A 57,671-nucleotide genomic window follows, 5' to 3' on the forward strand; every position below is an offset into this window, starting at 1 on the left:
GGAAAAATCCTGTGCCATCCGCACCAAGGCATCATACACAGCCGTGTCGCCGTGGGGGTGATATTTACCCAGCACTTCCCCAACCACACGGGCGCATTTCTTAAAGGGGCGATCGTGAAGTAGACCTAGCTCGTGCATTGCGTAGAGAATGCGACGATGCACAGGTTTTAGACCATCCCTGGCATCTGGCAACGCCCGACCCACTATCACGCTCATGGCGTATTCCAGATAAGACTGCGACATTTCGGTTCGCAAGTCTATCGGGATAATCCTCTCCTGTGAGGTTGTCATAACCTAAAAATCTCCAAAAATCGTAGATTTTAGCTTTTTTACTCAACAAAGCGCAAAATTATTCTAAATTGCTCTTGAATAATTGCTATAATTTGATACAATCTTAGCATATATTGCTTTTTATTGCCTGGGCAGCAAACTCAGGCGGTTGTTTGATTCGTAGCCTCTCTCTGAGATTTTAGTTGAGATGCAATCAGGGGGACTTTGGGGGCAAGAAAAAACCCAATCAAACTGGCAAAAAGGATTGGCGTAAAAGGACTCAAGTTAGCCAGTTTTGACAATAGTAAAGTCGTACTTATAGGTGTGCGCGTTACTGCTGCATTAATAGCGGCCATTGTACAAATCATGGCAAGGGCGGGATTAAGTCCCGGAATTAAGACTGCTACTGCTTTACCAATACAAGCACCAGTGAAAAACAGGGGGATGATGAATCCACCGCGCCACCCACCTGTTACCGTAATGCTAATGGCAGCCATTTTCCCAAGAGCGAGAGTTAAGAGAAAAACAGCACCAAAGTTAGTAGTGAGGACTGAATCTAACTCTTCATGTCCAAAATAACGGGTTAGCGGTAATAAAACTGCTAAACTGCCAAGTCCGAATCCTGCTAGTGTTGTGCGTACATAAATGGGGCCGGGAATCAGGGCAAAGATGCGATCGCAGCCCCGAAAAAGGCCCATAAAAATCCATCCCGCCACCGCCCCGATAATTCCAAACATGATCGCGATCGCAAAATCATCAATTCTTTCTAAGTGATACTGAGGAAAATGCCAAGTGGGCGCAATTCCTAAGTGGGTAATTGCTGCAAACACCAGATAGCTAGCGCAACTCGAAACAATGGCTGGCATCAAAGCTTCGTAATATTCCACAATATGCTCGTGGTGCAAAATCTCTAAGGCGAACATTGCACCGCCAAGAGGTGCGCCAAATAAGGCAGTGAAGCCAGCTGCCATTGCTGCTAAACTCATGGTTCTGAGGTCTTCACCTTGGAGTTTTAAGCGATCGGCAACCCAAGTACCAAAAGAACCTGTTACCTGTACCAGCGGTGCTTCTGGCCCAGCACTACCCCCTGCCGATATGCTGATTAGAGAAGCAAAAATCATTGAAGGATTTTTGCGAGCATCTAAGCGTCCGCCACGAAAATGGATATTATCAACAATCACAGCGATTTCACCGGGATTTCCCAAAAAATGAATCACCAGACCGATAACTAAACCGCTAAGTGGCATCACTATTAAGAGGTTAAAACCTTCAAATCGCTGGAGTTTGTGAGTTAAAAACTCTAAAACATTCCAGTACAACGCTGCAAATAGACCACCAGCAGTCCCCACAACTACCCACCTGATCACCCACTGTGAAATCATCATGGGATTACGCTTTACCAGCCCAAAAAGTTGAGCAAATGTCCAGCGTTGAGTTTCATTGGTAGCGGAAGGTTTCTTTGGTAACACTGCTTATTTCCTATTTGTGAAACGGAGAGTACTGAATATTTACGTCTTTTATGGTAAAGGCTATTTCATTTAGTGAATCATCTTTGTTCTACAAAAAGCGATGTCTCCCACGGGCTACGCCTACCCTTTTCTTCCCTATTGCTACGTAAAATTAAGTCCGAAGATAGTGTGTACCTCAACATAGAAGAACTAAGCTTGGTGTATAAGTTTGGGGAAATAGTGATGAATAAGGAAACAGTTCCTAGTCAAGCTGAAAAGTCTACTCCAGAAGGTGATGCAGCACAATTAAGTCCAGAGGTACTGGACAAAATCAAACACCCTGCGAGAATAGACGATGTTATTCGGGAGCAATCGCCAGAAGAACGTAAAACTAACCCAGCTTTAGTACCGGAAATGATTGATGATCCAACTGAAGATTGATTGGGTTTGTGAAAGAATAATCGAAATACTTTGATTCCCGACTTCTTCAAGCAGTCGGGAATCTTGTTAGGAATCTATTGCTATCCAATATTATGCAGTTGTTCCTGATATATTTCTGGCGTGTTGATATCTAATAGTACAGCCGGATGATCAAATTTCACATGATGAATTACTGGATAAAATTCTTTGATAATTTGGCGTAAACCTAAGCTTTCCTCGCGGATATTTTGTAAGTGCGATCGCATCCCATTACTGAATAACAATGGATGTCCCATTTTACCTTCATAGCTGGGTGCAGTAATCATTGCTGAAGTGTCTTGGTGTGCTAGGATTAATCGCTGGTAAATCTCTAATTCTCTGGGTTGATCAACTGCGGAAATTGCTAATATTTCAAAGCTTGGAGGAATATGTTGCAACCCTGTGAGCAGAGAAGTTGTTTTACCAACATTGGCATGAGGATTAATTACAGCGAAACTGCCATCAGGACAATCTATTTGTTTATTGCTGTTGTGTGAACCTAACACAACTACAGGGGTAAAATCTACACTTAACCACTGTTCTAATTGATAAGTTAATAAGGTTTTACCTTCACCCCAAGGGAGTGAAGTTTTGCAAGTACCCATACGAGTAGATTTACCCGCTGCCAGAACAATAGCAAAGTTGTGACTCAGATCCCCGACTTCTTGAAGAAGTCGGGGATCTGAGTCTAGCTTTAGGAAGTGAGATTCCACTCTACATTGCTCCCAAATCTAAGAGGATGTTTGAAAAGTGTTTCGCTGTGATGTTATACTATTTCACGAAATACTTGATTCAAATGATTTGTCTCTAATTCTTTCCCCCTGCTCCCCTGCCTCCTATTTGTATCAACTTTAAAGTGAAACGAGTAGGCATCAGCGCGATCGCCTCCTTCTTGACGCTTCCGGGCATTGTAAACTAAGAATTTCGTCACCTCTCCTAAAGCGCGGCCTTCTTTGCGACAATAGACAATTACACCCACACGGCCTTCCTGTGCTGTTTGGACGCACACTTCAATCCCATGTGCCAAATAGGGGCGACAGGTGCAAATATCTGAACCAAACACATCAGAACCGTTGCATTCATCATGAACCCGCACCGCTACCGGTTTATTGGGATCAGCGATCGCAGCCAAATCACCGATAATATACACCGTCACGCCTCCAATTGGCGGCAAAAATACCTCCAAATCCGATCGCGTCACCAATTCGGGAAACATCCCGCCAGTTTGTTCAAATAAAGCGCGACGCAACTCTGATTCGGCAATGCCAAAGCGCTTGGCAATTCCTGGTAAATACCAAACAGGTTCAACTGCGGCTTTGGTGACAACCAAATCACCACCTGGTTTCATGATTTTGCCATCTACCTGCAAACGACCTTTGTCTATGGCATCTTGCAATTCTGGCATATTGATATGAGCTTGAGTAATTGCGATCGTGGGACGAATATCATATCCCTGTTGGCAATAGGATGCGAACACCTCAGATGCGATCGCCCCGTAAGGGTCGAGGGATACTATCTTATCAGGGTCAGCCCAACTAGGGTGAGGCCCAATATGCTCCACTGGGGATGTATTCGTTAAATCCGCCCGATGATCCGACTGTAAAGCACCGCTAGCCACAGCTAGAGCACGATAAATCGCATAACTGCCAGAGTGAGTGCCAATCACGTTGCGATGTACTTGCTTAGTTAGCGTAGCAATAATCGGCCCGCGTTCCTTATGATCGGCTGCTCCCCAATTAATGGGGATTGGTTTAGGGCCAAAGCTACTAGGATGAGAAGTAAGAACAATATGCCTGGAAACGTCGTTTTGCTTTGGCATAGTCATTATTTTTTAGGGATGTTTTTATCAGCTATTACTCACTAGGGATCTGTCAACTACCTCTAGTAAGTTTTTCTTTTTATCAACCAGAATTCAGGAGTCAGGAGTCAGGAGTCAGAATGAATCCTCTACGACTGGCGAATGAATAAATGGGTTTAAGAACCCACCAAAGAACACATTTGGTGGTTTTCAAGATGTTTTCCGACATAATAAAGCGAGTCCGCAAGTATCTTGATTCTGATTCCTGGATTCTGAATACTGAATTCTTCAAGACTCTAAATGTCTAGTGTGGTATTAGTCGTATTGCTGAATCCAATAAATAACACAGAAAATTCATAATTAGCAATTAATCAGCGCAAATTTAAAGATGACTTTAAAAATGAATTAATAGATATATTTTGTGAGAAAGTTAATACAAAGGTATATTCACTGATCTCAAATTCATGGATTCTTTATCTATCAATTCCTTACTTGAAGAGTTGAAAAACCCCGATGCTACAGTCCGGGACAAAGCAACCAGAAAAATCTGGCGGATCTGGTTTCAGCAAAAGGGAATCTATGGGCTGGAAATAATTGACCGCAGTCAAAAGTTACTGGATGCTGGTGAAATTGCTGAAGCCGAAACAGCACTGACAGCACTTATAAAAGATCAGCCAGATTTTGCCGAAGCTTGGAATCGTCGGGCTTTCCTGTATTACAGTATTGGCGATTACCAAAAATCTCTGGCAGATTGTCAGATGGTTGTGCAGATAAATCCAATACATTTTGGGGCACTTCACGGTATGGGCTTGTGCTATGCGGCACTAGGACAATATGGGCAAGCGATCCGAGCTTTTCAACGTGCTTTAGAAATTCAGCCCTATTCGCTAGTGAATCAAAAGTTGATTCTAGAATGTACATTTAGATTCAGCTACAACGGCAGATAGGAGAGAGGATCATACTGTTTTATGAATCCGTCATCACCCTCATCAAGAGCAATTCATCGCCTTAATCGCCGCAATTTTATTCAATACAGTTCTATCTGGATTGATAGCAGCATTCCTGCTGCTTGTGCTAACAGCAACCAACCGTCAACTAGCAATTCTCAGTTGGATAAAGTTACCTTTGGTACAAACTGGATGGCACAAGCAGAACACGGCGGATTTTACCAGGCGATAGCCACTGGTCTTTACAAAGACTACGGTTTAGATGTAAGCATCAAAATGGGTGGCCCCCAGGTTCCCAGTGGTACTCAATTGTTGATGGGGGATGCGGTAGATGTCTTTATGAGTTATGGCATGGATGCCGTAAATGCCATAGCACGAGATATTCCCAAAATCACAGTTGCAGCAATTTTCCAGAAAGACCCTTGGTGTCTCATTGCACATCCCAACCCAGCAATTAAAACCCTTGCCGACCTTAAAGGCAAACCAATTTACGTTTCTGCTTCTGCTAATATTACCTACTGGTCTTTACTCTAAGTAAAGTATGCTTTTACCAAAGATTAAAAATGCCCCTACAACTTTAATCCTTGCAACTATTTTATGCTTAAAAAAGAAAATTTACCCTTGACACCGTTTGGTTCCATCTTGAGTCGTGCAACGTAAAACTCTTTTTTAATTACATCACCTACTGGTGTAAAAGCAATTTCACCGAGAGGAGTTTGAAACTTTTTTGTTAGTAACTCCTTATTCAATTCTGTACGCAATTGTGGTAATTTCAATTGATTAATGTTGCTTTTTTTATCTAAAGATTGCAGCGCTTCTACATATACCTGTAAAGCAGCAAAAGCTTGAGCACTTACTTGGGGTGGTTCTCTATGATATTGTTCAAGGTAGGCTTTACGAAATGCAGTGTTAATTTCACTTGCATAGATAGGACTATAAGCTTGAGCTACAATCACGCCATCACAGAGCGCTCTGCACACAGAAAATATATGGGATGTGTTAAAACCATTGCCACCAACAATTATTCCTTTATAACCAAGTTCTCGTAATTGTTTAACTAAATTACCTCCATCTACAGCTAACCCGGATATAATCACCAAATCTGGTTTTAAATTAATAGCATCGCTGGCTTGAGCTTGAAAGTCGGTATCTGTAGTTTGAAACTTTTGGACTGTGACTAAATCCAATCCTAAATTTGTAACTGTTTTCTGAAATATTTCTGTTTCCGACTTATTGAAAGCATCATTTTGAGCGTAGAAGACAGCTACTCTTTTGATTTGGGGATTTTCTTTGAGTGCAGCTTTCACTGAATAAGGAGCAACAACAGCAACAGATGAAGAAACACGAGCCACATAATCACCAATTTCGGGAATACCTTTAGCAGTATTTGATGCTCCAATAACTGGAACTTTATTGCGTTCTGCTAGGGGATTAGCGCTAAAAGCTTGTTGTGATAGGGTAGGGCCAACAATGCCAACAACTTTATCTTTACTAATTAAAGTTTGAAAAGCATTAATGGCTCCAACTTCATCACCACCAGTATCTTGATAGACTAATTTAATTGGTCTACCATTGATACCTCCTTTGTTATTAAAATATTTCTCAGCAATTTTTACTCCATCAGTTCCTTCTTGACCAAGTAATGCTACATTGCTTGTTTGTGCAAAGGCGATACCGATAGGAATAGCATTAGCTGCACCTGTTGTCGCTGTTGGATTATTTGCGGAACTTGTATTATTACTGCCACTTTTAGCACAAGCTACCAGCATCATAGAACATGTAAATAGTAAAGCAGTTTGAGGTGTGAGCGCTTTTTTCATAGATGCGTGACCATGATGTTTGTTAGGTTGAACGCAGGTTATTTCCCTATGCAGTAATTTTACAAACAACTCCCATAGTTGCGATCGCACCCTTAATAATTCTCTGGCTAAAAAATAACACCTTCGCCGCCTTAGTAGTTTGTGCCTAGATTGTCGCCTTTTTCCCCATCGTATCTAACACTACACTAGGACTCAACAGCCTTGACCGGAATCTGCTCAACCTATTTCAACTTTAGTGCCCTATCTGACTTTATATTAAGTAAGTGGCATGAATAGTGCTGTCAAACATGAGAATTAAGATTTTACAACCCAGAGAGAGGAGCGCAGAGAATAAACTCCTCAGCGAACCTTGACGTTCCTCTGCGTTAAAAAAAGGATGTAAGCTATGACAATAAAATTGGATGCCCTGATTAATTCTCTAGAAGGGATAGAAACCATCACCGATTCCGCCCAAGTCGCAAAATTATCTCAGGATTACCACACCTTTAGTCCAGTGCTAGTGCCGAAACTAGAGGGAAAAGTGGGGGATATCGTAGTGCGTCCCGCCAATGAAGCAGAGGTTTTAAAAGTCGCAGCCGCCTGCGCGAAACACCGTATACCTGTAACTGTGCGGGGTGCGGGAACTGGGAATTATGGGCAATGTGTACCGTTGCATGGTGGCGTAATTTTAGACATGACGCGGATGCAAGAGATTCCTTGGGTAAAACCGGGGGTGGCGCGGGTAGAAGCTGGGGTGAAGTTGGCAACTTTGGATAAAAAAACCAGAGAAATCGGCTGGGAAATCCGTATGGCCCCTTCCACGTACCGCACAGCGACAATTGGCGGGTTTATTGCTGGGGGAAGTGGGGGCATTGGCTCGATTCAATATGGATTACTAGGCGATCGCGGTAATATCTTAGCACTGCGAGTAATAACTGTAGAAGATGAACCCCGTGCGATCGAGTTACGCGGCGACGATGTGCAAAAGGTGAATCATGCTTGGGGAATTAACGGCATCATCACCGAAGTCGAAATTCCCTTAGCACCAGCTTATCCTTGGGCAGAAGTCATTGTGACATTTGACGAGTTTATGACAGCAGCAAAGTTTGGTCAGGCTCTTGGTAATGCTGATGGCATGATTAAAAAGTTGATTTCTGTCTTTGCATCCCAAATTCCCCAATATTTTCACGCCCTACAACAGTACATTCCTGAAGGGACTCACCCAGTATTTTTGATAATTTCCGAACCGAGTTTGGAATTTTTACCAGGTTTGGTGCAGCAATATGGCGGCAAAATCACATATAAAAAACCAGCCGAAGAAGCTGCCAAAGGTATACATTTAGCAGAATTTACTTGGAATCACACTACCTTACACGCCCGGAGTGTAGATACTGCAATTACCTACTTACAAAGTATGTTTCCTAGCGAACGCAGTTTAAAACTAGTAGAGCAGATGTACCATCACTTCGGCGATGAAGTAATGATGCATTTGGAATTTTTTCGGGTAAACGGTGCCGTAGTTCCTGGTGCTTTGCAACTTGTGCGCTACACCACCGAAGAACGCCTCAATGAAATTATCCACTATCACGAAGAACAGGGTGTGAGTATTGCCAATCCCCACACGTATATTATTGAAGAGGGAGGCAGAAAAGTAATTGATCCTGAGCAATTAAAATTTAAAGAAATAGTTGATCCTTATGGGTTGATGAACCCCGCTAAAAGCAAAGTTCTTCAATTCAAAGTTCAAAATTAGCAAACTACGGCAAGAGATATCAGAACTTTTTCTGTATATTTGTGTAACTTCACTCTAAAAAGCTAGCTATTAAGCGTTTATAATCTGTGGTTTGATTTTAAGAGTCGTGGGGTTGAAGAAGAATTCAAAAGTCAGAATGGGCTAAACGCCCCGCTTATCGCTAACAGGAATCAGAATCAGAAAGTGGCGGATTAAGCGCGGAAAGTCGGAGCGACAACTTCCGCAGGAAAGATCAGATTGTGATGTTTTACCGTGTATTCATTCCTAAGTCGGACTCCAATTCAATTCTGAATTCTGAATTCTGACTCCTGACTCCTGACTCCTGAATTCTTTTCGGAAAACCCAAAATCCAACATCCCAAAATCGCCCATGATTGAAATTGACGGTTCCTACGGAGAGGGAGGCGGACAAGTTCTCCGCACTTCCTTAAGTCTAGCCGCCATTACCGGCGAACCCATACGAATTACAGGCATTCGCGCTGGACGCAAAAAGCCAGGATTAGCAGCACAACACTTAACAGCCGTTCGGGCTGCGGGTAGAATTTGTAATGCCCAACTACGGGGTGATGCTTTGGGTTCAATGCTACTAGAATTCATCCCAGGTAGTGCTGTGCAAGCTGGAATTTATACCTTTGATGTTAGTAAAGCACAACAAGGTGGTTCTGCGGGTGCGATCGCTCTAGTTTTACAAACAATTCTTTTACCTTTAGCACTAGCATCTGGTAATTCCCAGGTAACACTAAAGGGTGGAACTCACGTTAACTTTAGCCCGACAGTGACGTACATAGAGCAAGTTTATCTGCCCATACTGCAACGCATGGGAGTAGAAGCCCAAGTCAAGTTAGGCGCTTGGGGTTGGTATCCCCAAGGTGGGGGTGAGGTACAGTTACAGGTAGATGGTGGTGGTAAACTCGGTGGGATCAACTTGTTGGAACGGGGAAAGTTACAACAGGTGCGGGGACTAGCAGTGGTGACAGAATTGCCTTCCCATATTCCCCAACGGATGGCAAATCGTGCCGAAAATTTGTTACGGGAAGCCAATTTGAAAGTTGCTGTACAGACTTTGCGAGAAAGAGGTGTAGCACCTGGGGCGGGTATTTTCCTAACTGCTGAATATCAGAACAGCTTGACTGGCTTTGGTGGATTTGGGCGATTACGGTTGTCGGCGGAGACAGTTGCAGAGATTGCTTGTCATCAGCTGCTTGAGTTTCATCACACCGGCGCAGCAGTAGATGAACATTTAGCAGATCAGTTACTATTACCAGCTGCTTTAGCATCAGAGGAAAGTCAGTATCGAGTGGCTGAAGTGAGTAGGCATTTGACGACGAATGCAGCGGTAATTGAACAATTTGGGCTAGCGAAAATCACGGTAGATGAAGCGGAGAAAATCGTGTCTGTGATGTCTTTAAATAGATGAAATGATGAAGGATTTTACCTTCAGTTGATACCCATAAACAATTTTCTCTACAACAGACATGGTTCACTGTTGTAATTTACCAAATTATACAACAATACGGTTCATTTAAGCGCTACTTGTACAAAATTATGGGTTTTTTAGACGCGATAAATCGCCGTCTCTACAAGTATTTTGGTCTTATCTGAACTGTCTTGACTTATACAAGTTTCCCCAACTTAGTTGTTACCAATTTATATATAAAATACCGTTTTTATTGGTATAAAATTTATACCTTTACACTGAATATTATCTATACTAATATAATTTAAAAATGCTGTAGCTCTTTTAAAAACAAGAGCTTTAGATGTTTTTTGTCTAATGTAATCATCACTGCAAAGATATATTGCTAACAACATAAAAATATAATTTATAATGACTACTCCTGAATTATTCTTCCTCATTACAGTTTTCTTTATAACAAGTGTAATAAGTGTCATTACAGGAAGTACTTCTTTAATTACCGTCCCTGTAATGTTGCAATTGAGTATTGAACCGCGCATTGCTCTTGCCACTAATATGTTGGCATTAACTTTTATGAGTGTTGGTGGTACATTGCCTTTTATTGGCAAAAAAGCAATTGATCGCAGTCGCTTGCCAATCATGATTTCTCTAACACTTTTAGGCTCAATTATCGGTGCATTATTTGTTTTAGTTGTACCTTCAAAATCGATGCCTCTGATTATCTCAGTTTTGATGATTGTGGTTGCCGTATTTTCAATCACTAATCGGAATGCTGGAATTGTTTCAAGAATAGGGAAACCATCGCAAATAGCAGAAATTGGTGGATATGTGGCTACTTTTGTGCTTGGTGTTTATGGTGGTTTCTTTAGTGGTGGCTATGTCACCATGCTCACAGCAGCTTATGTGAGTCTATTTCGGATGACATTTGTGCAAGCGATCGCAAATACAAAATTTATCAACATTTTTTCTTCACTGATTGCCACCATTATTTTCTTTACACAGGGAATAGTTGATTACAAGTTAGGTATTATTCTGAGTATTACTATGTTTGTTGGTGGAATCGTCGGATCGCGAGTTGCTCTCAGACTCAGCAACATTTGGTTACGGCGTATATTTCTCACTACAGTAATCATCCTTGCACTAAAGACATTACTTGATTTTGTAGCACTGCGTTGAGCGAAGCTGATTTCTACGACGGGCTACACCTACGCTACAACAAACAAACTATCCTCAAAAACTAGCCATTACCTAGCAAGTTGCTTGATACACTAAGTAGCTGATTGTGATGACAACTTGATAGTTGAAAATAAAAGCATTTGTAATTCCTCACATAACTGGTAGAATCACCATATTCTTGATAAAGAATCTGAGGTTTTTTGATATTTGCGACTGGATACATGAAATCATCCAGTATTATAAACAGTATATAACTGTATTCCCATCGATTATTTGTAGATTTAGTGGAGGAAATGGAATGAGTTTGTGGCAACGCCAACTGAAAAGATTAGAAGCGATCGCTGAACACTTAACGTATCGGTTCAGACTAAATTCGCTCAAAGGCTTTGTATCACTCTTTTTGGTAGGAACCTTATTGAGTGTGGCACTTGCCGCCTGCTCTGGTGAAACTGGGAATAATTCTTCTACAGAAGCCCCTGCTGCTAGTCCTGTGGCTGCAAGTAAGCAAAATGTTGAAATAACCCTAGTTTCTTTTGCAGTTACCAAAGCCGCTCACGAAGCTATTATTCCTAAGTTTGTAGAACAGTGGAAGAAAGATCATAACCAAACTGTCACCTTCAAACAAAGCTATGGTGGTTCTGGTTCTCAAACTCGCGCCGTTATCGATGGTTTGGAAGCAGATGTTGTCCACTTAGCACTAGCTGGAGACACTTCAAAGATTGAGAAAGCTGGATTAATTCAGCCAGGATGGGAGAAAGAAGTTCCCAACAATGGCATTGTCTCCAAATCAGTTGCAGCATTAGTGACTCGTTCAGGCAATCCTAAAGGCATCAAGAACTGGCCAGATTTAGCCAAAGATGGTGTGAAATTGATTACTGCTAATCCCAAAACATCAGGCGTTGCTAAGTGGAATTTCTTAGCACTATGGGATTCTGTGATTAAAACAGGTGGCGATGAGGCTAAAGCTACTGAATTTGTGACTAAAGTTTACAAAAATGTGCCAATCTTGCCTAAAGATGCGCGGGAAGCTACAGATACATTCGCCAAGCAAGGACAGGGAGATGTCTTAATCAACTACGAAAACGAAGTTATTTTGGCACAGCAAAAGGGCGAAAAAGTTGAGTATGTAGTTCCCGATGTGAATATTTCCATTGACAATCCGATCGCTGTGGTAGATACAAACGTTGATAAGCATGGCAACCGCGAAGTTGCCGAAGGATTTGTCAAATTCCTCTACACTCCAGAAGCACAGCAAGAGTTTGTCAAATTGGGATTCCGACCGGTAGATGAGACTTTAGCTCAAACTAAAGAAGTCACTGATAAATTTCCCAAGGTGAAAACTTTGGGTACTGTTGCAGACTTGGGCGGTTGGGAAGCAATTGATAACAAGTTCTTCGCAGATGGGGGCGTGTTTGACAAGATTCAAGCCCAAAAATAAACGGTAACTAAATAATTCGTAATTCGTAATTTGTAATTCTTAATGGCTCTCTTTAGGAGACGCTACGCGAATGGCGAGAAGCAAGCTATGTAATTCGTAGAGAGTGTGTAAGTCCTATAGGAATTACAAATTAACAATTACGAATACTGACCGAAACAGACTCATAATACAGAGCAAGTAAATTTATTTATGAGTATTGTGAATTTTGAATTTTGAATTTTGAATTCGGAGCGAAGCGACGTGACGACTGTATCTCCTGCTGTGGAAATTGAACGCAAAACACCGTTTTGGAAGAAATTCGGGCGAGTTCCTTGGACTTGGCGAATCACCATTGGATACCTGACGGTGATGTTGTTTATCCCCATAATTGCCATGTTCCTGAAAGCAGGTACAGAACCTCCATCTAGATTTTGGGCGATCGCAACCAGTGATATCGCATTAGCGACATATAACGTAACTTTTGTTACAGCCCTATTTGCGGCTTTCCTGAATGGCATTTTTGGAACTCTAATTGCCTGGGTTCTGGTTCGCTACGACTTTCCCTTAAAGCGTTTGATTGACGCCACAGTGGATTTACCATTTGCACTACCAACTTCGGTAGCAGGGCTAACCTTAGCAACAGTTTACAGTGATAATGGCTGGATAGGTTCGCTACTAGCACCACTGGGAATTAAAGTAGCTTTTACCCGCACCGGAGTAGCGGTGGCAATGATATTTATCTCACTACCTTTTATTGTGAGAACTGTGCAACCCGTACTTCAAGAAATGGAACAGGAAATTGAAGAAGCTGCTTGGTGTCTGGGTGCTTCTCAATGGCAGACCTTTTGGAAAGTGATTTTGCCACCTTTATTTCCGACGATTTTGACTGGTGTTGCTTTGGGTTTCTCTCGTGCAGTTGGGGAGTATGGGTCAACTGTGATTATCTCTTCCAATACGCCCTATCAAGACTTGATCGCACCTGTACTGATTTTCCAACGCTTAGAGCAGTATGACTATTCTGGTGCAACAGTAATTGGCATAGTTTTACTATCAATTTCGTTGGTACTGCTATTGGCAATTAATTTCTTACAAGCATGGGCAAGGCGATATGACACTAGATAAGCCAAGTTTTCACTCATCTACATCTGATACAAATACAGCCAAGCCGCAAGAACAGAAGAGTTGGGTTCCACTAGTTTTAATTGGGATAGCGATCGCCTATTTAGCCCTAGTTCAATACATCCCTGCAATCAACGTTTTTTTCCAGGCCTTCAGCAAAGGAGTTGGGCCATTTCTATCCAACCTAACGCGACCTGCTTTTCTCCATGCAGCTTGGCTAACGCTATTGTTGGCTGTGATTTCTCTGCCCTTGAATACTGTGTTTGGGCTATGTGCAGCTTGGGCGATCGCTCGTCACAAATTTCCTGGACGCGCCATAGTATTGAGCATTATTGACTTGCCCTTTTCGATTTCGCCTGTAGTTGCAGGATTGATGATTGTGCTTCTTTATGGACGCAATGGGTGGTTTGGCCCTTGGCTCCAGGCACTTGATATCAAGATTATCTTTGCATTTCCAGGTATGGTGTTGGCTACAGCTTTTGTGAGTATGCCCTTTGTGGCGCGGGAAGTAATTCCTGTTTTAGAAGAATTTGGCAAGGATCAAGAAGAAGCTGCTAGAACTTTAGGTGCGAAAGATTGGCAGATATTTTGGCGCGTCACCCTGCCTAGTATCCGCTGGGGTTTACTCTACGGTTTAATTTTGACCAATGCCAGAGCAATGGGTGAATTCGGAGCAGTTTCAGTGGTATCTGGCAACATTGCTGACCAAACCCAAAGCTTACCATTGTTTGTAGAAGATGCTTACAAACAATATGAAACTGAAGCTGCTTTCTCTGCGGCTGTACTGTTAGCGTTGCTAGCAGTAGTAACCCTAGTGCTGAAAGAGATTCTGGAACGGAAAACCCGCATTAAAGATGTTGAATAGAAAAATCAAGCGATTATAGTTATCCTTTGAATAGGATACAAGCAAATCATGGGATAAGGTGCAATCTACCTAGTACCTATTAGGAAATTACCATTAGGGTTAAGGGTAGTTCTGTACCAATCCCGATCAGGGATGAGAATAACTCAGATATGGCTACTGACAATACACTTACCAATAAACGGATTCGACTAAGAATTCCTAAGGATTATCACCAGGAACCAGTTATTTCTCGCCTGGTGTCTGACTATGGGCTGACTGTGAATATCACGGCAGCAATTTTGGGAGCCAATGCTGTCGGTGATGGTTGGTTTGACCTTGAACTACAAGGAACAGACGCACAAATTGAGAGCGGGTTAACCTATCTCCATGATTTAGAATTGGAAGTCTGGGATGACACTAAAGCAACTGATTGGTAAAGGCTAGGACTTACGCATTGACAAGAAATACCAAATATGTGTCAGGTGAAAACCCAAATCTTTCCTAGGGGTTTAGCATTCTAAACCCCTACAGCATCGTCTATTTACGGGTACGGTATCAACAAGATTCTCTGCCAAACCAAAAAATTGCGTAGGCGCAGCTCACCGTAGGCAGAACTATTGACCGAGTTAGTTTCTCGTTATGGACTAATAGTTAATATTACCAGTGCTATACTTCAACCCGATACCGAAAATGACGGCTGGTTTGACTTAGATTTGTGGGGGAGAACAAAGCAACTATACTCTAGCCTGAGTTATTTAGAAAAACTGGGGCTACCGATTTGGCTAGATTTGTCTAGCGTTTATAGCGATCGCTAAGGTAAGAATTCAGAATGCTGAAATAATCTAAATTTCGTAGTACCAAATTTCTTCTTCTCGCAACACAATTCGATGCAGGGAGAGACGATTAATCAAGCCCTCTTGCTCAAACTGACCAAGAACACGAGTGATGGTAACACGAGTTGAACCGAGCATTTCTGCCAAGTCTTCATGAGTCAGACGCATATCTATTAAACGTCCCTTCTCAACTTCCGAACCAAACTTTTTGGATAACCATGTCAACAATTTGATGAGCATAGTATCCACTTTTTTATGGCTACGAATGATCATCAATTCTTGAGCCTGTTGAATATGGGCAAGTAGAGTTTCTGTTAGTTCAGTCCACTCTTCTAAAGGTAAGACTGTTGCCTCCACTTTAGTTAGGCATTCCATCTGATAAGGTTCTATTTTTGACAAAGTTCTGCCAACGACATCTCCAGGACCCCACAAGCCCAGAGCGACAGTCGTACCATCTTCCAGATAGGTAAAAGTTCGGACAAAACCCGTTTCAATCTTCCAAAGTCCGTTTTGATGCTCTGGTAAAAATGACCTACGGGCAAAAAAATGCTTAGTATTATTACTGGTGGAGCTAGATAAGCTTGTGTACAAAGACACCATGTTATTTAAGAGCTATTCTCCGATAAACTAACCGTAGTATTATATTTATATCAGGTTTTAAGAACCTATGGATATTTTAAAGAGGGGAGTGAGGGAGAAATAACTAATTCCAAATGCCCCATGCCCGAATGGCACTAAGATAAGCCCAAAGTTTTGTATTGCCTCCAGGCTGGGAACCAGCTAGGACATGGGCTATATCTTAACTGAGTGTCATTCGCCCAATTCCCAATGCCCCAAAGGGGGTTCCGATTTCCCCAATCCCTGAATCAGGAAATCCGGACTTTTTCTTGATCACAGACTACTATTTTTAGTCGCATAAACGCATAATAGAAGTGTGACTGATCTGTTCGCCCCTTTACAATCTCTCAAACAAGGTGACTGGTTCAAGCTGATCTGCGGAGCCAGCTTCCAGCATTTGCCGGCAGTCAGAAATTTAACGTTAGCCTATACTTTGGCGGGCGCTGACTGCATAGATGTTGCAGCTGATCCAGCGGTGATTGCAGCAGCGCAAGCAGGGCTACAAGTAGCCAAATCTCTGGCTATGGATGCCCAAAAGCGAGGCTTTGGCAAAAGAGGCAACTCACCCTTTTTGATGGTTAGCCTGAACGATGGAGAAGACCCCCATTTTCGGAAAGCAGAATTTAATCCTAGTGAATGTCCTACAGACTGCCCTAGACCCTGTGAACGGATTTGCCCTGCACAAGCAATTGTGTTTAACAGTAGAAAAGAAGACTTTTCGGGAGTAGTATCCGAAAAGTGCTATGGCTGCGGTCGTTGCATACCAATTTGTCCATACGATATGATCTATACATCATTGTATGTGTCAACGCCGGCAGCGATCGCGCCGTTGGTAATGTCAACGGGAGTAGATGCCGTAGAAATCCATACAAAAGTTGGGCGGTTGGCAGAATTTGAGCAATTATGGCAAGCAATTTCACCGTGGGCCGATCAACTAAAGTTACTAGCCATCAGCTGTCCCGATGGCGAGGGGATGACTGACTACCTGAGAGCGCTGTATGACCTGATTGCCCCACTAAAGGGTGCTTTAATTTGGCAGACCGACGGTCGTCCTATGAGTGGTGATATTGGCGATGGCACTACAATAGCCGCGGTGAAATTAGGGCAAAAAGTTTTGGCAGCAAAGTTACCGGGATATGTGCAGTTAGCAGGCGGCACAAATAGCTATACCGTTGCTAAGTTAAAGGCAATGGGACTACTCAGCGATTTGAGATTGCCGATTTTAGATTTTGGATTAGAAGACACCAATCCCCAATCTAAAATCCAAAATCCAAAATCCAAAATTTCTGGGGTCGCCTACGGTAGCTACGCCCGCGTACTGCTGTCACCAATTCTCGAACAGTTAGAGAATAAGGAGGTAAGTAACACTAATGTGAAGGCGACTGTTCGCCTAGAAGAAGATGACATATTACTTTGGCAAGCTGTAGAACTTGCCCATTCTCTCGTTTCCCAGATCAAGTCACAGCAGGAGCTTTAATCGCTCGTTCGGAAAATGCCCAGGGCGGGTTCTCCTGCACGCAAATGTCCTCGCTATCTCTCGCATAGAAAGCATGACGATTACAGACGATCTCCAAAAGTTATTAGACATTTTGCCCCAAGACCTGCGACAAGTACTAGAGAGTCATCCCAAACGAGATATTTTAGTAGAAGTGGTCTTGGATTTGGGTCGTCGCCCAGAGGCTCGCTTTCCCAATCAAGCTGAGTATCTGAGCGAAGTACCTGTTACTCAAGAACAGATAGATGATTGCATTCAACGAGTCGGAATCTTTGGCGGAGATAATCGGGCAGGAATTGAGCAAACTTTGCATCGGATCAGTGCCATCCGCAATCGCACGGGTAAGATTATTGGCTTGACCTGTCGCGTTGGTCGGGCGGTATTCGGAACCATTGGCATGATCCGCGATTTGGTAGAAACAGGTAAATCGATTCTCATGCTGGGGCGTCCAGGCGTAGGCAAAACTACCGCCTTACGGGAAATTGCCCGTGTTTTAGCAGATGATCTGCATAAGCGAGTGGTAATTATTGACACCTCCAACGAAATTGCTGGGGATGGTGATGTTGCTCACCCCGCTATTGGTCGCGCTCGGCGGATGCAAGTGGCTCATCCAGATCAACAGCATCAGGTGATGATTGAGGCAGTGGAGAACCACATGCCAGAAGTTATCGTCATTGATGAAATTGGCACAGAACTGGAAGCTTTAGCGGCTCGTACCATTGCGGAACGGGGTGTACAGTTGGTAGGTACTGCCCACGGGAATCAGATCGAAAATCTGATTAAAAACCCCACCTTGGCTGATTTAGTTGGGGGTATCCAAGCTGTGACACTGGGAGACGACGAAGCCAGACGCCGGGGCAGTCAAAAGACTGTTTTGGAGCGGAAAGCCCCTCCTACCTTTGAAATTGCTGTGGAAATGTTGGAACGCCAACGCTGGACAGTACACGAAAGTGTTGCTGACACCGTAGATAATCTATTGCGGGGGCGTCAGCCTAGCCCACAAACGAGAACCGTTGATGACCACGGCAAAGTCGCGGTCACAAGGCAGTTAGCTGTTGTTAACGGTCGCGGTGGACAGCTAGGGACAGTGGAGGATTCTTTCCCACCGGCGCGGGCGTCTAATGGCTGGCGTTCATCTGGACAAATGGTAGCACTGCCGCAATTGCCTGTAGAGCGGGTAACTGGACGCAGTGAGTTTGACCGTTTGCTGGATGAATCCTTCAATTATTCTGAAAGCATTGATTTGGATGCTGCTACAAGAGTGCCAGGGCCCAATGGTGAAGATTTGCCATTGCACGTTTACCCTTATGGCGTTAGCCGCCACCAACTGGAACAGGTAATTAGTGTGCTAACTTTGCCCGTGGTATTGACAAAAGATATAGATAGTGCTGATGCAATTTTAGCACTGCGATCGCACGTCAAAAACCACGCCAAATTACGCCAAATGGCTAAAGCGCGTCATGTACCCATCCACATGATTAAGTCCAGCACCATTCCCCAAATCACCCGTGGTTTGCGGCGCTTATTGAACATCGATGACCCAGAAATGGCCGATGACCGAGAACTGCAACTATTTTTGCATAACGGTAGCGATGATGAGATGGATGCTTTAGAAGAAGCTAGACTTGCTGTTGAGCAAATTGTGATTCCGAAAGGACAGCCAGTCGAGTTATTACCGCGTTCTCCCCAAGTCCGCAAAATGCAACATGAGTTGGTAGAACATTATCGCCTCAAGTCGCATAGTTTTGGCGAAGAACCAAATAGAAGATTGCGGATTTATCCGGCGTAATCTCACCCCCAGCCCCTCTCCAAAATGGAGAGGGGAGTATAGAAAATCAAGGGTGTGGTTTTGAATGTAGACATCTCCAGAAATTAAATATGCATTATCCAGAAGCCTTGTAAAGAAGTATTAGCAATACTACGTCTTTACACTCTTTTTCACCAAATTTTACCTCAATATCCTCATGGAAGAACATGTGGAAAGGTGGTGAGAGTTTAAAAATATTCATCAATCATTATTGATAAAATAGATTAGGATAAATGTCTATTTTGTTTAGCTGTCAGTTGTAAGTTTGAGGCTTGATATCCGATTTTTACTGGTTACTGAATACTGTTTATTACTTACTGATTCTGCGAGGAGTTATGCTGCTAACTGAAAATCGCGCTGATCGAGTAGTTCTCTACAATATCAGTTGGCAACAATTTGAAAATTTATTACTCGATTTAGGTGAAACCCGTGCAGCTAAGGTAGCTTATGATGATGGCACATTAGAGATTATGACACCATTACCAGAACATGAATATTACAAAGAAATAATTGGTGACATCATCAAAGATACGGCTGAAGTTTTAGAACTAGATTATGAGTGTTATGGCTCTAGTACCTGGAAACGAGAGCTAAAAAAGGCAGGAATAGAAGCCGATAATTGTTTTTATTTCCAAAATGAAGCACTAATTCGAGGTAAGCTCAAGTTTAATTTAAATCAAGATCCTCCTCCCGATTTGGCTTTAGAGATTGATATTACTAGTAAATCTTTAGATCGCTTTCCTATTTATGCACGGTTAGGTGTGCCTGAAATCTGGTGTTATGATTCTGGGGAAATCAAAATTTATCAGTTACAAGGTGAAGAATATCTTCAAAGAGAGATAAGTCTAGTGTTTCCTAACCTGAACATCCACGAGATTCCTTTACTAATTGAAAGATATCGCATGGCAGGAAGACGAGTTTTCCGAGAAGCAATTAGGGAATGGGTAAGGGGACAGGTTGTTAAATAGGATACTTTCAAGATGTAAATTAATCAGGAAGTTTTGCTCCTAGTTAGCAGCTTTATTTTGCATAGCTAAATCTCTGAAAATATATATTCTAGGTTAGTATTCTCAATTTTTCATGTTATCTAAAAATTATAATGGCGTAATCCAATAAGTAATCCCACGGACAACTTGTTTGTTAAAACCAAACATAGGTAAATTCTCTTCAGATAAACCTACATAAGTCCAATGTGGAATATCATTTTCTACAGTTTGAAACCAACCATTTTGATTAAGAGCTTTTCTTTGTTCTTTACTACCTACGCGTAAATCAATTGCTAATCCCCAGAGATGTTGTGAAGTTCCAGGAGGTGCAACTAAACCGAGAATTTTTGTTTCTTTTCCCGCTTTCACTTTTGCCAAAACTTGATTGTTGGCATATTTATACCAAAATCTTAAGTTCGTGTTGAAAGTGCGAGTACAATCACCAGAACCATAACCAGATTTTAGCGGAATTCTTTGTAGCGATCGCGCTTTATTTAAAGCCTCAGCCGCCGACTTTTGTAAGTAACAGTCTCTAGTGCCATCGACATGACCCATTGTTAAAGTAGCTTGAAAATCTTGGGTTTCTTGTTCATTGGCAAAGATATGTTTTGGTGGCAGTTTCATCCCGATATCTTGATTTACAAAGACTGCACCATAAGCTCGTAACAAAATATATTCATAAGTACCAGGCTGGGGAATTGTGGTTAAATTTCTAGCGATCGCAGATAAAAAACGCTGTTGATGATTTAATTTTGGGTTGGGAATAAATGGTTCTGATATTGTCTCTTTAGAGGTATCTGTACAAGTTAATGAATCATTGCTCAAGCATCCGTTTAATGGTTGGGCAGTTATAGCAACTTTGTGATGGGTAATCTCATTGCTAGCTACTAATATAAAAATTATCAAGATAACTATACTAATGAAACTTATCTTTCTAACAATTCTATTAAGTGATTTTTTCTTTTTGAAGGTGAGTTTCATTTTTAAATAATTGCTTAGTTGATTTAAGTAAAATTAATTAATTTGTTGAAAATATTTACTATTACTGAGTTAGATAATAAAGAATAGAAATATAAATAAATCACTAATACTTGCTTAAAATTATGTACAACTTATACAAAATATTTCATGCATACTAATAATCAATTATTTTCTTTTGATTGCTAACCATGTGAACAATAGCTTTAAGCAGCAACCCGGAAAATTGCCATAAAATTTAAAAAATATAATCTTTTTTACTTAATACTCAAGTTTAAAAATAGAAACTTGTCTTTGAGTGAGTACTAGTAAATTTGATAACTTTTTTATTAGAAAGATACATCCATGAAATCACTGGAACAGTTAAAATTGAAAAGAACTCTAAGCTTGCCGATCCTGTAAGTATGACCATGCACAATTCCGTTGAATTTCAAGACGCTTTTGATGTCATAGTCGTCGGTGCAGGTCACTCCGGTTGCGAAGCGGCTCTCGCCTCTGCACGCCTCGGTTGTCGTACCCTGCTATTGACGCTCAACTTGGATAAAATTGCTTGGCAACCTTGTAATCCAGCAGTGGGTGGCCCGGCCAAATCTCAGTTGACTCATGAGGTAGATGCACTTGGCGGAGAAATTGGTAAAGTAGCAGACCGCACCTACCTGCAAAAACGTATCCTCAACTCTTCACGAGGGCCTGCTGTTTGGGCATTACGCGCCCAGACGGACAAGCGCGAATATGCAGCGGTGATGAAAAATATTGTTGAGAACCAAGAAAACTTGACAATCCGCGAAAGTATGGCAACAGACTTGGTGCTGGGCGCTAATGGTGAAGTCATCGGCGTTGAAACTTATTTTGGTGTAGGGTTCCAATGTAAAGCAGTTATCTTGACAACTGGCACCTTCCTAGGAGGCAAAATTTGGGTTGGGAACAAATCAATGCCAGCCGGACGGGCTGGAGAATTTGCGGCTGAAGGATTGACACAAACCCTAAATCGCCTCGGATTTGAAACCGGAAGACTCAAAACTGGAACCCCAGCACGGGTAGACAAGCGATCGGTGGATTATAGTAAAATGCTCATCCAGCCAGGGGATGAAGATGTGCGCTGGTTCAGTTTTGACCCAGAGGCGTGGGTAGAACGGGAACAAATGCCTTGCTACATCACCCGCACAACCGCCGAAACCCATCGCCTAATTCAGGATAATTTACACCTGTCGCCAGTTTATGGCGGTTGGGTGGAAGCTAAAGGGCCGCGCTATTGTCCCAGTATTGAAGATAAAATTGTCCGCTTTGCTGATAAGGAAAGCCATCAAATCTTTATTGAACCAGAAGGACGGGATATACCCGAACTTTATATCCAAGGGTTTTCCACAGGATTACCAGAAAATTTGCAACTACAAATGTTGCGGACTCTCCCCGGTTTGGAAAAATGTGTGATGCTGCGTCCGGCGTATGCTGTGGAATATGACTATTTACCAGCAACTCAGTGTTACCCCACACTGATGACTAAGAAGATTGCTGGACTGTTTTGTGCTGGGCAGATTAACGGCACCACAGGTTACGAAGAAGCCGCAGCCCAAGGGCTGGTAGCAGGAATTAACGCAGCTCGGTTTGTTCGCTCTCAAGAGATGATTGTCTTTGCCCGCGAGCAAAGTTACATTGGGACGCTACTTGATGACCTGTGTACCAAAGACCTACGGGAACCTTACCGGATGCTTACCAGTAGGTCTGAGTATCGCTTAATATTGCGTTCTGACAATGCCGACCAACGTTTGACACCCTTGGGAAGGGAAATTGGTTTAATTGACGATCGCCGTTGGGATATATTTACTCAAAAACAGGGTAATATCACCACAGAAAAACAAAGATTGCAAACTATACGAGTTAAAGAACATGATGAAATTGGAATAGCGATCGCATCTAATACCCAACAATTAATTAAAGGTTCCATTACCCTCAATGACTTGCTGCGCCGTCCGGGATTCCATTACGTTGACCTCGACAGGTTCGGATTGGGAAACCCCAACCTCAACCGCGCCGAGAAAGAAGGTGCAGAAATTGACATCAAGTATTCTGGTTATCTCGCTAGGCAACAAAATCAAATTGACCAAATTGCCCGCCAAGCGCACCGCCAGTTACCTGCGGATTTGGATTACACAACAATTGATACTCTTTCTAAAGAGGCACGGGAAAAACTGACTCACGTAAAACCACTCACTCTTGGTCAAGCTGCACGTATAGGTGGTGTAAACCCAGCGGATATTAATGCCTTATTATTATATCTAGAATTGCGTAGAAGCAAGAGCCAGTCAGAGTTTCCAGCTTTAGCCTAACACCAAGCTCATAAAGACTGAGTATAGTAGTAAGCGGGGGGATTGGTATGATAGATGACATAAACATTAGTACTGCCATCATCAAGAATCCCCAGATGAAAGTTGACTTTAATACCAACACTCGATCAACTCGTCTCAATAGGACGAGAATTGGATGTTTCATTAATAATCATAATTTCCAGGCAGTAGGGGCGGCGTTTCCCCGTCCTAGCAACAACCCAGAACGTCTATGTTAAAAGAAGCCAGCACCCGTCTCATAGTACCGGAACCATCAGAAGACTTAATCGCCAACGAGCCTTGGTCGATAGAAAACTATGCTGATGGCTTAATGGATGAACTCTTTGCCGATATCGACTACATTCTGGATGTTAGTGATAATCTGCCCTCTCAAACTGTTAGGCACACTAAGCAGAATAAATCGAGCCAGTCTTTTGCTAGGGTTTCTTCCCAATCGTCTACAGAATACGTGCCTCAGCAAACAGTTACGATACCGCAGATTATAGCCAACACACTGAACCAGCCAACACAGTCAGTTGCTCAAGATAATCATAAGCACTTGAGTACTGTTGTGTTTGACAGCGGCACTATTAAATCAGTTAGTAGAAAGCGTCAGAAAACTAGTCCTGCTTTGGGCAAACTGCTGATTGTCGGAACAACTTTAGGCGTGGCGATCGCTAGTATGATCTACCTGGTACAGTCTGGAGTCGTATATCTTTTAAACAGCAAATTGCCTGAGTCCGCGCTTTTAGTGCAGCAACCGCAATCGCAGTTGCCCGTCAAAACAGAAATTGAGGCAGAGTTAGTTGACTACATGCTGGGAGCGCTGGCAGTTATAGATAAGCAAGAAGCCAAAAGCAATCAAAAATCTGTCAGTCCGGGATTCTCCACTCAGGCAAATACTAACCAAATAGCCCTTGGTAACGGGCAAGCATCTGGTAATCTACCAGCAATTCCACTTCTAGCTAACAATACACCACCAGCCCCTAACCGTTCTGGAAACGTTGTTGAGCGCATCTACGTTCCCGTTTATCAAGCGCCGTCGCCAATGCGCTACGCCCTACCAGCGATTCCTGGGACTCCTAAACTTTTACCACAAGTTGCCAGTGCGTTACAGGCTTCTCAGCCTAATGTGGTGAAAAATGCCCTGAATACAGTGCGACAAGCTAGCAAGCCTGTAAGCGTTAATATGTTAGCTGCTGCTGTACGAGCCGAACTTAAACCTGTGGCTGGGAAAACTGCACCCATTACTGTGCGGCAAACACCCAAGCCTTTGCCTGCATTACCAGTAGTTCCATTGCGTGCAGCCCTCGCCCCAGAGTCAGAACCAACTATTACCCAGGAACAAGTATATCCGCCAACTGCGATCGCACAGGCTCCCACTAATACCTTAGAAGGATTGCTAGAGTTGGGCAATAAATCCGCCGCTTTGTTTAAAATCGATGGCGTGACTCGCCGCATCAATATGGGTGAAAGTATCGGCTCAAGTGGTTGGACATTAGTAGATGTTAGTAATGGCGAAGCTGTCATCCGGCGTAATGGAGAAGTGCGATCAATTTATGCAGGGCAGAAATTGTAAAAGTTCTTCTGTCAGCAACTCTTCCACGCACCAAACACCGGACTCTCTATTAGCTTCTGACTGGTGGGTTAATTTCAAAGTGAATATGATGATCGTGACCAATCATCTGGGTACAAAGCCCCTCTTGAATTAGCTTTTTATCGTTGAAGAAAACTGCCCCCGCCTTTACCAACTTTTGCTTACGAATAGACTTGAGAATAGCTCGCGTAGCATCTTGATCATATTCAGAACTCGACCAAAAAATGCCACCAAAAGCCCCATTATTTTTGGGTAAGTAAACATCGCACATCATGCCAGTTTCATGCCCTTGATGGTCGGGAGTATCGCCTCCATGAGGCAGACTAACATCGTTAATTGCAAAGAAAGCAGCTTTGGGATGAGTATTGCGATAACTATTTTGATAGTCTTGGGCAATTTCTTTGACCACATCAGCTAACCAGTGTGTTCCAAAATCGTGGTTATCTTGGGTGTCTTCCAGTTCACCGTTTACGAAACCATTACTAGGGTCGCTTTTTGGCATCAACTCCCACCGTGGTGCGTTAGCTGCTTGCAACCATCGATGAGTTATGCCACCAACATCAACTCGGCCATCACCTTTAAGAGTACTGCGACCAGCAATAATTGATTGAAATAATTTGATCGCGTCAAATAGTCCTCTGTCTCTGTCTGCACTGTTAGGATCACCTACCCATTTATAGCCTAGCTCATACAATCGCGCTTTAATAGCCTTAACATCATCATCTTTATTGACTCCGCCAATTCCTACACTACCACCGAGTTTAATTACCTTCGCTCCTGGTAAACTGGATGCTGTAGGTTGTTGAGTGTTCTCATCGTCCTTGTGATCGAAAGGAACGATAGCTTTAATTTTAATCTCTAGAGTTTGATCCTCAACAGCAATTATCATGGTGCGATCGCCTTCTTGTTTAAAGACTAAATCAAATTGCCATTTGCCATCCTGACTAATTACTACACTTGGAGCTGGAAATCTGTTATCGATCATCACCGATAAAATTTTGCCCCTGTCAGCTAAACGAGCTATACCTTCAACCCGGAAACTTTGTCCTACTTCCACTTCTTGAGGGGCACGAATTAGCTGTAGTTTTTCTACCGGGGCAATAACAACCACACCTGCATTAGCCAATAAATTCTGCGCCTCTGGAAGCAGATTTACAACTTTATTAACATAGTTAGGATCAGATGAATAGCCTTTACCCTTGAGAAAACCAAGGAAATTTTCTGGTGTATTGGTGTAATCTTCTAAACCTTTATAGGGAGTGCGGGTTAAAAACTTCCAATAACCAACAATAAAGGCATCAATATCTTGAAACTTACAAAATTCCACTTCTTCTAGCTCAGAAGGAACTTTGATTTTTAACGGTTCGGCAAAACCTTTCATGTCAGGATCTCGCCATTTTAATCCGGCAAAATTGTTAGCGTTGACAGCAAGATCACTTTGACCTCTAGAAGACTCTAGTAACCATTGAGCCAGAGTAACTTCTTTGAGAATTTGCCGATTGATATCGGTAACTTTGGCACTTTCAATCCCAACTTGTGTAAATACTGTTGCTAAATCTTTAATAAAATAGGTTTTGATTAAATCATCTAGTAATGACATAGCTTTGTTCCCTTAAAAAGTATTTGTAAATCCCCGACTTCTCTAAGATGTCAGGGATATATTCTAGGTGTCAATAAATGATTTATGAGGATATTTGAAAAGTCCTCTGGTCGGTAGCAAAACGTTTTAGATCCCCATAAATTCCCCTTAAAAAGGGGTACTTTGATTACGGCTACACACTTTTTAAGGGTGGTCATGGGGAATCTAAAAGTGCCTAAATTCACAGTGAAACACTTTTTAAACAACCTCTAAACTCGACTTTATCCAAAATTAAGAACTCAATTTTCTTTATCCGGCAAAACCCTGTTTTTTTGGCAAATACTTTTTCCACGTCACAGATTATCGGTGAAATATAAAAAGTAAAACTATTGCCCCACAAAGGTTTCAGTATCAGCTTGAGCGTTGTCAAAAAATGGAAAAAGTCGAGCTTAGATGTAATTAGTTAATCTTTTTCTATAACTTTACTATATCCGGCAAAAACAAAATGTTCATCTCTGTTTCCTTTACTTTTATCAGGCCACTTAACCCAATAATGGTTTTCCTCAAAACGGACATCTAAAACTGGGTAACTACCTGGCTCAATATCAAATACAGAATCTTTTGGCAGTTCTGATGCTTGTTCTGTAGAAGGTTTTAAAACAGTTTTTGTTGTGATTTCCAAAACGTATTTTTTATCAGATTTGAGTTCATCATCATCTGAGTCACCAATTAATCCATCTTTAATTGCCTCTGCCATTTTTTCAGCATCAAAGCGATCCATATCTACTTTGGCATCACAAAAGCAACATTCAATTAAAATAGCTGGCATTTGTGTATTCTTCAGAACAAAAAAACCTGCATTTTTAACTTTTCTATCATTAAATCCAAGCTTAAGAATCTCTTTTAAAACTGATTGAGCAATACCTTTTGATGTATTGCTAGTGGCGAAAATTTCTGCACCATTGACTTTAGTGTTGAATTTATTAAAGTGAATTGATACAAAGACGTTAACGTTATTATTATTTGCTTTATTGACTCGCTTTCTAAGAGAATCATTTACACTACTAGCGCTTGTAGGAGTGCAATCAACAACGGTATGACCTGCTGCTTTGAGTTTTTGAATCAGTAATGTCCCAACTGCTTTAGTTAAAGCATCTTCTTGTTTGATACCTGTTGCTCCTGTATCGTGAGGAGGGCAATTATGTCCGATGTCAATACCAAATTTCATCTGGTTGATTTCCTTTTTTGAGCTTGAGATGTATAAATGATTTCACTACACTGTATTAACCCAGATGCGATCGCACTGTCAGCCCCTACCTATCTTACTGGTATACAATAACGAAGTTGAAAGCTGGAAACTTACCATAATCGTTAAGGGATAAACGCAAATATACTGCTTAGACAGTCAGGGCTGTGAGTGATAACACGTGAGTACAGGACTTACGCAAAACAATAGCCGAAAAGCAGGGTATTACCCCAAAGCGCGTATAGTTTTGCGTAAGTCCTACAGTATGGACTGTAAAGAAGTCTAAATATATAAACAAGTTTGACCAGATAGATTCCTGATGAGAGGAGAGAAATCTTTCCTTGATTAATAAAAGATAATATTTGGTTGAAGAAGAATTCAGGAGTCAGAATTCAGAAGTCAGAATGGGCTAAACGCCCCGCTACCGCTAACAGGAGTCAGAATGAAGACGCTCGAATACTCGCTAACGCTGCGCTATCCACTAGTCGCACAAAATTCATGTCTGTTTTCTGGCTCCTGACTCCTGAATTCTGTTTCGGTAAAAAATGCGATCGCTTAATAAATGCTTCGCCAAGCTTTCACCGTTTCTTTGCCAATTTCGCTGTCAACAGTTTGACCTCCTTCCAAGACTAGTCTGATGTCTAAGTTCTCATCTGGAGCATTTTTTAAAGCAGTGGCTAATTCTTGACTGACAGCAAACGTGCCGGTTGACCCGTCTAATTGAAAAACTTTTTCCCTGACCTTGAGCAAAAGTTTATCGACTTTTTTGGTAGTGGCAAACCCAAGAAAGTCAGTTCTGGGATATACATGACCTGCGGTGTAAAAATAAGAACTGGCTTGACCAGAATTTACTGTTATCAATACTCGAATGCTCGAAGGAGTCCACAAACTAATAACTTGCTTTGAACCTCCACGGTATAAATTACCACCTAAATAGTTTCGGTCGAAAACCCCAAGAAACTCTCCTTCAAAAGGGTCAACGATTTTCACGGGTTTCGACCAAGGCACATTCATATCGGGGGACAGTCCTGCTGATTTGACTACTGGCAAATCGTTTGATGCTTGGGCAAGGTTAGCTACTTCTTGAACAGTGAAAGCAGTACAAAGTTCAGGGGAAAGTACAGCCAAGCTAGCCCCAAAAAGAAGAACTGAAATCCTTTGCGGTAACTTCATCATAAGTCAGGAGTAATCCTCAACTAGTTCTTACTGCAAAACCGTTTGCCTCACTTCAATCGGTTCACCCGTCAAGCTAAAAGGGCGAACTTCGGTAATTTTTACCTTTACCAACTGCCCTTTGAGTTCTTGGATATTGCCATTAAAAAAGGTCAAACGATTACCGCCAGTGCGTCCCATCACCTGAGTTTGATCTTTAGGATTTTGGTCTTCTACTAAAACTTCTTCAATGCGTCCAAAGTAACGTTGCGATCGCTCTGCTACTTTCAAGTTTCCCAGATGATTGAGCCTTTGCAGGCGATCGCTTTTAATTTCTTCACTCAGTTGATTATCCCACAACGCGGCTGGTGTCCCTGGACGCGGCGAATATGCTGCTGTATTCAACATATCAAAGCCAATATCTTCTACCAGTTTCAGGGTATTTTCAAACTGTGCTTCTGTTTCCCCAGGAAAACCAACAATTACATCGGCACTAATGGAGGCATCTGGCATATATCGGCGAATGGTATCGATAATCCGACGATATTTTTCATGAGTATAACCCCGCGACATTGCCTTTAACAGTTCATTATCCCCAGATTGAAAGGGAATGTGGAAGTGTTCGCACACCTTGGGCAACTCGGCACAAGCTTGAATTAATCTCTCAGTAAAATAACGGGGGTGGCTAGTAGCAAATCTTAGCCTTTCGATCCCCGGCACATCATGGACGTAATACAGCAAATCTGTAAAGTTGTTCAGATGCCGACCTTCTGGTGTGACTCCAGGTAAATCTCTGCCGTAAGCATCAATATTTTGACCGAGTAGAGTAATTTCTTTGTAACCTTGCCGTCCTAATTCTTCCATTTCAGCCCGGATAGCTGACGGCGTGCGAGATTGTTCGACACCGCGCACATTGGGAACTACGCAATAGGTGCAGCGTTCGTTACAGCCATAAATCACATTCACCCAAGCTGTCACTGTACTATCCCGTCGCGGCTGGGTGATATCTTCAATAATGTGAACTGCTTCGGTTGCGACAACTTGGTTGCCCTCAAATACCGACTCCAACAAATCTTTCAGACGGTTGGCGTGTTGTGGCCCCATTACCAAGTCTAATTCTGGTACTCGCCGTAACAGTGCTTCTCCTTCTTGCTGGGCAACGCAACCAGCAACAATAAGGGTTAAATCAGGCTGCTCATGTTTGCGCTTCGCTTGTCTGCCGAGGTAGGAATATACTTTTTGTTCAGCATTATCCCGAATGGTACAGGTATTGTAGAGAATCACATCTGCATTATTCGGATCTTGGCACCACTCAAAGCCCATGTCTTCCAAAACGCCAGCCATGCGCTCTGAGTCAGCTTTATTCATCTGACAACCGAAAGTAGTAATGTGGTATTGGCGTTTAGAAGTGGTCATGGGCAATTCTGCTGAATCAGCGTAATGTATTTAAGGTTTATTTCTTTTATTCTATAACGCTCTTAACCTGCTTCAGGAGTGCTGACTGCTGAATAAAAACCTCAATAAGTTGCTACCTGCAAGGATTAGCGGTAATGAAATTCGACCTCTTTCTCCAGAATCTTGATATCATATTTCCCAAAGAAATCGTGGCCTAGTAAGCCGATGCTTCCTTTTGGTGCGATCGCAACCTGAAGATTATTGGCTGTCACTCCACCGACTGCTATAGATTTTACCTTACTGGTTGGAAATTCTACTTCGCTACCATCGGCAATTTGGGCTTGCATTGAACCTGTAGCCTGTAGTTCAAGTGTATTCGCCATACCTTGAGTGATAATGGTTCCACTAGCACCTGTATCTACAATCATTTCAAAGGTTTTTTTGTCGTTGAAGGTGACATCAATTACAGGAGTTCCACCAAAGCGGCGTTTGATTGAGACTCGAAAAACTTTGTTATCTGAAGGTGCGGCTATATTACTACTATTGCCACAAAGCCTTCCCAATCCAACGGTTTTGCCAGAGGAGTTTATCATGTAACATGCTCCTGGATCGTCAGCCGTTGCCCGATGAGAGAATGCTAAAAATATCAGCGCCGGCATGAGTGCAATCGCAGCCAGGTTAACGGTCGTATTCCAACGCTTCCAAGCATTATTCATATTATATTATCCTACAATTTTTGTGATATTTTTTAATAGCTAAACTCATCGTAAGTAAGTGGGCGTAAATAATTAAAGGTTTGTAGTGGGTACTTTAGTCCTCTCTTAAGGGCTAAAGCCCTTACTACGAGCTAATTAAATTGAATCTTACATTACTTAATATAGTTTTATTTATTCTTGTCCACTTACTTAATTGCTGCAAAATATGGTATTAAAATCTCAAGTACTTAATCTATAACAGCAACTTTTATTAATTGAAACTAAACAATAATTTTAACTTTTATTGTTTTTGATTACTATAATTTTCTATGATATTCACGCTACTTTTGCGCTTTGCTTAACCCAACCTACAATTTAAAGCCTCTCTCCTTTTAGGAGAGAGGTTTGGAGAGAGGTCAAAATGCATTGCATACAAACGATAACTGCCATAAAACAGCTTTTTATATATGTGTTTCATCAGATAAAATTGCATCTCTACTCAATACATTCTACCTATAATTACTGATTATAAATTAAAGATTAGGTAAAGACATGATAAAACTACTTAGAGCATATTAAATCTGGCATAATAAAGCAGGAGTCAGAATTCAGAATTCAGAATTCAGAATACTCTACCCATAAACTCCAGGTTTTAAGGCAAGAATATTTTAATTTTTTCGCGCCACTTGCGGGCAAGGTTTTAAACCAATATTCATTACCCAGTTGGACTCCAATTCAATTCTGAATTCTGACTCCTGAGTTCTGAATTCTTCTTATAAAAAGTCATATCAGAGCAATTTGTTAGCTTACTCAAGGTTTGCTGCTGCATTTACAGCAGTTGCGATCGCATTTTTCACAGCAATATCTCTTTGTTCCAAAATGATATTTTCACCATCTGTACGCGAAGCAACTACACCGCAAATAGCTGCTGCTGCAAAATTATACACTCCTGCCATTTTGAACAGTGTGCCGGATTCCATCTCGTAATTCAAGATATTCAAGCGCCGATATTCTTCTGTGATGCCATGCAGCGATCGCATTAAATATGGATTTGCTGAATCAGTGCGTTCTTGTCCTTCGTAAAAAGTATCAACTGATGCCGTAATTCCGATGTAATGTTCAATCTCTAATTCTCGTGCGGCTTTAACTAAAGCGACTGTCAAAAAAGGATCGGCTGCGGCTGGATACTCCACAGGTGCAATGTCATAAGCTGCACCTTGACGACACAATGCTGCACTGCTAATAACAACGCTACCAACTGGTATATAAGCTTGAATGGAACCGCAAGTGCCAATGCGAATAATTTGCCGGATTCCCACTTGTACCAACTCATTGACCACAATACTTAATGAAGGCGCACCCATACCACTAGTAGCTGATAAGATGGTGCGACCATTCGGTAAGTATCCCACATAGCTATTGAGTCCGCGATTTTCTGACAACACGCGTACATCTTGTAAATAAGTTTGGGTAATTAGACGCGATCGCTCTGGATCGCCAGATAATAGAGCAATGCTGGGAGGCGATGAACCTAAATCATCTTGCCCAAAACCAATGTGATAAAAACGTTTATTTGCCATTACGCTGCGCTATCTGTTTCCTACTGTGACCAAAGCGAACTTGGGTTTAAGACCCCCACCAAATTGAAAATTTGGGGCTACTTATTCAGGTGGGGTTTCAATTCCCAACTGAGGTCAAACCTCCTGCCTCCTGCCTCCTGCCTCCTGCCTCCTCCTGCCTCCTGCCTCCTTCAACGTCTCTTACCACTCCCATCGACCGATGTCAGGTGCCGAACCGGAGTAAGCAAGTCCTACATAAGTTCCTCTATCCACCACAAGACTGCGTGACGAAGCCGCCTTGTAGTAAGAGTTCCAACGGTCGCCCGTGCTTGTAAATCTTGGATCACCCTGGATGTTTGTCGCATTAACCGCGAATTGGATCTGCCAACTCGGCTTTGCTGAGTTCGTATTTCTGCGGAGATTATTAGTGAAAGCAATGTTCTTACCTCCTTGCACATCGTCTCCTTGAGAGTTCAAGAACACATTATTTTTGATCGATATCCTGTCTGCGGAGTCGAGTTGTAGACTATTCCCTAAGTTATCGAACACATTGTTGTGAATATTGATGTTGGAAGCTGAATCGGGAATGAAGATGGCAGCACTTTTCCCGAAACTAAATTGAACTTTACGAGCAACATTGGCGAAAATATTATTGTGGATGTTGATGTCGTAATTTTCTATACTTCCGCCCCATGCTTTCCCTCCCCAGATCGCAATACCGAAGCCCTTATCCTGAAAGTAGGAGTTGGATATCTCGACTCCGCTCAAGGCAACTTCGATTGACTCCTTAACACTCTGTCCGTCAATATCTTTTATTCGGACATTTCGCATCTTGAGATTACTTGGGTGTTTAGCTGTCGGCTGGTATTCATTGATTACTGAATGATTGACCATCGATAACCACGTATTACAGGTAATGTTGTAGATTTCGTTTCCATAACTCAAATTCCAAAGTTCAATGGAAGCATCCTCGCTCCACTGGGAATCAACTTCTGGAACCTGGATGTCACAATCGTGAATCTTCACGTTACGTAGATGACCTACATGCATGAACTTTATGCCGTATCCTTTATTTTCTCGGATAGTAATGTTGTAGATGTTGGCACCATCTAGCCCTCCAAGTCTCAGGTTCCCGGTAGATCCTCCCGATACCCAATCCGCTGCGGAGTTGATAAATGTGCAATCATGTATCGTTGTGTTTTTCATCCACTTTCCCTCTGGAAGCGGCACGAACCACCACATATCGCCACGAGTAAAAACTGCACCACTGTGCTGGAAATCTTTGAATGTGACATTATGCACAGTCACGTTGTTACGATTTTCTACCCAGATGCCGGCTTTAATGGTTTTGCCGTTCCCGTCTATGGTGAAGCCGCCTAACGTCTGATTACCATCTGTTGCCCCAATCATCTCCGAAGGAGATCCGTACCGAGGGCTTGAGCCGGAGTAGCTAGGCGAGACAAGCTGAATAATACTTCCATGATGCAAAAGACTCCAGTTGCTACTACCTGTGTTTACTCCTGGAGCAGGAATTGCACCGTTGCTAGTGATAGTCACCCTTGATTCACCTGCTCCCTCGATATTCACTCCCGGCGGAAGTACCATCGCTTCCGTCTCCCTATAAACACCTGGGTTCAAATAAATCGTGTAGTTTTTATTCGGTTGAACTCGTTTTGCTGCATATGCCAACGTCCTCAATGGCTTTCCTAGCGATCCATCGCCTTTAGTGTCGCTTCCCGTGGGAGACACATAGACGTATAAGCTCGTGGTAGGTTGGGTAGCCGCGACTTTAAGATTAGTCCTTTGACCATCCTTCTCCCTAAACAAATAGAAAAGGTTGAAATTACTACTATTAGGAGGAATCTTAAAAATCAGGTCTTTATCATTTGTGCCTCCCCCGTAACTCGTACCGTAAAGGTTACTATCGCTGCTTTCTACAGATATTGCCTCTGAAGTCGAACCATCGGACTTATTACTGCTATTAAACGAGTGAATAACGGTAGGTGTAATGTTATCGATCGCAGGAGTTTTTTGCGTAGTTACTAACTGGGTTGTGACTACAGCTACGAAAACTATAGTAGTTAAAGCTGCATAGGAAAGAAGGGAGCGTAGAGTCTTTATCATTACTCAAAGGAGGGAAAGACGATGGACGCAAGGGAACAGATAAATGAGGAAAGAATGACAAGAAAAAGAATAGAAGGATTTCTACTGTAAGAAGTACTGCCGCGTGGAATTCTTCCTCGTCTTTGGAAGGAGGAAGTAAAGCTAATTGGAAATTTTTATCCAGTACCTATGGATAGATAAACTGTAAAAAACCTACCATTCTATCTTTCACCTGAGTATTAAGATTTATTCGCCTAAATTTAACGTGAATTCGGGTTAAGAAGGTTAATTTAACGTTAATTAGCGAAAACAACGCAATTAAATTTGCAGATATCAAAATAAATCAACAGTAAAATCAGGGTTATCAACTGTTTGTCAGGCCCACGAAAAACCTAACCCCCTTCCCGATGCGGGAAGGGGGAAAATTCAAAGTATTTCTCCTTTTAGGCTACGGTGTACACACATCTTGGTAATGAAGCGCAAACCCTGGATTTACCCCCCTTAATCCCCCCTTGGAAAGGGGGGAAATACCCGGTTCTCCCCCAAGGCATCGGGGGAGTTAGAGCTTTCAAGGGTAGGTATTTAAAAATCAGGCAGTAGAGAGGGTGATTTGAGAGACATGGAGTTGTGGAGTCAAGGAAGGCCAAGGTTCAGGGAAAAAGCTACCTTGAGGTAGGGGAAGACGATTAAGAACGGCAGCCTTAATCACTAAAAATCCACGACGGAAACATGAGAGACAACGATGGAAGACACTATTTTTCAAATTGCGTCGTGCAACGTGGGTTTGTGGTAATTCGTCTAAACTACTAATAGGCAAATTGGCATCAATAGCACCTCCAACACTAACCTGCCATAAAGTAGCGATTGCGATCGCTAACCAATGTCTCTCGGCTCGTTTGGTATCTGTCATTTTAGTTTGATGCCAAGCAAAACCACCTCTTTTACCGTCTTTAAATAGACATTCAATCCAAGAGCGCATCGAATACCAACAAGCATCCGCAACTTCGGGTTGTAAATCGGTGAGAATTAACCAAGGTTCGGCATAGCCCTCGTCATGACGGGCTAACAATGTACATTCAATCGGGTTACTTTTGAAACAAGTTACCAATGACTCAAATGACTGACCAACTTCTCGAACAAGAGTATTTAGAGGTAGCCAAGAAACAGTACCTTTAATTTGAAACTGCCCCTGAAGGTTAATCCGCATAAAAGGATGCCAACCACAGTTCAAGATTTGTTGATACAACCACTCAGCATAAAGCCCTCTATCTGTGGTGACAATTACAAACCAATCTGGTGGTACAGTTTTGTCTATATGGCGAAATAATTCTTCCCAGTGAGGTTTCCAACTTCCAGGAATGGTAGCTTCAACTATTTTCCAGGCAATTGGAATTCCACAGCCACGGTAAACAATGCTAATTGCTAATACAGTAAAGCGATCGCTTAAAGTTGAAGCATCTGCTGCCAATGCTAGACGTTTTTCACCTTTAGGCCAAAGACTTAGAATCCAAGATAGTAGTGGACTAAAACAAGATGTCACATCCAATGAAGTTCGACCAGTTTTTGTTTTATCTTCTGCGTCTCGATACCATTCCCGCAGTTGCTGACGTATAGTATTCTCCTTTTTACCCAGTAGTTCTGCTAAAAATACTGAAACCGTTGTCAGTCCACTTGATTGGGTCATTACTATCCCAAAAGTCCACATTGCCAGTACAACAGCTTGAGGTTTTGTGAGATTTGGCATTTTTTCAATTACTTTTCTAGTCCATTCTCTTAATTCCTCGCTTTTTCCTACTTGCATTCACCCTCCTGCACCCGTAGTAATTCTGCTGATAAAAGCTAGATAGTATTTTACCTGCAAAAATACGCCTTTATTAAATACCTACCCTTGAAAGGGGAGTTAGAGGGGGTGAGATGGATTTGTGTGTACACCGTAGCCTTTTAGGAGAGAGGTTTTCCAGATAGCGTGAAAAGCCAGAACGGTTTTTCTGTATTATCAGCCTTGTCTTTTCTTTGTAGTACAAATATAATACAAACTATATCACCACTTGGGTGGTGACTGTTTGTCGCTTGAACAAAAGGAAATTTTATGATTCCCCGAACACGCATCCGAAATATTGGTATTTCTGCCCACATTGACTCTGGTAAAACTACGCTGTCAGAGCGAATTCTCTTCTACACGGGCAGAATCCACGCTATTGAGGAAGTGCGGGGAGGCGGTAAGGGTGCAACGATGGATTTTATGCCAGAAGAAAAGCTGCATGGTATAACCATCACTTCCGCTGCTACCACCTGCCAGTGGCACGATACTCAAATTAACCTGATTGATACACCTGGACACGTAGATTTTACGATTGAAGTAGAACGCGCTCTAAGAGTATTGGATGGGGCGGTGATGGTGCTGTGTGCTGTGGCGGGTGTGCAGTCCCAATCAATTACGGTGGATCGGCAAATGAAGCGCTACCGTGTGCCGCGTTTGGCGTTCATCAACAAAATGGATCGGACGGGGGCAGACCCATTTCGCGTAGTACAGGGAATACGCGATCGCTTGCAACTAAATGCAGTATTGATCCAGTATCCTATCGGCAGTGAAGACCAATTCCAGGGAGTAATTGACCTGGTGGAAATGACTGCTGACTACTTTGAGGGTGAAAACGGGGAAAACTTCGTGAAAAAGGCAATTCCCGAACCTCTTAGGGATGAAGCGCAACAGGCACGCGACAAGCTGTTAGATACTTTGTCGCTGTTCTCAGAATCGATGACCGAGATGTTGTTGGCGGGTGAGGAGATTCCTAAAGAATTAATTTGGGAAACCATCCGACAAGCAACTTTGAGTCTAGAATTCACGCCTGTACTGCTGGGTTCGGCATTCAAAAATAAAGGAGTACAAAACTTATTGGATGCAGTTACGCTCTATCTACCATCTCCCGTAGATAGGGAAGTCGTCAAGGGACTAGGGACTGGGGATTGGGGACTGGGAACTAGGACAAGCAATTCCCAATCCCCAGTACCCAGTACCCAATCCCTGATCGCTCTTTCCCCTAACCCCAATGCTTCCTTGGTGGCATTGGCATTTAAACTCACCGTTGAATCCTTTGGGCAGTTGACCTATACCCGGATTTACTCTGGGACGCTCAAACCCGGTGATACCGTCTACAACTCGCGGACTGAACAGCGGGTGCAAATTGGTCGCTTGGTGAGAATGCACGCCAATAAGCGAGAAGAGGTAAAAGTTGCCGTTGCTGGGGATATTGTGGCTCTGTTGGGTGTGGATTGTGCTTCTGGTGATACATTCTGTTCTGGGGAACCACTGGTATCTCTAGAGAAGATGTTTGTGCCGGAACCAGTGATTACGCTGGTGATTACGCCCAAAAAACAGGAAGATAGCGATCGCCTTTCCAAAGCACTCAATCGCTTTCAAAGGGAAGACCCTACCTTCCGGTTGAGCATCGATCCCGAATCAGGAGCAACTCTAATTTCTGGGATGGGCGAACTCCACTTGGAAATTTACCTGGAGCGCATCCAACGAGAATATAATGCCGAGGTCTACGTCGGTACTCCCGCCGTGGCGTACCGGGAAACCATTGGACAACAAGCTACCTTTGACTACCGATTCAAGAAACAGTCAGGCGGCCCTGGTCAGTACGCCCATATTACTGGGTGGATTGAACCCACAGACGAACCGTTTGTCTTTGAGAATCGAGTGGTTGGGGGTGCGATTCCCAAAGAATATATCCCGGCGTGCGAGAAGGGTTTCCGTGAGGCGATGCAATCAGGAAAGCTGCAAGGCTATCCGGTAACTGGGGTGAAAGTCGTTTTGGATGGTGGTTCATATCACCCAATTGACTCTTCAGAGTTGGCTTTCCGGTCAGCATCTCATCAAGCAATTGAGGGTGCGATCGCTAAAGCAAAACCCTACATCCTGGAACCCATCATGCTTGTAGAAGTGGAAACACCCCACGAGTTCATGGGAAGGATTCAGGGGGACTTATCCTCGCGTCGGGCTTTGTTGTTAGGTTCCGAGACAATGCAGGGATACACGGTGATTCGGGCAGAAGTACCGCTAGCGCGAATGTTTGGGTATTCTACAGAATTGCGATCGCTTACTTCTGGTATGGCTACTTTTACAATGGAGTTTGCCTGCTATCGCCAGTCCTAGCATCTTGAAGTAGCTTTTAGGGACACAGTTAGGCTGTGTCCCTTTCAATTATTAGGAGGTTTTTGTGCCTATTTTGAGAACTTTGCAACCTGGAGATGAAGTATCACTGGAAGCATTTCTCTTACAACACACCGATACTTCTATGTTTTTGCGCTCTAATTGGCGAGCTGCGGGACTGCTTGACCAAGGTGCAAGATTTCAAGGAACTTATATAGCAGCCTACATAGATGAAACTATAGTGGCAGTTGCAGCCCATTTTTGGAATGGGATGATCGTAGTCCAAGCCCCTGTACATCTGCCAGAAGTGGTACAAGCAGTTGTGGCACAATCTGGACGTGTCATCTCTGGAATTAGTGGCCCAGCAGCACAAGTTGAAGCGACAAAAAGCATTTTGGGACTTAGCAACCGACCAACTCAGCTTGATGAGGCTGAGATATTGTTTTCTCTAGCACTGGGAGATTTGCAAATACCTCAAGCCTTAGTATCAGCAAAGGTGCAGTGTCGTTTACCATATCCAGAAGAGTTGGAATTACTTAGCGAGTGGTGCGTTACTTATAATGTGGAAGCTTTAGGAAAAACCGATACTCCCAGTTTAAGACCTGATTGCGATCGCATAATTGAGGCACGTCAAGCTACGGCTATGCATTGGGTTTTGGTAGCAGGAGATACCCCAGTTGCTTACTCTGCTTTCAATGCTAGCTTACCTAATATTGTGCAAATTGGTGGAGTCTGGACACCGCCAGGGCTGCGGGGTAAAGGCTACGCCAAAAGTGTGGTAGCAGGTTCATTGTTAGATGCGCGATCGCAAGGAGTAAAACGTGCCATCCTGTTTACAGGTGATAATAACCAAGCAGCCCAAGCAGTTTATCGAGGAATTGGCTTTTTGCCTACTGGCGAGAAGTATGGCTTAGTCTTATTTAAAGTAATAAGCAATAAGTAATGGGTATTACTCATTACTCATTACTCATGACTCATTACTCATGACTCATTTATTTTTTCTGGATTTGCTGGAATTGATTTTGTAGTCTCTACTGAATTGATTGTAATACTTGAATTATGAGCCAGTATCGTTTCAAACAGTCATTCTCTGATGATCCCAGCTTAAGCGATAAGCTTTTTGACTTGATGGAAGTCACATTTCCCGGACTCAGCAGTTTAGCAGAATGTGCAAGAAAACTAGGTGCATCCTGGGAAACAGCTTCAACTCCGTTTATGCGCTTTCATGATGATATAGCGATTACCCATGTGGGAGTGTTACAAATTCCCATGCAAATTATGGGACAAAGGCTCACTGTCGGAGGAGTTCATGGAGTAGCTACCCGTGCAGAGTATCGCCGGAGAGGGTATTACCGGGAAGTGATGGAGGAAGTGCTAGGGTATTGCGATCGCGATCGCCTTTACGAAACCCTGGTACTGACGACACCACAACCAGAGTTTTACTTACCTTTTGGCTTTCGTGTTGTCGAAGAACACATCTTTAAAGTTAAGTGTTACCCCACAAGTAGCACTGATAGCTTCAGAATACTGGATTTTACCAATACTAAAGATTACACATTGCTACATAGACTTTTAGAAACACGCATTCCTGTCTCTAATATAGTTGGCGTAGTCAACGAAAAACCTGTGTTCTGTGTCAATGAAGGAAGTCGTCCCTTATATTATGCAGAAGATTTAGATTTAATCGCCTGTATGGAGATAGAAGATAACCGACTTCATCTTTTCGATTTAGTGACAACGCAGATATGGCCTTTAAAGAATATTATTAGTAAGATAACTCAACCCATTGAAGAAGCGGTGATTTACTTTAGTCCAGAACTTCTGGATGTCAAAGATGTGCAAGCATTCACCCATACTTTTGATGAAACTGTGCTGATGGTTCGCGGCAAATTTGCGGCGGAGGGCGAGAAATTTATGCTATCCCGTTCTGCAAGGTGTTGAGTCACTCAAAAACAATTGAATCATAATAGAATTGAGAGTTTCATCATTAGGATTGCTTTATGATGTATCAAACTGACCCGCCGCGATCGCCAAAAGATGTATTGCCGACCATGTATGATCTTCCCAGTGAAGACCCAGAGGAGCCTGGTTTGCCCGATCAGTTTCATTTATTGCAACCTCGTCTGTTAGACGAAACCTTTCGTCCACCAAATTATCCTAGCGACGAGATATTTGTTGCTAGCGATCTAAATCTTTATTATGACCCGCGCCATCCACTGTGGCATAAACGACCAGATTGGTTTGCCGTTTTAGGTGTTTCCCGTCTCTACGAACAACGAGATTTACGCTTAAGTTATGTCCTTTGGCAAGAGGGAGTTCAGCCTTTTATTGTGGTTGAATTGCTGTCTCCCGGAACTGAAAAGGAAGACTTAGGGCAGACATTGCGAGATGTCAAGCAACCACCAGGAAAATGGGAAGTATATGAACGGATTCTACGTGTTCCTTATTATGTAGTATTTGATCGGTACAAATATAAATTAAGGGTGTTTAAATTAGACGGTGGTCGTTATGCTGAGATAACACTGTCAGAGTCGCGCTTCTGGATACCAGAACTAGAACTAGGCTTGGGTGTCTGGCAGGGACGCTATCAAAATGTAGAACAGCCTTGGTTACGGTGGTATGATTGGACAGGCTGCTGGGTATTGACTTCTACAGAACAAGAAAGTCAACGGGCTGAACAAGAAAGTCAACGAGCTGAACAAGAAAGACTACGGGCCGAACGGTTGATTGCACAATTGCGATCGCTAGGCGTTGAACCCGATATAGATTAGCTTTTTGCCTGCCTTATAGCCCTGCAAACCACTCATAGCCCTGATCTTCCCAATATCCTTTAGTAGGTAACAAATTGCTGACGAATGTAATTTGAGTTACCCACTTGCTTTGCTTGTAACCTAGTTTAATTGGAGATGCTAGGCGCATAGGCGCACCATTATCAACTGATAAGGGTTGTCCATTTTTTTGATAAGCCATGAGAGTTTGAGGATGTATAACAGAGGCAATATCCCAGCTTTCATAATAGCCATCAGCAGATTTGAAATAGACATAGCGGACGTTTGACTTAGGCTGTACCAGCGCTACTAAATCTCGTAATCGCACACCTCCCCATTGAACGATCGCAGCCCAGCCCTCAACACAGACGTGGCGAATCACCATTGAAGTCAAGGGAAGTTTTTGAATATCTGCCATACTCAATTGCATTGCATTATTGACCTCACCATCAATTATTAAGCGAAATTGTGCTGGATCAATTTGCGGAGTGAAGTCAAAGGTATTAACCAGCAATTTGTCTGCTTCTATGGCATTGATAGGAAATTCAGGTATGGGTTTTTGAGTTAGCAGGAGTGCTTCAAGACTTTGGTTTAGTGGCTCAGAGATTTGCCGTACATTATCTGAGAACAAATTTGTCCCACAGCCACCTAGAAGAAAGCTTACCCCTGAAAGTCCAGATAGTTGAAGTAACCGACGACGGGATAGGGTATGTTTGGGAAGAATCAGACTCATAGATTTACAGTCCGCTAGCGATCATTAAGATAATACTGCTGTCTCACATAGCTTGAGTAGAAAAATGGAGCGAAACGACGGTATATGTGTCCGTCGAAGAAAAATGAGTTCAGGTTAAAAAATTACCACGAATGAAGCGCTCGTAACTGTGGCGTTTTTTTCACTTGATGGGCTTCCATGCGTGTTAGAACATCATCCAGAATGGCGATCGCTTCCGAAATAAACGGCCCTTTATTTAACATCACACACTCAGCACGTTCAGCCATTGCGGCGTCGGTCATCTCTCCCCGCGAAGGTGTGCCATCTTTTACCAAACTCTCTAGTACTTGAGTTGCCCAAATAACAGGAACATGAGCCGCTTCGCAAAGCCAGAGAATTTCTTCCTGGATCTCTGCTAAACGCTGGTATCCAATTTCAACGGCTAAATCACCTCTGGCGATCATGACACCAAATGATTGCTTCCCCGCTGCGTAGATGATTAATTCTGGCAGATTGGAAACTGCGATCGCAGTTTCAATTTTTGCCACGATCGCCGGTCGGCTTAATCGTCCCTCAGAGCGCTTGTCCAATTCTTGTTGAAGTAACTCAATATCGGCAGGATGTTGTACAAAAGAGTAACCAATAATATCTGCGTGAGTGGCCACAAAATCTAGGTCGGATAAATCTTTTTCAGTCAGTGGGCTAAGAGGTAAGACTGTTTCTGGGAAATTCAATCCCTTTCCAGGTCTGAGTTTAACTCCTTTTGGGCTAGCATGAGTCACTTGTAGTAAAAGTCGCGGTTGTCCATCGGGTAATGAGTACTGGGTGTCAACTACGCGAGTCCGAATTTTGCCATCGTCGATATATACGGGGGTGTCAACAGTTAACAAATCGAGAATTTCGGGAACCGTACACCAAGTTTGGAAATGCTCTACGGATGATGGGATGAACTCTCCTGTCTCTGACTCATTTCCGAGTTCAGGCTCACATCGCGACAGCAGAATATGATCTCCTTTAAATACCCGTTTTTTATGAAGTGGTGCAAGTACCTGTCCTATGCGGATTTTCACACCAGCTAAGTCCATCATGACTTTACAAGGCATTCCCATTTCCTGTGTTGCTTGACGGATATGGTCGATCATCCGCTCCCAAGATTCGGTTGTATCATGAGCGCAGTTAATTCGCACACAGTTTGCCCCGCGTTGTATAATTTCTCGCACCATCTTGTAGTCAGTGGCGGACTCAGTGGGTAGTGTTACCATAATCCTGACCCGACGCTGGTCTGGAGACTGACCAAATAATTCTTCGGTGTGCTGTTGTAGTAAGCGATCGCCCTCAAAAAAGAACTCGATAGGTGGACGGTTAAGGTGCTGGGAAGACTCGGAGCCGCAAATAACTTCCAAGGTGGTAATGACAGCATCAAGATTGGGCATCACCCGTGCTTCAATCCGTCCTAATGAGGATAAGCCCCAAGGCATTAGTGCAGCTTGGAGGGAGCGAAGATCGTACCGACGTAAAGCTAGATATTCAGCTAAATTCAAGGCACTAGAAAGAAACTCAGGACGCTGAATGTGCGATCGCCACTGGTTAAAGGTCGCTTGTCCTTCGCTTTCAACGTTCTGGCGAAGTTCTTGCAGAATTGATAGCAAATCTTGTGGACTTGATAGATTAAGAAGTGTGCCCAACGGCTGAGTTCCTCGACCATGCTGATGCAGAATGGGCTGACTGCTCGGTATCTTAGCATTCGAGTTTGAAGTTGCAAACTGCATAAAAGTCTTTCTAGTTACCCTAGTGAATAAACGCAACTTAGTATGATAAGCAATGTCTTCATTGCACTGATGGTTTTATCACTAGACCCAAAAGACCACATCACCTAATAGACAGAGTTTCCGAACAAACATATCTCTGACTGGCTATCCTGAACTTTGGAACATTTAGTGCAATCATCCGAAGTAAGACTTGATATGCAATGCCTACAACGGCAAGCTACGCAATCCAATTTCTTAGTGTAATATTTTGTTTTGAAGAATATCTGCCCTTTGTGATCCTGATATTAATCTATGGAAAACAGAGAAACAAAGGGAATTTTAAGCAAATCTTGGGAATATCTTGTGAATATCTTGGGAATATTCATGCAAATCTGATTATCACATCAGCGCTAACTAGCAATTAGGGTGGGCGCTATTACCCACCCTCCCACTCTAACTTGCTACTGCCTCAGCAGGAGCTGCTTCAACAGCAGTTATGGGTAAATAAACACTAACTTTTTTACGGGTTTTGCCCTTTCTCTCAAACATTACAACACCGTCGATTAGAGCAAACAGAGTGTCATCGCTACCAATACCGACGTTGTTACCAGGGTGGAATTTAGTACCACGCTGACGCACGAGAATGTTTCCTGCACGCACAACTTGACCGCCATAACGCTTTACACCCAGACGTTGAGCATTAGAATCACGACCGTTGCGTGTACTACCTGTTCCTTTCTTATGAGCCATGATTTCCTCTTTTGTATCTTCTTCTTAATTATTATTATTCAACAACAGTTTCAACTTCTTCGGCAGGAGTCTCATCTAAAACGGGGGTTTCCTTCTCCGCTTCACCTTGGGCAGCAAACACTGCACCGTTAAGGGTGATGGAGTCAATCATAAGTCTGGTAATTTCCTGACGATGCCCCCGCTTTTTGCGGGTTTTCTTTTTCGGCTTCATTTTGTATACCAGGACTTTACGACCTCTGTAATGTCGCATTACAGTCCCTTCTACAGTCGCACCTGTCACTAGTGGCTGTCCAATGGTGACTTCACCATCGTGCTGCACGAGTAATACAGCGTCTATTGTAACTTTTTCGTCTGGTTCGATCGCAAGCAGTTCAATATCATAAAACCGTCCTGGCTCTACTCGTATTTGTTTGCCGCCAGTTTCAATAATCGCGTAGGTCATGGAATTGTCCTTGAGGTTGCCGTACAGGTAGCTGGTTTTTATCTCTGTAGAGACGCTTTTGCCAGCCTTTGTAATATGTCTACCTGATCCGAGCAGGAATTAGACAGACAATCTAACATACTATTTTATTCACAGGTATTAAGTCAAGCTTTAATAAGCTTTTTGGATTTGGCATCGGCGTCTGGTCAGCAAAGAGGACAAGGAAACTCTTGAGATGGAGGGAGAAGGGAAAACCCAATATCTAAAATTTTAAAAGTCAGAATAAATGCTTTTTAGATAAAAATTACTACTATCTTAGGGCTGAATTTTGCAAAAAGTAACATTATTTTTAACTTAAAAGTTATACTTTCTTGTCAAAATCAACACATTTTTCTTCTTTATTTTAAAATTGTAATTAGATGCTAAATCTATAAAATCTTTACATCTTTACAAAAGTTAGTGAATCCCCAGGAATTAAATTACCACATTCAAACCTGATATTTCAAACAGGAGATGGATTGTCATGACACAGCAAAATGCTGCCCGACTTTTTCAAGCCGTAAAAGCAGATCAAGCATTACAACAAAAACTCAAAGCAACAGCTAATCCAGAAGCATTTATCAAGATTGCTCAAGAGCGTGGCTATGATTTCACCGTTGAAGAACTGGATAGCGAAATCAACAAATTATCTGAAGAAGATTTAGCCGCCATTGTCAATCCAGGATGGGGGACTAGACGCCACCTTAATCCTAGATAATTCCTGTTCTGGGAATATCGAAAGTATAGGAACAACTGAATTGACAAATTATGCTCCTCAAGGAGATACCGTTGCATCATCACCTTTAGGAGCATTTCTGTTAAACCAAGTAACTCGAATTGCTATCTTCCCACCTGCTTAACTCATGAGTTAGGATGACTATATTTTAATCAGGTGATATGAAAAGAATAGAAGTTGAGCAAAGAACTATTTTAATTGGTTTGGCAGGTAGTCACGGCTATGGTTTAAATCGTCCTGATTCAGACTTGGATTATCGGGGAGTATTTATCGCGCCCAAAAGGTACTACTTGGGATTTGATCGCATAGAACAAAAAGATACTGGTTGGGATGAACCAGGAATATTTCCATTCGTTGATGGTAATAAAGACACAGTTATATATGAATTAAGAAAAATCCTCCAGTTATTAGCGGGTGCAAATCCCAATGTTTTAGAATTGCTCTGGTTAAATAACTATCCTTTTTTAAACACAGTAGGACAGAATTTAATTAATCATAAACAGTTATTTTTGAGTAAAAAGGTAAAACATACTTACACTGGTTATGCCTTTGCCCAAATTAAAAAGATGGAAACTCATCGTAAGTGGCTATTAAAACCACCGCAAAAAAAACCAATACCATCTGACTTCGCTATAGAAGACGAAGCACCTCTGAGCAAAGATGAGCTAAATGCTTTTCTGGAGTATCTTTATAACTTAATCAGAGGACGGATTGAGTTTTTGGAAGAAGCAGAACAATTATATCAATTGCTGACAGCAGATATTGATTTTAAAGGAGTCTTAAAACAATATACTTTACCCGATGAGACTTTGGAATATACCCAAAAGTTAACCAATAGCCGTAAAGATTTTATTCGTCTGCTTCAGAAAAGCCAAAGCTATCAAATAGCTTTAAGAGAATGGAAGGCTTACTTATCTTGGCAGGAGAATAGGAATCCGGCTAGGGCAGAAATGGAAAGAAAATCGGGTTTTGACCTCAAACATGGGATGCACTGCATTAGATTGTTACGCAGTGGAGTAGAAATATTACGGCACGGTGAAGTGATTGTAGATAGAAGAATAGCTGGTGATGTTGAGGATTTAAAAGCTATTTTAAAGGGTGAGTATTCTTATGAGCAGGTAATGAAAATGGCAGAAGATTTGGTTGCCGAAATGGAAATTGTTTGCGAACAATCTGCCCTACCTCATAAACCTGATTTGGAGCAAATTAATGAGTTGTGTATGGAATTGGTGGAAATGCAAAAATGGAATCATTAGTCATTAGTCATTGGTCTATTGGTGTTTATAACTCAACACAGTTCAGAATGAGCAACAAAACCCTCATGTAGAGACGCGATTTATCGCGTCTTCAAAGACCAATTACCTACACCAATAAACCTTAACCCAAGCGTATTGAGTTATCCAATACGCTTGGGTTAGCGCCAAAAATCTTGAAATCTGTAAGTTGGGTTGAGGAATGAAACCCAACATTTTCGGGGCTTTGTTGGGTTGCGCTTTGCTTAACCAAACTTACAATTTTCCTTAACTCAACCGTATTGGCTTATAACTAACAAATAACAAAGGACAAATAACAAATGACTAATTTTAAAGAGTGTACATTAAGTCAGCAAAGCCATAGAGGCTGATGATGAGCAATAGAGATGCTGTTAGTTGGGTAATTCGTGTCTGGGGTGAGGGGGCGATCGCTTCCCGCACTAAGATAGAAATAGATGACCCCACTAATAAGCTCAGGCATAAGATTAAATACGGCCTGTCGGGTAAAATACTGCCTATTGCCAGCATAGCGATCGCTAATAAGAGCATCAATAACTCTACAAACCTGGGCGGATCGTATTGGCTAGATAGAATAAAGCTGTTGAACCAAAAAGACCAAAATCTCATATTCAGTGCTGAGTGCTAAGTGCTGAGTTAAGAGTTAGGAGTTGTGATTTATAGTCAGTGCTGATTGAGGAATTAAAGTTGTGAGATATGAAGCAGCTTTCCATTCAAAACTCTTAACTATTAATTCTTCATCGGAGGCGGAGCGTTTCCGGCTCCGCTCCTAACTTTTAACCTCTAGCTCCTAACTTTTGACCTGTGCCGTTCTTTTGTGCAGTATCACTTTCTGGTAGTTCGACGCCAAAAACACGGCTAAAAACTTTGGCGACTTTATAGCCAGAATCAATCGATTCTAAGGGGTCTTTCCGCAGTCGGTGACGCAAGCATAGCGTAATTACGCGATGGATATCATCAACTGTAACTTCAGTGCGTCCTTCATAAGCTGTTAAGGCTTTGGCGGCGCGGTTACTAACAATGTCACCCCGCAAACCATCTACATCCAGTTCTGAGCAGACTTCAGAAATTTTCACCCGTAGATCATAGTCCATGTTCACTTTTGGCAAAAGCTGTTGAGCATTGACAATTTGCTGTTGTAATGCTTCTTGCTGGGGTTTGTAGTTTTCGAGAAATGCTGGAGGATTTTGATCAAAATCCGCCCGTTGTTCTACAATTTGCACCCGCAAAGCCGGTTCCTTTACTGTGTGAATTTCTGCGTGCATCCCAAAGCGATCGAGCAATTGGGGGCGTAGTTCACCTTCTTCTGGATTTCCAGAACCCACAAGAACGAAACGTGCTGGGTGACGTATAGAAATACCTTCCCGTTCTACAGTGTTCCATCCACTGGCAGCGGAGTCGAGTAACACATCTACAAGGTGGTCGTCTAGTAAGTTGACTTCATCCACATAGAGAATGCCTCGGTTAGCCTTTGCCAGTAGTCCCGGTTCAAAAGCTTTGACACCTTCAGATAAAGCTTTCTCGATATCGATTGTGCCACAAACTCGGTCTTCTGTGGCTCCTAGTGGCAGGTCTACCATTTGGACTTTTTTGTGAGCTACAGGAATTTCCGCCCCTTGTTCTAACAGTTGGCGGACTTCATCGCTCATTAAGTCGGGGTCGCTAGGATCACTACTGAAGGGATCATTGGCAACCACAGAAATTTCTGGCAGCAGATCCGCCAGCGCCCGGATAGTTGTGGATTTCCCGGTGCCGCGATCGCCCATAATCATTACACCCCCGATTTTGGGGTCAATCACGTTCAATAGCAGCGCCAGTTTCATTTCTTCCTGGCCCACTATTGCCGTAAAAGGAAATACTACGCGACGCGCACTTGCCGTGGATTGAGCAGTTGGACTCACTAAATTACCTTAACAATATTTTTCTTATTACAGTTCTTTATTGTGACACAGGTAGGGCATGGGGGAATGTGAAGATCGGGAGCAGGGGAGGCAGGGGAGCAGGGGAGGCAAGGAAAGATAAAGGAGAAAATTTTACCTTGTACCCCTTCCTTATCTCTTCCCTCATACCCAATGCCCCATGCCCAATTCCCTATTCCCAATTCCCCATACCAATATCTATTGGGCACAAATGCTTATTAGCTGCGTCAACTATCTTAATTTGTCTGCTTTAGTTTTTCTGGTGCAAAAGTTCCATAAGCAGGGAACGAACAACTACCAACTCATCAATCCTGTAGTAAGCATAAATACTTGTAAACTATATGGTTAGTAGATTCAATCATAAAAACGAGCAATGGCGTGTGTGGGTAGCTAATGCATCATTCAAATCTATGAAATCACCTTTTATTGTTCAAATTTGGCGGCGAGCGCTCAAGTCTCTTTTTCCGATTCTCATTTTAATATCCTTTGTTACGGTATTACTGGTAGACAGTTTCACTCCTGCCATCGCACAGATACCCCGTCAGGAAATTCGCGGGGTTTGGATGACTACTAATGATTTTGACACCCTCAAGAATCGCGCCAAAGTGCAGGATGCGGTAACTCAACTGCGGCGGATGAACTTCAATACAGTTTATCCGGTGGTATGGAATTCTGGGTATGTGATGTATCCCAGTGCGATCGCGCAACGTGCAGGTATTCAACCTTTTGTCTACAAAGGTTCAGATGGACATGATATTCTTGCAGACCTGATTACTCAAGCACATCGCCAAGGATTGCTAGTAATTCCCTGGTTTGAGTTTGGTTTTATGGCTCCCCCAACCTCGGAACTTGCACTGAATTATCCAGATTGGTTCACACAAAAGCGGGATGGTAGCCAAACTTCAATCAGTGCAGCGGGTGAGGTGATGTGGCTTAATCCCTTCCATCCCCAAGTGCAACAGTTCATCACCAATCTTGTGCTGGAAACTGTTACTCAATATGATGCCGATGGCATTCAGTTTGACGATCACATGAGTTTGCCTCACGAGTTTGGTTACGACCAATATACGGTTGCTTTATACACCAAAGAAACTAAGAATCCTCCCCCAACTAATCCTCAAGATCAGGCATGGATAAAGTGGCGGGCAGATAAAATTACGGCGTTCATGGTACAACTTAACCAAGCGGTAAAGCAGAGAAAACCCCAGGCGATTTTCTCCGTTTCTCCCAATTACTATGATTTTGCTTACAAGTTTCACCTGCAAGATTGGCTAAGTTGGATGCGACAAAATATTGTGGACGAGTTAATTGTGCAAATTTATCGTCCCGATCTGCAAAGTTTTGTGGCAAATATTTCCCGCCCAGAAATTCAGGAAGCGCAACAAACAATTCCAACTGGAATTGGCATTATGACCGGGTTACGAAATAACCCAGTTCCCATGCAGCAAATTAAATCTCAAGTGCGTGCTGCTCAAGAACGCGGTTTAGGCGTAACCTTCTTTTATTATGAAAGCCTTTGGAATGATGCTTTAGAACCCTTAAACGAGCGACAAGCTGGATTTGAAACTCTCTTTCCATCTCCCGCACTCCGCGCCAGAGTTGATTGAAGAAGCAAGTTCGTAGTAAGGACTTTAGTCCTGATTTTCTAAGCACTATAGTCCTTACTACAAACTCTCAAAACTAGCTGAGACATTGTAGTAGTGCGATCACCTGTAATTCTAAAAGGTATAATCCATCATTCGCCAGCCTGTACTCACTCTCCACTCCCTACTCCTAACTCAGCATGACAATCTTCTACCGAAGTGCGTTGTCGCATGGCATTAACTAAAGCCTCGTAGCTAGACCAATTTTCTTGCAGTAGAGTTTTTGCCTGGAGGGTATGAAACCGTAGTTTCTGCTGATAAGCTGATTCAGAAAAGCCTAAAATTGTCAAGACTCCTATCAGTTTGTTTTTATCATCAGATCCACCCTCAGCATTATTAAAAACTAGGGTTTCAGCAGCAATACCCGCCATCCAAACAGTGCAGTAGCGGTCTAGCATTTGGGCACTAATTTTACCTGCTTCTAGTTGAGATGCTAATTCGCCATCATCAAAGCTAACGCCGCCTTGCCCAGGTTGCCCCTGTTTCCAGGCTTCCCAAGCGCTGAGTGTGTAGCCGGTAACGGGAATACCCAACAGGTAAGCAACTAAGAAATGCCCAGCTTCGTGGTGGACGATGCGATCGCGGTGTTCACTTGAAAAACCAGCTATCCAATCCAAAAAGATAGTACCACCCTTGCCTTGCAAGCTGAAACTATCTAATGTCGCTATGCCTAAGATGGTGAAGGTAGCAAGTGCCGGTACTGCCGGTGATAAGTTTAAGAACGGCCCCAGCAGTACCGATAGGGTCATGAGAAAGATAGATATTGCAACTAAATTTAGGCTAGTTTGGCTCATTGAGAGTTTTCTGAGTGCAGCTTAATCTTTCTTTATTATGAGGCGAGATTAGTTACAAAAGGAATGTGATTAAACAATCGTGCATTTACTGACAATGATTTCCAGCCCATCCTGTACTTGCTCAAGTTCTTGGCGCTTTTGGTAAATCCACATCTTTTCAGCCTCACGTTGTTCCAAAGTTTCGTTGTGAGCCTTTTCCTGCTGTTCGAGGAGATTTTCGTAAAGTGCGATCGCTTGTGCGATGACTCGACTAGCTGATTCAACTCGGTTTTCAAAGACTGAGTTAACTATTTCATTTAATTTATCGAATATTTTATCCATTGACTCATCGAATTTTTCAAATCCTAGTTCAAAAACTTTCCCTTTTATTTGGTCTTTAAGTCCATCAAAGTCTAGCATTCCAAAACCAAACGAACCTGCAATTGCAGCAGCTACACTTGCAACAATTACGGCAATAAAACCAAGTCCTGTAAATACTATTAATCCAGCTGCTAAAGCACCACCTATTCCAACACCACTGCCAAATCCTCCCATACCTGTAAAGTCATCATTTATACCATCAATAGAAATTTGAAGTTGCTTGCTAAAATTGGTTTGTATGTTTTGGTCTAGGCTGTTAAATTCGCCTTGAATTGCATCTAATTCATAAGCAATACTAGTATCTAAATACTTAATATTTTCTTTTAAAATGACTTCCTTAAGTTTTTCATTTCCCCATTGGTCTATTTCTGTTGACAAATCTCTAATAAATTGATTTGTATAATCTCTAATGAGCTTATCTTGGCTAAAAACAGGGCTGTGTTCAGAATTCCAATATTGGCTCTTTTGAGCCATGCGATCGCCCAATCCTTCACGCCACTCATCCCAAGATTCAGCAGTTTGATCAAATACTTTGTCTATCAAGTGATCTGCCAATAGACGGATTCTGACATCGCGTCCACTAGCTTCTCCTATTTTTTCTAAAATTTTCTGCTTTTCTGCTTCAGAAATTTGAATTTTTCCATCTAAAGTACCATTCGATTTATATAGCCCATCTAAACCTTTTTCGATAACTCTATTTATTTGATTAATAGAGTGTTTAATTTTGACTGTTCCCCTATCAAACGTCAAAAAGTTTTCAATAGACTGGGTAAAATTTTGGAACGCGTTGAAATACTCATCTTCATCTCCCCGTAAAATTGCATCCAGGGCAGCTTGAGCAGAAATAAAATGAACACGGTTTTCACCTGCAACTATAGGATTTTGACCTTGTACAAATCTTTCGATCCTCTGTCGAACTTGCTCACGTCCCTTTTCGCTACGGACTAAATCTATAAAATTTCCTACTACAAAAAGATTGTTAGCAGGTTCATTTTCTTCACCATGATTTAGTTGATTTCTCACATCCTGGAGTAAGTCGCGTTCTACCTGAGTTAGAGAACGGGAGGCATTAGTTAGGAATATAACTGCATCCGTATCCTTCAGCAGTTTTTGAGTAATGGCGGTGCGGTCAGGATGTTCGTTTAATCCTGGAGAATCTACGATTTCTACCCCACTACTGCATAACTCTAAATCAGGATGCTCAAAAACAATTTCATCAATTTCATCATGTGCTAGTTCATCACTGAGACATCCAAGTGCTGCATCTTCTGAAATTGTTGCTTTTATTTGATATTGCTCAAAAGGAATTTCTTCTTCCCGTCCATCTTTATAACGACAGACTACCCGCTTTTGGGTTCCATATTTTAAAACTGTTACCATACCACTACAAGGAATCTCTCTCACAGGTTGAATTTCTTCACCTAGTAAGGCATTAAGTAAAGTTGATTTTCCTTGACTAAACTCCCCTAGTACTGATATCCGAAAGCGCTGGTATTGTACTTTTTGTGAGACTTGCCCTAACTCCTCTATCAAAGTGTGAGGCAAGAAGCCACGATTGGTACAGTCTTGGATTATCTGAAATAGCTGATAACAACAATTGTCTACTTTTCTGCGATATTCTTGGAACTTTTTCAATTCTCCGTAAGATACATTTTTGTACGGTTTAGTTATTTTGTGTTTTGGTTTAGCAGGTAGAGTGGATAACATATCACTAGCAGCCTTAACAAATATAGTATCCAGTTCTTGAAAACGAGCAGGATTGAGTAAAAAATGCACTTCATTTAAAGCAAGAGGTTCGGCATTTTCTTGATGAGTAAAGCCAGCTTCTAAAATTGCTAAATGTTGTGGTTTAATACCTAAATGCTTGGCAAGTATCTCCAAATATTTTTTCTCGTGGGGGTCAATTTCTCCATCTGCTGCTGACATTTCATAGCCAAATCCAATTAACAAAAGCTTTTCTGACTCTGAAAGTGGAGCCGCCAATGCTAGTAAGCTATTAACTTGCTTATAAACTTGATTATCTTTGACACCCTTAATCATTAAATGTGTCAACTTACGCACATCACTTTCTGGAAGACTAAATCGATAAAGGGTTGTTAGTAAACGTTGCTTTTCTGACTCTGCTACTGTGCCATCTACAAATATTACTCCTAGCAGCACCGTGACTAAATTTGCCAGAAATATTACGGGCGGCGTGAGATTTTTTTGAGCCAGTTTTTGTCCAGTAATCTGCGACAATAGCTCAACAGTTTGAGAGGTAACTAGTGAAGTATCCATAAACTATGTAAGGCAATAAGTTTTCAGGCTTAGTATGCCCAGATTTAGACAAAATTTATTAATATACCGAATAAATACGGTTATATTTACTTTTTTATACCAGTTAGGCTCAAGAAAATTAGCTTTTAGCAACCTAAAAATATGCTTTTCCAATTTGCGCCTGCAATTCAAGCTGGTATTGAAAGTAGTAAATATCTACAAGTCTTGAGCAATGGAGTGCCTTTAAGCATGGCTAGAGATACAGTTACCGGACAGTTTGTTGGTCATGCTATTGGTGCTACTGTCAACAACAGCCCTTTATCACCACTGGTAGCTGCTTCAAATTTTGTTACTAGTGGGGCGCAGATGTATCAAACTCAGCAAGGCTTTACAGCAGTACTGAATGGATTGCAAACTATACAGACTAGCTTGGGTGTGCTGCAAGCAACTACAGCCTTGATAGGTGTGGGAACAATAGCAGGTGTAGCACTGACAGCAGTAAACCTACACCAAACAATGAAATTAAGAAAAGAAGTAGAACAAATGAGGCTGGAAGTTAAAAACGGCTTTATTGACTTGAAACAAGCCTTAAAAGACCAAGGAGTAGAAATTAGACAAATAATCGAACAAGTAGCCCAAGACATCAAATTTGAACAACACCGCACAGCTTTAGTGAGAGCGTATGGAGTGTTTATCCAGGCGATAAACCGCTTCCGTTCAGCGATGCAATTGCAAGATTTCAGCCGAAGAAACGCTGAGATTGATGGCGTTAGGGGAATGTTGTTTACGGCTTTAGCAGATTACAGCAATCCCCATTTACTGGAAGAAACCTGTGCAGCTGGTCAATTACGCAGACTTGAATGCGCTTGGGCAATTGAACAGGCGATTGTTGCAACTTATCAAGTGCAGAATGAGATTTCAGCAGTGAGCGATCGCCTTATCCTACTCCAAGATAAAATCTGTGAAGATGCTCTCACTGTGATTAATCGCTGCGAATCACATGATGAGCTTGATTTTCTCTTTCCCGAAATTATCCGCATTAAAAATCATGATTTAGCGGTATTGGATTCGTGGCAAAATCATGTTGATTGGATGCGATCGCTTCCTTCATCAGATTTAAAACTTTTAAGTAGCGCTGATTTTAATAGTACAGATACTCACTACTCCACAATCAATTTAGTAGAACCGCCAGAACAATTAGTATATGAAAATTTAACCGAAAAATCCCATTTCTATTCACTTCGTGACCAGTTGTTATTTTTATTCGAGCCTGAACTACGTCGAGAGTACGAATTTTATATTAGTGAACAAGCTGGAATTACTGGTTATAAAACTTTAGTTACATCTAATTTGCAACAGGCATCAGACTTAACTGTTGGTAATCTTTATTACTACTTTAAAATCAGAGATAAATCGAAAGATGAGACAGAGTTAGTTTCAGCTAAGTAAAACAGCAACGGCAATTCTTGAAATAACTATTTTAAAGTCCGCCTACGCGGACTTTGTTTGTATATACAGCAGATTTAAACTTCTCTACGAGAGGGTACGCCAACGTAAGGTACAAAATACTACTGTTCTATTATCATAGACTCATAGAAAAACTCACGCGCTTACAGTAAAATTGTATACTAAGTGTCTAAACACATTCATTAGTTTGTCAGTTTCTAACCTAGTTCCAAACTTGTCACAGCAAAGACGCGATTAATAGGTAAATTAGGAATTTCTTTAGTGTACATCCGAGCCGTTTCAAAGACTGTCTGCAATTGGCAACGTTGAACTAGGTTAATAGCTTGTACATTTGCATCTGGCACGTCAAAAAACACTGGGGCATGAGGATTTTCTGCAAGCAAGGCTTGAAATAATACTTCAGCAATCTGTTCATCATTAGCAAACAGTGGCCCAATCCGAAAACCTGTATGGGCAGGCCGGATAACTCCGTAACCAACAAGATATCCATTTTTGATAAATCCGAAAGCAGTACTTTCCGGCTGTTCAATCCAATGCCGCAGAAATTGTGGACGCTTAGAAGGAAAAATTTGGCAATCATAAGCCACCAAATCTTCAAAAGGCACAGTTTTCAGTTCGATGATACCAGCAGGCATAACACCGCCACCCACCCCTTGATAACGAATATTCTTATAAGCGATTTGGAAACCAGACTTTTTGTAGTTATCTTGTTGAGCTACTACACCATCTAAGCCGATGTTACGGTCAGCACCTAGATAATCCATTGCAGTCTTCCAAATTTTCATACCCAACCCCTGCCCACGAAACTGGGGTTTCACAATGTAAAAACCGAGAAAGCCGAAGTTTTGATCGTAAGCAACAGCAGAAATACACCCCACTGGCTCACCATTCAACTCGCCCAAGAAAAAACCATTGTTGTCAGTTTGATAAAAAGATTCAGCATCATACTTTCCTGGATTCCAACCTTCGCTTGCTGCCCAAGTAATCGCCAAATCAATTTCCGACCTGTTCATTTTGCGGACGATGAAGTTGTCACGGATCATAATATCTTCATACTGTCAGGCTATTAACTATTTAACTTCGCTTTCGCAAACCCAGCGATAACTCTTAATATTTTTATACTCATCTCTCGTAAAATTACATTCATTCGCATATAAAATCACTCAAATACTACTGTTCTATTCCCATATACTAATACACGGTTTTGTAAGTGCGATCGCACCGCTCTTGCTAATACAACTCTCTCCAAATCTTTGCCTTTTCTCACCAAATCATCAACCTCATCACGGTGACTGACTCGCACCACATCCTGTTCAATAATTGGGCCTGCATCTAAATCGGCAGTGGCATAATGAGCCGTTGCGCCAATAATTTTTACCCCACGTTCAAAAGCTCGGTGATAAGGATTTGCTCCGATAAATGCTGGTAAAAATGAATGATGTATATTAATAATTTGTGGAAATTGACTAATAAACTCTGCACTAACAATCTGCATATATTTCGCCAATACAACTAAATCTATTTTGTACTGGCGTAGTAATTCTAGTTGTTGGGCTTCTTGTTCTGATTTATTGTCTTTAGTAATAGGAATGTGTTTAAAGTCAATATTAAATTGCTCTGCAACTATCTTGAGATTACTATGGTTACTAATAATTAAAGGAATTTCACCAATAAATTCTTTGGCACGTTGTCGCCAAATTAAGTCAAATAGACAATGGTCTTGCCGACTTACCCAGATAGCTATGCGTGGTACTGTATCAGAAAAACGTATTTCCCATTTAGCACCTAAAGGTTGGGCGATCGCATTAAAAGCAGGGG

The 57,671-nt window shown here is 42.2% G+C and carries 50 protein-coding genes (2 of these 50 cut by a window edge); 25 read left to right on the plus strand and 25 right to left on the minus strand.

The window, feature by feature from the left end; translation table 11 throughout:
* Together gyrA and RRG12_RS06850 are read right to left on the minus strand one after the other, a co-directional pair.
* Nucleotides 1-291: the beginning of a DNA topoisomerase (ATP-hydrolyzing) subunit A gene (gene gyrA, locus RRG12_RS06845; protein WP_420758775.1), read on the minus strand. Its footprint begins 2,340 nt before the window's first position; the window shows 291 of its 2,631 coding nt (coding positions 1-291); it begins with the start codon at nucleotides 289-291; the stop codon falls past the left edge of the window.
* A gap of 140 nt (nucleotides 292-431) precedes the next feature.
* On the minus strand, nucleotides 432-1,739 hold the full coding sequence (locus RRG12_RS06850; protein WP_069074382.1) for a chloride channel protein: 1,308 nt from the start codon (nucleotides 1,737-1,739) through the stop codon (nucleotides 432-434).
* Nucleotides 1,740-1,811: 72 nt separating this feature from the next.
* Here RRG12_RS06850 and RRG12_RS06855 point away from each other — a divergent pair, with 72 nt between their 5' ends.
* Nucleotides 1,812-2,159: a hypothetical protein gene (locus RRG12_RS06855; RefSeq protein WP_420758776.1), complete on the plus strand. Its 348-nt coding sequence runs from the start codon at nucleotides 1,812-1,814 to the stop codon at nucleotides 2,157-2,159.
* An 80-nt stretch (nucleotides 2,160-2,239) separates the two neighbouring features.
* Here the strand turns inward: RRG12_RS06855 and RRG12_RS06860 are convergent, their stop codons facing one another.
* Together RRG12_RS06860 and RRG12_RS06865 are read right to left on the minus strand one after the other, a co-directional pair.
* Nucleotides 2,240-2,890: a nucleotidyltransferase family protein gene (locus RRG12_RS06860; RefSeq protein WP_420758777.1), complete on the minus strand. Its 651-nt coding sequence runs from the start codon at nucleotides 2,888-2,890 to the stop codon at nucleotides 2,240-2,242.
* Between the two features lie 53 nt (nucleotides 2,891-2,943).
* Nucleotides 2,944-3,996, minus strand: coding sequence for a GTP cyclohydrolase II (locus RRG12_RS06865; RefSeq protein ID WP_420758778.1), 1,053 nt, complete (start codon nucleotides 3,994-3,996; stop codon nucleotides 2,944-2,946).
* Between the two features lie 443 nt (nucleotides 3,997-4,439).
* Between RRG12_RS06865 and RRG12_RS06870 the strand changes: the two genes are divergently transcribed.
* Together RRG12_RS06870 and RRG12_RS06875 are read left to right on the plus strand one after the other, a co-directional pair.
* On the plus strand, nucleotides 4,440-4,922 hold the full coding sequence (locus tag RRG12_RS06870) for a tetratricopeptide repeat protein (protein ID WP_069074385.1): 483 nt from the start codon (nucleotides 4,440-4,442) through the stop codon (nucleotides 4,920-4,922).
* Between the two features lie 21 nt (nucleotides 4,923-4,943).
* Nucleotides 4,944-5,456 (plus strand): ABC transporter substrate-binding protein, encoded by a 513-nt coding sequence (locus RRG12_RS06875; protein WP_420758779.1) that lies wholly within the window; start codon nucleotides 4,944-4,946, stop codon nucleotides 5,454-5,456.
* A 56-nt stretch (nucleotides 5,457-5,512) separates the two neighbouring features.
* Here RRG12_RS06875 and RRG12_RS06880 read toward each other — a convergent pair whose 3' ends face one another.
* Complete coding sequence (locus RRG12_RS06880; RefSeq protein ID WP_420758780.1) at nucleotides 5,513-6,742, minus strand: ABC transporter substrate-binding protein; 1,230 nt, start codon at nucleotides 6,740-6,742, stop codon at nucleotides 5,513-5,515.
* Nucleotides 6,743-7,127: 385 nt separating this feature from the next.
* Here RRG12_RS06880 and RRG12_RS06885 point away from each other — a divergent pair, with 385 nt between their 5' ends.
* From RRG12_RS06885 to RRG12_RS06920, 8 genes are all read left to right on the plus strand, one after another.
* Nucleotides 7,128-8,474 carry an FAD-binding oxidoreductase gene (locus tag RRG12_RS06885; protein ID WP_420758781.1) on the plus strand — a complete coding sequence of 449 codons (1,347 nt, stop codon included), beginning with the start codon at nucleotides 7,128-7,130 and terminating at the stop codon, nucleotides 8,472-8,474.
* Between the two features lie 369 nt (nucleotides 8,475-8,843).
* Nucleotides 8,844-9,890 carry an RNA 3'-terminal phosphate cyclase gene (rtcA, locus tag RRG12_RS06890; RefSeq protein ID WP_420758782.1) on the plus strand — a complete coding sequence of 349 codons (1,047 nt, stop codon included), beginning with the start codon at nucleotides 8,844-8,846 and terminating at the stop codon, nucleotides 9,888-9,890.
* A gap of 411 nt (nucleotides 9,891-10,301) precedes the next feature.
* Complete coding sequence (locus RRG12_RS06895) at nucleotides 10,302-11,066, plus strand: sulfite exporter TauE/SafE family protein (RefSeq protein WP_420758783.1); 765 nt, start codon at nucleotides 10,302-10,304, stop codon at nucleotides 11,064-11,066.
* Between the two features lie 298 nt (nucleotides 11,067-11,364).
* On the plus strand, nucleotides 11,365-12,504 hold the full coding sequence (locus RRG12_RS06900; RefSeq protein ID WP_069071622.1) for a sulfate ABC transporter substrate-binding protein: 1,140 nt from the start codon (nucleotides 11,365-11,367) through the stop codon (nucleotides 12,502-12,504).
* 240 nt (nucleotides 12,505-12,744) lie between these two features.
* Complete coding sequence (gene cysT / locus RRG12_RS06905) at nucleotides 12,745-13,605, plus strand: sulfate ABC transporter permease subunit CysT (RefSeq protein WP_069071621.1); 861 nt, start codon at nucleotides 12,745-12,747, stop codon at nucleotides 13,603-13,605.
* The gene (gene cysW / locus RRG12_RS06910) at nucleotides 13,592-14,467 is read left to right on the plus strand and encodes a sulfate ABC transporter permease subunit CysW (RefSeq protein ID WP_420758784.1); all 876 of its coding nucleotides are present in this window, start codon (nucleotides 13,592-13,594) and stop codon (nucleotides 14,465-14,467) included. The genes cysT and cysW overlap by 14 nt, the downstream gene beginning before the upstream one ends.
* Before the next feature lie 149 nt (nucleotides 14,468-14,616).
* Nucleotides 14,617-14,883 carry an NIL domain-containing protein gene (locus RRG12_RS06915; protein ID WP_069071619.1) on the plus strand — a complete coding sequence of 89 codons (267 nt, stop codon included), beginning with the start codon at nucleotides 14,617-14,619 and terminating at the stop codon, nucleotides 14,881-14,883.
* A 180-nt stretch (nucleotides 14,884-15,063) separates the two neighbouring features.
* Nucleotides 15,064-15,261: an NIL domain-containing protein gene (locus RRG12_RS06920; RefSeq protein WP_420758785.1), complete on the plus strand. Its 198-nt coding sequence runs from the start codon at nucleotides 15,064-15,066 to the stop codon at nucleotides 15,259-15,261.
* Nucleotides 15,262-15,288: 27 nt separating this feature from the next.
* On the opposite strand, the gene RRG12_RS06925 is transcribed toward RRG12_RS06920, so the two are convergent.
* Complete coding sequence (locus RRG12_RS06925) at nucleotides 15,289-15,879, minus strand: Crp/Fnr family transcriptional regulator (protein WP_420758786.1); 591 nt, start codon at nucleotides 15,877-15,879, stop codon at nucleotides 15,289-15,291.
* A 334-nt stretch (nucleotides 15,880-16,213) separates the two neighbouring features.
* Here RRG12_RS06925 and ldpA point away from each other — a divergent pair, with 334 nt between their 5' ends.
* The 3 genes from ldpA to RRG12_RS06940 all read left to right on the plus strand — a co-directional run bounded on the left by ldpA (nucleotide 16,214) and on the right by RRG12_RS06940 (nucleotide 20,167).
* Entirely contained in the window at nucleotides 16,214-17,374 is a 1,161-nt protein-coding gene (ldpA, locus tag RRG12_RS06930) for a circadian clock protein LdpA (RefSeq protein WP_420758787.1), read from the plus strand.
* A 73-nt stretch (nucleotides 17,375-17,447) separates the two neighbouring features.
* Entirely contained in the window at nucleotides 17,448-19,181 is a 1,734-nt protein-coding gene (locus RRG12_RS06935) for a R3H domain-containing nucleic acid-binding protein (protein WP_420758788.1), read from the plus strand.
* A 353-nt stretch (nucleotides 19,182-19,534) separates the two neighbouring features.
* Nucleotides 19,535-20,167, plus strand: a complete 633-nt coding sequence (locus tag RRG12_RS06940; protein ID WP_069071613.1) for a Uma2 family endonuclease — start codon at nucleotides 19,535-19,537, stop codon at nucleotides 20,165-20,167.
* Nucleotides 20,168-20,293: 126 nt separating this feature from the next.
* Here the strand turns inward: RRG12_RS06940 and RRG12_RS06945 are convergent, their stop codons facing one another.
* On the minus strand, nucleotides 20,294-21,166 hold the full coding sequence (locus RRG12_RS06945) for a D-alanyl-D-alanine carboxypeptidase family protein (RefSeq protein ID WP_420758789.1): 873 nt from the start codon (nucleotides 21,164-21,166) through the stop codon (nucleotides 20,294-20,296).
* A 401-nt stretch (nucleotides 21,167-21,567) separates the two neighbouring features.
* Here RRG12_RS06945 and mnmG point away from each other — a divergent pair, with 401 nt between their 5' ends.
* Genes mnmG through RRG12_RS06960 form a run of 3 tightly spaced genes read left to right on the plus strand, consistent with a single transcriptional unit; the run spans nucleotide 21,568 to nucleotide 25,066 of the window.
* Nucleotides 21,568-23,490 carry a tRNA uridine-5-carboxymethylaminomethyl(34) synthesis enzyme MnmG gene (mnmG, locus tag RRG12_RS06950; RefSeq protein WP_420758830.1) on the plus strand — a complete coding sequence of 641 codons (1,923 nt, stop codon included), beginning with the start codon at nucleotides 21,568-21,570 and terminating at the stop codon, nucleotides 23,488-23,490.
* A 47-nt stretch (nucleotides 23,491-23,537) separates the two neighbouring features.
* The gene (locus RRG12_RS06955; protein WP_141699765.1) at nucleotides 23,538-23,726 is read left to right on the plus strand and encodes a hypothetical protein; all 189 of its coding nucleotides are present in this window, start codon (nucleotides 23,538-23,540) and stop codon (nucleotides 23,724-23,726) included.
* Nucleotides 23,720-25,066 (plus strand): hypothetical protein, encoded by a 1,347-nt coding sequence (locus tag RRG12_RS06960; protein WP_420758790.1) that lies wholly within the window; start codon nucleotides 23,720-23,722, stop codon nucleotides 25,064-25,066. The genes RRG12_RS06955 and RRG12_RS06960 overlap by 7 nt, the downstream gene beginning before the upstream one ends.
* Nucleotides 25,067-25,115: 49 nt before the next feature.
* Here the strand turns inward: RRG12_RS06960 and RRG12_RS06965 are convergent, their stop codons facing one another.
* From RRG12_RS06965 to RRG12_RS07000, 8 genes are all read right to left on the minus strand, one after another.
* A complete protein-coding gene (locus RRG12_RS06965) occupies nucleotides 25,116-26,684 on the minus strand; it encodes a glucosaminidase domain-containing protein (protein WP_420758791.1) in 1,569 nt (522 codons plus the stop codon).
* A 442-nt stretch (nucleotides 26,685-27,126) separates the two neighbouring features.
* Nucleotides 27,127-27,891 (minus strand): N-acetylmuramoyl-L-alanine amidase, encoded by a 765-nt coding sequence (locus RRG12_RS06970; protein WP_420758792.1) that lies wholly within the window; start codon nucleotides 27,889-27,891, stop codon nucleotides 27,127-27,129.
* Between the two features lie 573 nt (nucleotides 27,892-28,464).
* Nucleotides 28,465-29,085 (minus strand): hypothetical protein, encoded by a 621-nt coding sequence (locus RRG12_RS06975; RefSeq protein ID WP_420758793.1) that lies wholly within the window; start codon nucleotides 29,083-29,085, stop codon nucleotides 28,465-28,467.
* Between the two features lie 27 nt (nucleotides 29,086-29,112).
* A complete protein-coding gene (gene miaB, locus RRG12_RS06980; protein ID WP_420758794.1) occupies nucleotides 29,113-30,477 on the minus strand; it encodes a tRNA (N6-isopentenyl adenosine(37)-C2)-methylthiotransferase MiaB in 1,365 nt (454 codons plus the stop codon).
* Nucleotides 30,478-30,602: 125 nt separating this feature from the next.
* Nucleotides 30,603-31,172 (minus strand): retropepsin-like aspartic protease family protein, encoded by a 570-nt coding sequence (locus RRG12_RS06985; RefSeq protein ID WP_420758795.1) that lies wholly within the window; start codon nucleotides 31,170-31,172, stop codon nucleotides 30,603-30,605.
* A gap of 785 nt (nucleotides 31,173-31,957) precedes the next feature.
* Nucleotides 31,958-32,731: a nucleoside phosphorylase gene (locus RRG12_RS06990; protein ID WP_420758796.1), complete on the minus strand. Its 774-nt coding sequence runs from the start codon at nucleotides 32,729-32,731 to the stop codon at nucleotides 31,958-31,960.
* A 180-nt stretch (nucleotides 32,732-32,911) separates the two neighbouring features.
* Nucleotides 32,912-34,834, minus strand: coding sequence for a hypothetical protein (locus RRG12_RS06995; RefSeq protein WP_420758797.1), 1,923 nt, complete (start codon nucleotides 34,832-34,834; stop codon nucleotides 32,912-32,914).
* A gap of 568 nt (nucleotides 34,835-35,402) precedes the next feature.
* A complete protein-coding gene (locus RRG12_RS07000; protein WP_420758009.1) occupies nucleotides 35,403-36,614 on the minus strand; it encodes an endonuclease in 1,212 nt (403 codons plus the stop codon).
* A gap of 288 nt (nucleotides 36,615-36,902) precedes the next feature.
* Here RRG12_RS07000 and fusA point away from each other — a divergent pair, with 288 nt between their 5' ends.
* The 4 genes from fusA to RRG12_RS07020 all read left to right on the plus strand — a co-directional run bounded on the left by fusA (nucleotide 36,903) and on the right by RRG12_RS07020 (nucleotide 41,740).
* Complete coding sequence (fusA, locus tag RRG12_RS07005; RefSeq protein WP_420758798.1) at nucleotides 36,903-38,972, plus strand: elongation factor G; 2,070 nt, start codon at nucleotides 36,903-36,905, stop codon at nucleotides 38,970-38,972.
* 64 nt (nucleotides 38,973-39,036) lie between these two features.
* Nucleotides 39,037-39,912, plus strand: coding sequence for a GNAT family N-acetyltransferase (locus RRG12_RS07010; RefSeq protein WP_420758799.1), 876 nt, complete (start codon nucleotides 39,037-39,039; stop codon nucleotides 39,910-39,912).
* A 116-nt stretch (nucleotides 39,913-40,028) separates the two neighbouring features.
* Complete coding sequence (locus RRG12_RS07015) at nucleotides 40,029-40,910, plus strand: GNAT family N-acetyltransferase (protein ID WP_420758800.1); 882 nt, start codon at nucleotides 40,029-40,031, stop codon at nucleotides 40,908-40,910.
* Between the two features lie 62 nt (nucleotides 40,911-40,972).
* Complete coding sequence (locus RRG12_RS07020; RefSeq protein WP_420758831.1) at nucleotides 40,973-41,740, plus strand: Uma2 family endonuclease; 768 nt, start codon at nucleotides 40,973-40,975, stop codon at nucleotides 41,738-41,740.
* Between the two features lie 13 nt (nucleotides 41,741-41,753).
* Here the strand turns inward: RRG12_RS07020 and RRG12_RS07025 are convergent, their stop codons facing one another.
* The 4 genes from RRG12_RS07025 to rplU all read right to left on the minus strand — a co-directional run bounded on the left by RRG12_RS07025 (nucleotide 41,754) and on the right by rplU (nucleotide 45,389).
* Complete coding sequence (locus RRG12_RS07025) at nucleotides 41,754-42,470, minus strand: molybdopterin-dependent oxidoreductase (protein ID WP_420758801.1); 717 nt, start codon at nucleotides 42,468-42,470, stop codon at nucleotides 41,754-41,756.
* Between the two features lie 122 nt (nucleotides 42,471-42,592).
* Nucleotides 42,593-44,218, minus strand: coding sequence for a pyruvate kinase (locus tag RRG12_RS07030; protein ID WP_420758802.1), 1,626 nt, complete (start codon nucleotides 44,216-44,218; stop codon nucleotides 42,593-42,595).
* Between the two features lie 432 nt (nucleotides 44,219-44,650).
* Complete coding sequence (gene rpmA / locus RRG12_RS07035) at nucleotides 44,651-44,947, minus strand: 50S ribosomal protein L27 (protein ID WP_069071599.1); 297 nt, start codon at nucleotides 44,945-44,947, stop codon at nucleotides 44,651-44,653.
* Nucleotides 44,948-44,981: 34 nt separating this feature from the next.
* Entirely contained in the window at nucleotides 44,982-45,389 is a 408-nt protein-coding gene (rplU, locus tag RRG12_RS07040; protein WP_420758803.1) for a 50S ribosomal protein L21, read from the minus strand.
* Nucleotides 45,390-45,891: 502 nt separating this feature from the next.
* Here rplU and RRG12_RS07045 point away from each other — a divergent pair.
* Both RRG12_RS07045 and RRG12_RS07050 read left to right on the plus strand, forming a co-directional pair.
* Nucleotides 45,892-46,125, plus strand: a complete 234-nt coding sequence (locus RRG12_RS07045; RefSeq protein WP_069071597.1) for a Nif11-like leader peptide family natural product precursor — start codon at nucleotides 45,892-45,894, stop codon at nucleotides 46,123-46,125.
* A gap of 179 nt (nucleotides 46,126-46,304) precedes the next feature.
* Complete coding sequence (locus RRG12_RS07050) at nucleotides 46,305-47,399, plus strand: DNA polymerase beta superfamily protein (RefSeq protein ID WP_420758804.1); 1,095 nt, start codon at nucleotides 46,305-46,307, stop codon at nucleotides 47,397-47,399.
* 327 nt (nucleotides 47,400-47,726) lie between these two features.
* On the opposite strand, the gene RRG12_RS07055 is transcribed toward RRG12_RS07050, so the two are convergent.
* Together RRG12_RS07055 and bchI are read right to left on the minus strand one after the other, a co-directional pair.
* On the minus strand, nucleotides 47,727-48,023 hold the full coding sequence (locus RRG12_RS07055; protein ID WP_069071595.1) for a hypothetical protein: 297 nt from the start codon (nucleotides 48,021-48,023) through the stop codon (nucleotides 47,727-47,729).
* A gap of 167 nt (nucleotides 48,024-48,190) precedes the next feature.
* Nucleotides 48,191-49,315 carry a magnesium chelatase ATPase subunit I gene (gene bchI / locus RRG12_RS07060; protein WP_420758805.1) on the minus strand — a complete coding sequence of 375 codons (1,125 nt, stop codon included), beginning with the start codon at nucleotides 49,313-49,315 and terminating at the stop codon, nucleotides 48,191-48,193.
* Nucleotides 49,316-49,674: 359 nt separating this feature from the next.
* On the opposite strand from bchI, the gene RRG12_RS07065 reads away from it, so the two are divergent.
* Nucleotides 49,675-50,940, plus strand: coding sequence for a glycoside hydrolase family 10 protein (locus RRG12_RS07065; protein WP_420758806.1), 1,266 nt, complete (start codon nucleotides 49,675-49,677; stop codon nucleotides 50,938-50,940).
* A gap of 146 nt (nucleotides 50,941-51,086) precedes the next feature.
* On the opposite strand, the gene RRG12_RS07070 is transcribed toward RRG12_RS07065, so the two are convergent.
* Complete coding sequence (locus RRG12_RS07070; RefSeq protein WP_420758807.1) at nucleotides 51,087-51,770, minus strand: ATP-dependent Zn protease; 684 nt, start codon at nucleotides 51,768-51,770, stop codon at nucleotides 51,087-51,089.
* Between the two features lie 69 nt (nucleotides 51,771-51,839).
* The gene (locus RRG12_RS07075) at nucleotides 51,840-54,407 is read right to left on the minus strand and encodes a dynamin family protein (protein ID WP_420758808.1); all 2,568 of its coding nucleotides are present in this window, start codon (nucleotides 54,405-54,407) and stop codon (nucleotides 51,840-51,842) included.
* 141 nt (nucleotides 54,408-54,548) lie between these two features.
* Here RRG12_RS07075 and RRG12_RS07080 point away from each other — a divergent pair, with 141 nt between their 5' ends.
* Nucleotides 54,549-55,835 carry a hypothetical protein gene (locus tag RRG12_RS07080; RefSeq protein ID WP_420758809.1) on the plus strand — a complete coding sequence of 429 codons (1,287 nt, stop codon included), beginning with the start codon at nucleotides 54,549-54,551 and terminating at the stop codon, nucleotides 55,833-55,835.
* Between the two features lie 215 nt (nucleotides 55,836-56,050).
* On the opposite strand, the gene RRG12_RS07085 is transcribed toward RRG12_RS07080, so the two are convergent.
* Both RRG12_RS07085 and purU read right to left on the minus strand, forming a co-directional pair.
* A complete protein-coding gene (locus RRG12_RS07085; protein WP_420758810.1) occupies nucleotides 56,051-56,896 on the minus strand; it encodes a GNAT family N-acetyltransferase in 846 nt (281 codons plus the stop codon).
* A 116-nt stretch (nucleotides 56,897-57,012) separates the two neighbouring features.
* Nucleotides 57,013-57,671, minus strand: the 3' portion of a protein-coding gene (gene purU / locus RRG12_RS07090; RefSeq protein WP_420758811.1) for a formyltetrahydrofolate deformylase. It continues 196 nt past the right edge of the window; only the last 659 of its 855 coding nucleotides appear in the window; the start codon falls outside the window, past its right edge — the gene reads right to left on this strand; its stop codon occupies nucleotides 57,013-57,015.

Source organism: Nostoc sp. CALU 546 (genome assembly GCF_048836525.1).

Coding starts and splice junctions, on each gene's coding strand:
- RRG12_RS06865 (WP_420758778.1), bottom strand. CDS start 3,996: ATGCCAAAGCAAAACGACGTTTCCAGGCATATTGTTCTTACTTCTCAT.
- RRG12_RS06870 (WP_069074385.1), top strand. CDS start 4,440: ATGGATTCTTTATCTATCAATTCCTTACTTGAAGAGTTGAAAAACCCC.
- RRG12_RS06875 (WP_420758779.1), top strand. CDS start 4,944: ATGAATCCGTCATCACCCTCATCAAGAGCAATTCATCGCCTTAATCGC.
- RRG12_RS06880 (WP_420758780.1), bottom strand. CDS start 6,742: ATGAAAAAAGCGCTCACACCTCAAACTGCTTTACTATTTACATGTTCT.
- RRG12_RS06885 (WP_420758781.1), top strand. CDS start 7,128: ATGACAATAAAATTGGATGCCCTGATTAATTCTCTAGAAGGGATAGAA.
- rtcA (WP_420758782.1), top strand. CDS start 8,844: ATGATTGAAATTGACGGTTCCTACGGAGAGGGAGGCGGACAAGTTCTC.
- RRG12_RS06895 (WP_420758783.1), top strand. CDS start 10,302: ATGACTACTCCTGAATTATTCTTCCTCATTACAGTTTTCTTTATAACA.
- RRG12_RS06900 (WP_069071622.1), top strand. CDS start 11,365: ATGAGTTTGTGGCAACGCCAACTGAAAAGATTAGAAGCGATCGCTGAA.
- cysW (WP_420758784.1), top strand. CDS start 13,592: ATGACACTAGATAAGCCAAGTTTTCACTCATCTACATCTGATACAAAT.
- RRG12_RS06915 (WP_069071619.1), top strand. CDS start 14,617: ATGGCTACTGACAATACACTTACCAATAAACGGATTCGACTAAGAATT.
- RRG12_RS06925 (WP_420758786.1), bottom strand. CDS start 15,879: ATGGTGTCTTTGTACACAAGCTTATCTAGCTCCACCAGTAATAATACT.
- RRG12_RS06935 (WP_420758788.1), top strand. CDS start 17,448: ATGACGATTACAGACGATCTCCAAAAGTTATTAGACATTTTGCCCCAA.
- RRG12_RS06940 (WP_069071613.1), top strand. CDS start 19,535: ATGCTGCTAACTGAAAATCGCGCTGATCGAGTAGTTCTCTACAATATC.
- RRG12_RS06945 (WP_420758789.1), bottom strand. CDS start 21,166: ATGAAACTCACCTTCAAAAAGAAAAAATCACTTAATAGAATTGTTAGA.
- mnmG (WP_420758830.1), top strand. CDS start 21,568: ATGACCATGCACAATTCCGTTGAATTTCAAGACGCTTTTGATGTCATA.
- RRG12_RS06955 (WP_141699765.1), top strand. CDS start 23,538: ATGATAGATGACATAAACATTAGTACTGCCATCATCAAGAATCCCCAG.
- RRG12_RS06960 (WP_420758790.1), top strand. CDS start 23,720: ATGTTAAAAGAAGCCAGCACCCGTCTCATAGTACCGGAACCATCAGAA.
- RRG12_RS06965 (WP_420758791.1), bottom strand. CDS start 26,684: ATGTCATTACTAGATGATTTAATCAAAACCTATTTTATTAAAGATTTA.
- RRG12_RS06970 (WP_420758792.1), bottom strand. CDS start 27,891: ATGAAATTTGGTATTGACATCGGACATAATTGCCCTCCTCACGATACA.
- RRG12_RS06975 (WP_420758793.1), bottom strand. CDS start 29,085: ATGATGAAGTTACCGCAAAGGATTTCAGTTCTTCTTTTTGGGGCTAGC.
- miaB (WP_420758794.1), bottom strand. CDS start 30,477: ATGACCACTTCTAAACGCCAATACCACATTACTACTTTCGGTTGTCAG.
- RRG12_RS06985 (WP_420758795.1), bottom strand. CDS start 31,172: ATGAATAATGCTTGGAAGCGTTGGAATACGACCGTTAACCTGGCTGCG.
- RRG12_RS06990 (WP_420758796.1), bottom strand. CDS start 32,731: ATGGCAAATAAACGTTTTTATCACATTGGTTTTGGGCAAGATGATTTA.
- RRG12_RS06995 (WP_420758797.1), bottom strand. CDS start 34,834: ATGATAAAGACTCTACGCTCCCTTCTTTCCTATGCAGCTTTAACTACT.
- RRG12_RS07000 (WP_420758009.1), bottom strand. CDS start 36,614: ATGCAAGTAGGAAAAAGCGAGGAATTAAGAGAATGGACTAGAAAAGTA.
- fusA (WP_420758798.1), top strand. CDS start 36,903: ATGATTCCCCGAACACGCATCCGAAATATTGGTATTTCTGCCCACATT.
- RRG12_RS07015 (WP_420758800.1), top strand. CDS start 40,029: ATGAGCCAGTATCGTTTCAAACAGTCATTCTCTGATGATCCCAGCTTA.
- RRG12_RS07020 (WP_420758831.1), top strand. CDS start 40,973: ATGTATCAAACTGACCCGCCGCGATCGCCAAAAGATGTATTGCCGACC.
- RRG12_RS07025 (WP_420758801.1), bottom strand. CDS start 42,470: ATGAGTCTGATTCTTCCCAAACATACCCTATCCCGTCGTCGGTTACTT.
- RRG12_RS07030 (WP_420758802.1), bottom strand. CDS start 44,218: ATGCAGTTTGCAACTTCAAACTCGAATGCTAAGATACCGAGCAGTCAG.
- rpmA (WP_069071599.1), bottom strand. CDS start 44,947: ATGGCTCATAAGAAAGGAACAGGTAGTACACGCAACGGTCGTGATTCT.
- rplU (WP_420758803.1), bottom strand. CDS start 45,389: ATGACCTACGCGATTATTGAAACTGGCGGCAAACAAATACGAGTAGAG.
- RRG12_RS07045 (WP_069071597.1), top strand. CDS start 45,892: ATGACACAGCAAAATGCTGCCCGACTTTTTCAAGCCGTAAAAGCAGAT.
- RRG12_RS07050 (WP_420758804.1), top strand. CDS start 46,305: ATGAAAAGAATAGAAGTTGAGCAAAGAACTATTTTAATTGGTTTGGCA.
- RRG12_RS07055 (WP_069071595.1), bottom strand. CDS start 48,023: ATGAGATTTTGGTCTTTTTGGTTCAACAGCTTTATTCTATCTAGCCAA.
- RRG12_RS07065 (WP_420758806.1), top strand. CDS start 49,675: ATGGTTAGTAGATTCAATCATAAAAACGAGCAATGGCGTGTGTGGGTA.
- RRG12_RS07070 (WP_420758807.1), bottom strand. CDS start 51,770: ATGAGCCAAACTAGCCTAAATTTAGTTGCAATATCTATCTTTCTCATG.
- RRG12_RS07075 (WP_420758808.1), bottom strand. CDS start 54,407: ATGGATACTTCACTAGTTACCTCTCAAACTGTTGAGCTATTGTCGCAG.
- RRG12_RS07080 (WP_420758809.1), top strand. CDS start 54,549: ATGCTTTTCCAATTTGCGCCTGCAATTCAAGCTGGTATTGAAAGTAGT.
- RRG12_RS07085 (WP_420758810.1), bottom strand. CDS start 56,896: ATGATCCGTGACAACTTCATCGTCCGCAAAATGAACAGGTCGGAAATT.